Source organism: Kitasatospora sp. NPDC096147, assembly GCF_044763225.1.
In the GTDB taxonomy this organism is placed as follows: domain Bacteria; phylum Actinomycetota; class Actinomycetes; order Streptomycetales; family Streptomycetaceae; genus Kitasatospora.
Genome location: NZ_JBIWFX010000015.1, coordinates 80,979 through 136,164, shown reverse-complemented (window position 1 = coordinate 136,164; position 55,186 = coordinate 80,979). Strand labels below are relative to the sequence as shown.

The 55,186-nt window shown below is 74.7% G+C and carries 51 protein-coding genes (2 of these 51 only partly in view); 24 read left to right on the top strand and 27 right to left on the bottom strand.

From position 1 onward, the window contains the following. Positions 1-326, bottom strand: partial view of a dipeptidase gene (locus ACIRBX_RS32630; RefSeq protein WP_402302698.1) — the beginning only. 1,039 nt of this gene lie to the left of the window's left edge; 326 of the gene's 1,365 nt are visible here — the first part of the coding sequence; the start codon lies at positions 324-326; the stop codon falls past the left edge of the window. A 228-nt stretch (positions 327-554) separates the two neighbouring features. Between ACIRBX_RS32630 and ACIRBX_RS32625 the strand changes: the two genes are divergently transcribed. After that, positions 555-1,766 (top strand): geranylgeranyl reductase family protein, encoded by a 1,212-nt coding sequence (locus ACIRBX_RS32625; protein WP_402302776.1) that lies wholly within the window; start codon positions 555-557, stop codon positions 1,764-1,766. Between the two features lie 184 nt (positions 1,767-1,950). On the opposite strand, the gene ACIRBX_RS32620 is transcribed toward ACIRBX_RS32625, so the two are convergent. Next, entirely contained in the window at positions 1,951-2,985 is a 1,035-nt protein-coding gene (locus tag ACIRBX_RS32620; protein WP_402302696.1) for an ArsR/SmtB family transcription factor, read from the bottom strand. Between the two features lie 80 nt (positions 2,986-3,065). On the opposite strand from ACIRBX_RS32620, the gene ACIRBX_RS32615 reads away from it, so the two are divergent. Continuing rightward, complete coding sequence (locus ACIRBX_RS32615) at positions 3,066-4,343, top strand: MFS transporter (RefSeq protein ID WP_402302695.1); 1,278 nt, start codon at positions 3,066-3,068, stop codon at positions 4,341-4,343. A gap of 145 nt (positions 4,344-4,488) precedes the next feature. Beyond that, positions 4,489-5,253: an enoyl-CoA hydratase family protein gene (locus ACIRBX_RS32610; protein WP_402302694.1), complete on the top strand. Its 765-nt coding sequence runs from the start codon at positions 4,489-4,491 to the stop codon at positions 5,251-5,253. 267 nt (positions 5,254-5,520) lie between these two features. On the opposite strand, the gene ACIRBX_RS32605 is transcribed toward ACIRBX_RS32610, so the two are convergent. Then, positions 5,521-5,889, bottom strand: coding sequence for a hypothetical protein (locus ACIRBX_RS32605; RefSeq protein ID WP_402302692.1), 369 nt, complete (start codon positions 5,887-5,889; stop codon positions 5,521-5,523). A gap of 209 nt (positions 5,890-6,098) precedes the next feature. On the opposite strand from ACIRBX_RS32605, the gene ACIRBX_RS32600 reads away from it, so the two are divergent. Both ACIRBX_RS32600 and ACIRBX_RS32595 read left to right on the top strand, forming a co-directional pair. Beyond that, positions 6,099-6,875, top strand: coding sequence for a nucleotidyltransferase (locus ACIRBX_RS32600; RefSeq protein ID WP_402302689.1), 777 nt, complete (start codon positions 6,099-6,101; stop codon positions 6,873-6,875). 53 nt (positions 6,876-6,928) lie between these two features. After that, the gene (locus ACIRBX_RS32595; RefSeq protein ID WP_402302687.1) at positions 6,929-7,690 is read left to right on the top strand and encodes an acyltransferase; all 762 of its coding nucleotides are present in this window, start codon (positions 6,929-6,931) and stop codon (positions 7,688-7,690) included. Positions 7,691-7,775: 85 nt separating this feature from the next. On the opposite strand, the gene ACIRBX_RS32590 is transcribed toward ACIRBX_RS32595, so the two are convergent. The 4 genes from ACIRBX_RS32590 to ACIRBX_RS32575 all read right to left on the bottom strand — a co-directional run bounded on the left by ACIRBX_RS32590 (position 7,776) and on the right by ACIRBX_RS32575 (position 11,212). After that, positions 7,776-8,552: a class I SAM-dependent methyltransferase gene (locus tag ACIRBX_RS32590; protein ID WP_402302684.1), complete on the bottom strand. Its 777-nt coding sequence runs from the start codon at positions 8,550-8,552 to the stop codon at positions 7,776-7,778. A 120-nt stretch (positions 8,553-8,672) separates the two neighbouring features. Further along, positions 8,673-9,557: a carbohydrate-binding protein gene (locus ACIRBX_RS32585; RefSeq protein WP_402302682.1), complete on the bottom strand. Its 885-nt coding sequence runs from the start codon at positions 9,555-9,557 to the stop codon at positions 8,673-8,675. A gap of 79 nt (positions 9,558-9,636) precedes the next feature. Further along, on the bottom strand, positions 9,637-10,587 hold the full coding sequence (locus ACIRBX_RS32580; protein WP_402302681.1) for an AraC family transcriptional regulator: 951 nt from the start codon (positions 10,585-10,587) through the stop codon (positions 9,637-9,639). 55 nt (positions 10,588-10,642) lie between these two features. Beyond that, positions 10,643-11,212 (bottom strand): HutD family protein, encoded by a 570-nt coding sequence (locus ACIRBX_RS32575; protein ID WP_402302678.1) that lies wholly within the window; start codon positions 11,210-11,212, stop codon positions 10,643-10,645. 156 nt (positions 11,213-11,368) lie between these two features. On the opposite strand from ACIRBX_RS32575, the gene ACIRBX_RS32570 reads away from it, so the two are divergent. Together ACIRBX_RS32570 and ACIRBX_RS32565 are read left to right on the top strand one after the other, a co-directional pair. Beyond that, positions 11,369-12,220, top strand: a complete 852-nt coding sequence (locus tag ACIRBX_RS32570) for an alpha/beta fold hydrolase (protein ID WP_402302676.1) — start codon at positions 11,369-11,371, stop codon at positions 12,218-12,220. Between the two features lie 36 nt (positions 12,221-12,256). Further along, positions 12,257-12,829, top strand: a complete 573-nt coding sequence (locus tag ACIRBX_RS32565) for a GNAT family N-acetyltransferase (protein WP_402302674.1) — start codon at positions 12,257-12,259, stop codon at positions 12,827-12,829. Between the two features lie 715 nt (positions 12,830-13,544). Here ACIRBX_RS32565 and ACIRBX_RS32560 read toward each other — a convergent pair. Next, positions 13,545-14,780, bottom strand: coding sequence for an MFS transporter (locus ACIRBX_RS32560; RefSeq protein ID WP_402302672.1), 1,236 nt, complete (start codon positions 14,778-14,780; stop codon positions 13,545-13,547). 227 nt (positions 14,781-15,007) lie between these two features. Between ACIRBX_RS32560 and ACIRBX_RS32555 the strand changes: the two genes are divergently transcribed. The 5 genes from ACIRBX_RS32555 (at position 15,008) to ACIRBX_RS32535 (ending at position 20,473) form a co-directional block, all read left to right on the top strand. After that, positions 15,008-16,252 carry an ROK family protein gene (locus ACIRBX_RS32555; protein ID WP_402302775.1) on the top strand — a complete coding sequence of 415 codons (1,245 nt, stop codon included), beginning with the start codon at positions 15,008-15,010 and terminating at the stop codon, positions 16,250-16,252. A gap of 11 nt (positions 16,253-16,263) precedes the next feature. Beyond that, positions 16,264-16,773, top strand: a complete 510-nt coding sequence (locus ACIRBX_RS32550; RefSeq protein WP_402302669.1) for a DUF2199 domain-containing protein — start codon at positions 16,264-16,266, stop codon at positions 16,771-16,773. Positions 16,774-16,779: 6 nt separating this feature from the next. Beyond that, the gene (locus ACIRBX_RS32545) at positions 16,780-17,862 is read left to right on the top strand and encodes a hypothetical protein (RefSeq protein ID WP_402302667.1); all 1,083 of its coding nucleotides are present in this window, start codon (positions 16,780-16,782) and stop codon (positions 17,860-17,862) included. Positions 17,863-17,953: 91 nt separating this feature from the next. Then, positions 17,954-18,871: a hypothetical protein gene (locus tag ACIRBX_RS32540; RefSeq protein WP_402302664.1), complete on the top strand. Its 918-nt coding sequence runs from the start codon at positions 17,954-17,956 to the stop codon at positions 18,869-18,871. 159 nt (positions 18,872-19,030) lie between these two features. Beyond that, a complete protein-coding gene (locus ACIRBX_RS32535) occupies positions 19,031-20,473 on the top strand; it encodes an aminotransferase class V-fold PLP-dependent enzyme (protein ID WP_402302662.1) in 1,443 nt (480 codons plus the stop codon). A gap of 52 nt (positions 20,474-20,525) precedes the next feature. On the opposite strand, the gene ACIRBX_RS32530 is transcribed toward ACIRBX_RS32535, so the two are convergent. The 4 genes from ACIRBX_RS32530 to ACIRBX_RS32515 all read right to left on the bottom strand — a co-directional run bounded on the left by ACIRBX_RS32530 (position 20,526) and on the right by ACIRBX_RS32515 (position 23,176). Further along, positions 20,526-21,260 carry an SDR family oxidoreductase gene (locus ACIRBX_RS32530; RefSeq protein ID WP_402302660.1) on the bottom strand — a complete coding sequence of 245 codons (735 nt, stop codon included), beginning with the start codon at positions 21,258-21,260 and terminating at the stop codon, positions 20,526-20,528. A 115-nt stretch (positions 21,261-21,375) separates the two neighbouring features. Beyond that, complete coding sequence (locus ACIRBX_RS32525; RefSeq protein ID WP_402302658.1) at positions 21,376-21,756, bottom strand: VOC family protein; 381 nt, start codon at positions 21,754-21,756, stop codon at positions 21,376-21,378. A 67-nt stretch (positions 21,757-21,823) separates the two neighbouring features. Next, positions 21,824-22,603 (bottom strand): NPP1 family protein, encoded by a 780-nt coding sequence (locus tag ACIRBX_RS32520; RefSeq protein ID WP_402302656.1) that lies wholly within the window; start codon positions 22,601-22,603, stop codon positions 21,824-21,826. Between the two features lie 90 nt (positions 22,604-22,693). Then, on the bottom strand, positions 22,694-23,176 hold the full coding sequence (locus tag ACIRBX_RS32515; RefSeq protein WP_402302654.1) for a tetratricopeptide repeat protein: 483 nt from the start codon (positions 23,174-23,176) through the stop codon (positions 22,694-22,696). A 64-nt stretch (positions 23,177-23,240) separates the two neighbouring features. Between ACIRBX_RS32515 and ACIRBX_RS32510 the strand changes: the two genes are divergently transcribed. Then, positions 23,241-23,453 (top strand): hypothetical protein, encoded by a 213-nt coding sequence (locus ACIRBX_RS32510; RefSeq protein ID WP_402302653.1) that lies wholly within the window; start codon positions 23,241-23,243, stop codon positions 23,451-23,453. On the opposite strand, the gene ACIRBX_RS32505 is transcribed toward ACIRBX_RS32510, so the two are convergent. Beyond that, entirely contained in the window at positions 23,423-24,271 is an 849-nt protein-coding gene (locus tag ACIRBX_RS32505; RefSeq protein WP_402302651.1) for a hypothetical protein, read from the bottom strand. The two genes, ACIRBX_RS32510 and ACIRBX_RS32505, sit on opposite strands and share 31 nt — an antisense overlap. 125 nt (positions 24,272-24,396) lie before the next feature. Then, positions 24,397-24,582, bottom strand: a complete 186-nt coding sequence (locus ACIRBX_RS32500) for a hypothetical protein (protein ID WP_402302648.1) — start codon at positions 24,580-24,582, stop codon at positions 24,397-24,399. A gap of 425 nt (positions 24,583-25,007) precedes the next feature. On the opposite strand from ACIRBX_RS32500, the gene ACIRBX_RS32495 reads away from it, so the two are divergent. Beyond that, complete coding sequence (locus ACIRBX_RS32495) at positions 25,008-25,868, top strand: PhzF family phenazine biosynthesis protein (RefSeq protein WP_402302645.1); 861 nt, start codon at positions 25,008-25,010, stop codon at positions 25,866-25,868. A 265-nt stretch (positions 25,869-26,133) separates the two neighbouring features. Next, positions 26,134-27,066: an AEC family transporter gene (locus tag ACIRBX_RS32490; protein WP_402302642.1), complete on the top strand. Its 933-nt coding sequence runs from the start codon at positions 26,134-26,136 to the stop codon at positions 27,064-27,066. Between the two features lie 46 nt (positions 27,067-27,112). On the opposite strand, the gene map is transcribed toward ACIRBX_RS32490, so the two are convergent. Next, entirely contained in the window at positions 27,113-27,880 is a 768-nt protein-coding gene (gene map, locus ACIRBX_RS32485) for a type I methionyl aminopeptidase (protein WP_402302640.1), read from the bottom strand. A 71-nt stretch (positions 27,881-27,951) separates the two neighbouring features. Here map and ACIRBX_RS32480 point away from each other — a divergent pair, with 71 nt between their 5' ends. Next, entirely contained in the window at positions 27,952-28,236 is a 285-nt protein-coding gene (locus ACIRBX_RS32480; protein WP_402302637.1) for a helix-turn-helix domain-containing protein, read from the top strand. Between the two features lie 126 nt (positions 28,237-28,362). On the opposite strand, the gene ACIRBX_RS32475 is transcribed toward ACIRBX_RS32480, so the two are convergent. Further along, a complete protein-coding gene (locus ACIRBX_RS32475; RefSeq protein ID WP_402302635.1) occupies positions 28,363-30,051 on the bottom strand; it encodes a helix-turn-helix domain-containing protein in 1,689 nt (562 codons plus the stop codon). 335 nt (positions 30,052-30,386) lie between these two features. On the opposite strand from ACIRBX_RS32475, the gene ACIRBX_RS32470 reads away from it, so the two are divergent. The 3 genes from ACIRBX_RS32470 to ACIRBX_RS32460 all read left to right on the top strand — a co-directional run bounded on the left by ACIRBX_RS32470 (position 30,387) and on the right by ACIRBX_RS32460 (position 35,927). Next, positions 30,387-33,590 (top strand): M28 family peptidase, encoded by a 3,204-nt coding sequence (locus ACIRBX_RS32470; RefSeq protein ID WP_402302633.1) that lies wholly within the window; start codon positions 30,387-30,389, stop codon positions 33,588-33,590. Between the two features lie 187 nt (positions 33,591-33,777). Further along, positions 33,778-34,881, top strand: coding sequence for a PLP-dependent cysteine synthase family protein (locus ACIRBX_RS32465; RefSeq protein ID WP_402302631.1), 1,104 nt, complete (start codon positions 33,778-33,780; stop codon positions 34,879-34,881). A gap of 47 nt (positions 34,882-34,928) precedes the next feature. Beyond that, entirely contained in the window at positions 34,929-35,927 is a 999-nt protein-coding gene (locus ACIRBX_RS32460) for a GNAT family N-acetyltransferase (RefSeq protein WP_402302630.1), read from the top strand. Positions 35,928-36,334: 407 nt separating this feature from the next. Here the strand turns inward: ACIRBX_RS32460 and ACIRBX_RS32455 are convergent, their stop codons facing one another. The 11 genes from ACIRBX_RS32455 to ACIRBX_RS32405 all read right to left on the bottom strand — a co-directional run bounded on the left by ACIRBX_RS32455 (position 36,335) and on the right by ACIRBX_RS32405 (position 50,623). Beyond that, the gene (locus tag ACIRBX_RS32455) at positions 36,335-37,132 is read right to left on the bottom strand and encodes a DeoR/GlpR family DNA-binding transcription regulator (RefSeq protein WP_402302627.1); all 798 of its coding nucleotides are present in this window, start codon (positions 37,130-37,132) and stop codon (positions 36,335-36,337) included. A 36-nt stretch (positions 37,133-37,168) separates the two neighbouring features. After that, entirely contained in the window at positions 37,169-39,595 is a 2,427-nt protein-coding gene (locus ACIRBX_RS32450; protein WP_402302625.1) for a right-handed parallel beta-helix repeat-containing protein, read from the bottom strand. Positions 39,596-39,741: 146 nt separating this feature from the next. Further along, complete coding sequence (locus ACIRBX_RS32445) at positions 39,742-40,593, bottom strand: MOSC domain-containing protein (RefSeq protein ID WP_402302623.1); 852 nt, start codon at positions 40,591-40,593, stop codon at positions 39,742-39,744. A gap of 217 nt (positions 40,594-40,810) precedes the next feature. Then, positions 40,811-41,437 (bottom strand): DUF6643 family protein, encoded by a 627-nt coding sequence (locus ACIRBX_RS32440; protein WP_402302620.1) that lies wholly within the window; start codon positions 41,435-41,437, stop codon positions 40,811-40,813. Between the two features lie 267 nt (positions 41,438-41,704). Continuing rightward, positions 41,705-42,148 carry a large conductance mechanosensitive channel protein MscL gene (gene mscL / locus ACIRBX_RS32435; RefSeq protein WP_402302618.1) on the bottom strand — a complete coding sequence of 148 codons (444 nt, stop codon included), beginning with the start codon at positions 42,146-42,148 and terminating at the stop codon, positions 41,705-41,707. Between the two features lie 238 nt (positions 42,149-42,386). Beyond that, positions 42,387-43,586, bottom strand: coding sequence for a DegT/DnrJ/EryC1/StrS family aminotransferase (locus tag ACIRBX_RS32430; RefSeq protein ID WP_402302617.1), 1,200 nt, complete (start codon positions 43,584-43,586; stop codon positions 42,387-42,389). Then, a complete protein-coding gene (locus ACIRBX_RS32425; RefSeq protein WP_402302615.1) occupies positions 43,573-45,081 on the bottom strand; it encodes a hypothetical protein in 1,509 nt (502 codons plus the stop codon). The genes ACIRBX_RS32430 and ACIRBX_RS32425 overlap by 14 nt, the downstream gene beginning before the upstream one ends. Beyond that, entirely contained in the window at positions 45,081-46,142 is a 1,062-nt protein-coding gene (locus tag ACIRBX_RS32420; RefSeq protein ID WP_402302613.1) for a GNAT family N-acetyltransferase, read from the bottom strand. Before ACIRBX_RS32420 ends, ACIRBX_RS32425 begins: the two co-directional genes overlap by 1 nt. Before the next feature lie 61 nt (positions 46,143-46,203). Then, positions 46,204-47,331, bottom strand: a complete 1,128-nt coding sequence (locus ACIRBX_RS32415; RefSeq protein WP_402302611.1) for a glycosyltransferase — start codon at positions 47,329-47,331, stop codon at positions 46,204-46,206. Next, positions 47,328-49,028: a tyrosine-protein kinase family protein gene (locus tag ACIRBX_RS32410; protein ID WP_402302608.1), complete on the bottom strand. Its 1,701-nt coding sequence runs from the start codon at positions 49,026-49,028 to the stop codon at positions 47,328-47,330. The genes ACIRBX_RS32415 and ACIRBX_RS32410 overlap by 4 nt, the downstream gene beginning before the upstream one ends. Positions 49,029-49,501: 473 nt before the next feature. Then, positions 49,502-50,623 carry a glycosyltransferase family 4 protein gene (locus ACIRBX_RS32405; protein ID WP_402302606.1) on the bottom strand — a complete coding sequence of 374 codons (1,122 nt, stop codon included), beginning with the start codon at positions 50,621-50,623 and terminating at the stop codon, positions 49,502-49,504. A gap of 266 nt (positions 50,624-50,889) precedes the next feature. Here ACIRBX_RS32405 and ACIRBX_RS32400 point away from each other — a divergent pair, with 266 nt between their 5' ends. The 5 genes from ACIRBX_RS32400 to ACIRBX_RS32380 form a co-directional block, all read left to right on the top strand. After that, complete coding sequence (locus tag ACIRBX_RS32400; protein ID WP_402302604.1) at positions 50,890-51,954, top strand: glycosyltransferase; 1,065 nt, start codon at positions 50,890-50,892, stop codon at positions 51,952-51,954. 121 nt (positions 51,955-52,075) lie between these two features. After that, positions 52,076-52,840: a slipin family protein gene (locus tag ACIRBX_RS32395; RefSeq protein WP_402302602.1), complete on the top strand. Its 765-nt coding sequence runs from the start codon at positions 52,076-52,078 to the stop codon at positions 52,838-52,840. Positions 52,841-52,977: 137 nt separating this feature from the next. Next, entirely contained in the window at positions 52,978-53,625 is a 648-nt protein-coding gene (locus ACIRBX_RS32390) for a thiol:disulfide interchange protein DsbA/DsbL (protein WP_402302601.1), read from the top strand. A 179-nt stretch (positions 53,626-53,804) separates the two neighbouring features. Further along, positions 53,805-54,701, top strand: a complete 897-nt coding sequence (locus ACIRBX_RS32385) for an ABC transporter permease (RefSeq protein WP_402302599.1) — start codon at positions 53,805-53,807, stop codon at positions 54,699-54,701. Beyond that, a protein-coding gene (locus ACIRBX_RS32380; RefSeq protein WP_402302596.1) for an ABC transporter ATP-binding protein crosses the window boundary here: on the top strand, positions 54,691-55,186 show its start. 713 nt of this gene lie beyond the right edge of the window; the window shows 496 of its 1,209 coding nt (coding positions 1-496); it begins with the start codon at positions 54,691-54,693; its stop codon lies off the right edge, out of view. The genes ACIRBX_RS32385 and ACIRBX_RS32380 overlap by 11 nt, the downstream gene beginning before the upstream one ends.

Genomic DNA, 55,186 nt, shown 5'->3' with positions numbered 1-55,186 from the left:
AGCTCGAAGGCGGGGGAGTGCCAACCGGCCTCGTCCAGCGGGGGCTGCACGTCGTAGTGCGAGTAGAGCAGCACGGTCGGGGCCCCGGCCGGGCCGGGGAGTTCGGCGTAGACGGACTGGGTGCCGTCGGGGGTGTCCAGCAGCCGGACGCCCGTCAGGCCCTCGGCGGCGAAGGCGTCCGCGACCCACTGCGCGGCCTTGTGCGACTCCTCGGCCGGGAAGTGCCGGAAGTCGGCGACCGAGGCGAAGGCGACCAGTTCGGCGAGGTCGGCCTTGGCCCGCGGCATCAGGTCGCGGACGACGTCCGCCAGGGACTGCTGGGTCATCGGGGGTGCTCCGGGGTGTGTGCGGGTCGAGGGGAGCCGGTGGGGGAAACCAGCTGTTCGGGTGGTTTCGATCATAGGCCGCCACTCCCGGAGGGCTGGTCGCGACGCAGTCGGCGCGGACTAGGATTGCTGCCTGTGACTGACAGCGGAAGCACCCTCGGCCAGGACCTCTCCGACCAGCCCGCCGTGCCCGGGCCCGATCCTGACGCCGCGTCGGGCGCCGCCTCGGTGGTCGCCGCCGACGCTGCGGCCACCGGCCCGGACCCGCTGGCCGGGACCTGGGACGTGGTGGTGGTCGGGGCCGGCCCGGCCGGCTCCTCGGCCGCGTACGCGGCGGCCCGGCAGGGGCGGCGGGTGCTGCTGCTCGACAAGGCCGAGCACCCCCGGTACAAGACCTGCGGCGGCGGCATCATCGGCCCGTCCCGGGACAGCCTGCCGGAGGACTTCAAGCTGCCGCTCCAGGACCGGGTGTACGCGGTCACCTTCGCGCTCGGCGGCCGGCTCACCCGCACCCGCCGCTCCAAGCGGATGCTGTTCGGCCTGGTGAACCGCGACGAGTTCGACCTGCGCCTGACCCAGTCCGCCGAGCAGGCCGGGGCGGTGCTGGTCACCGGGGTCACGGTGAGCGGGGTGGAGCAGCCGGAGGACGGCGGACGGACCGTCACCGTCACCACGGCGGACGGCCGTCGGATCGAGGCCCGCGCGGTGGTCGGCGCCGACGGCAGCGCCAGCCGGATCGGGCGGCACGTCGGGGTCAGCTTCGACCAGATCGACCTCGGCCTGGAGGCCGAGATCCCGGTGCCCGAGCAGGTCTCCAGGGACTGGGAGGGCCGGATCCACCTGGACTGGGGCCCGCTGCCCGGCAGCTACGGCTGGGTCTTCCCGAAGACCGACTCCGGCTCGCTGACCGTCGGGGTGATCTCGGCGCGCGGCGACGGGGAGGCGACCAAGGAGTACCTGGCCGAGTACATCCGGCAGTTGGGCCTCTCCGGCTTCACCCCGAGCGTGGAGTCCGGCCACCTGACCAAGTGCCGGGCCGAGGACTCGCCGCTGTCGAAGGGGCGGGTGCTGGTGGCGGGCGACGCCGCCGGGCTGCTGGAGCCGTGGACCCGGGAGGGCATCTCGTACGCCCTGCGGTCCGGCCGGCTGGCGGGGGAGTGGGCGGTGAAGGTGGCCGAGGCGGAGGACCGTACGGACGTGCGGCGGCAGGCGCTCAACTACGCGTTCGCGATCAAGGCGGGGCTGGGGGTGGAGATGCGGGCCGGGAAGGTGATGCTCGGCGCGTTCGAGAAGCGCCCGCACCTGTTCCACGCGGCCGTCTGCCTGGTCGGCCCGGCCTGGCGGGCCTTCGCCCGCACCACGCAGGGGCACACCACCTTCGCGCAGATCATGCGGGACTACCGGGCGGCACGGCGGTTGGCGTCGGTGGCGGCGCGCTGACGGCTCCGCCGGGGTGTGGGGAGGCGGGGCTGTCGGGCGGTGCGGCGGCTGGCGTCGGTGGCGGCGCGCTGACGGCTCTGCCGGGGGTGTGGGGAGGCGGGGGGTGCCGGGCGGTGCGGCGCCCGGCGTCGTTCGGGGTGCGCGCTGACGGCTCCGCCCGGCCCCCCGTCGGCCTGAGGGGGTGTCAGGAGCCCGGTGGCAGTGGGGGGTCGTCGCCGGGCCGCTGGCCGAGGAGTTCGTCGGCGAGCCCGCTGCGGGCGTAGAGCACCAGGCGGCCACGGCGGGTGCGGGTGACCAACCGGGTGGCGTGCAGCACGGCGAGGTGCTGGCTGACCGCGCCCGGGGTGACGCCGAGGCGGGCGGCCAGCTCGGTGGTGGAGGCCGGTTCGGCGAGCAGGGTGAGCAGGCGGGCCTTCGGGGCACCGAGCAGCAGCTCCAGGGCGGCCGGAGCCGGCGGCGGCTGCGGCACGGGGGACATCGTGCCCTGGCCCCGGGCCGGGTAGACGATCGACGGCGGGTAGTCCGGGCTGATCGAGGTGACCGCGCCCCGGGCGAAGCAGGTCGGGGTGAAGACCAGCCCCCGAGCCGCCACCGTGATGTCGGCGTCCTGGTCGCCCCAGTCCCGATGGATCGTCAGGACCCCGTCCGCGTACTCCAGGCGCTGGTCCAGGTCGGCGAAGAGCGCCGCCGCGCCGCGCTCGGCGAAGATCCGCGAGCGGTGCACCAGATCGGCCTGGAGCACCGGCCGGGCCCTGGGCCACCAGAGCGGGGCCACGCAGCGCTCCCAGTACTGCTCCAGCGCGTCCGTGATCCGCACCAGCAGCTCCGCCGGGTCCTCGGCCAACCCCCGGGCCAGCAGGGGCGGCAGCTCCGGGGCGTGCTGCAGGTGGGCGGCGCCGAGCTCCGCCGCCAACTGCTCCGGTGGCAGCGCCCTGGCCACCGCCAGCTCGGCGTGGAAGTCCGGCTGAGGAGTGGTCGGACGGGGCGTCAGGAAGTCCGGCACGTACCGGTTCGGGCCCACCAGCGAGACCAGCAGCGGTGCGCCCGGCAGCCGTTCGAAGGACGGGCGGAGCACCTCCGCCCACGGGGTCTGCTCCGGGTAGCCGTGCTGGTGGGTCCACAGCCGCAGCCCCAGCACGGTCTCCTGGAGCGGGGAGAGCGCGAAGGAGGCGTTGGCCAGCGCCTCGGTGCTGAGCCGGAACCGGTGCATTTCCCCCATCCACGGGCATCCACGGGCCGACGAATCAGCCATACCCTAAATCAGTTACGCGCCCCGGCCGCAGGCGGTGGGATCGGTGCATGACCTCCACCGCCCTCGGGCCCTCGCCCGCCCCTGCCCGGAAGCCGCTCCGCGAGCGGCTGCTGCACCCCGACCCGATGATCCGCCGGCTGGCCGGCATCACCCTGGTCAACTGCCTGGGCAACGGCCTGACCATGGCGCTCGGGGTGCTCTACTTCACCCGGGTGCTCGGCTTCGGCGCCGCCCGGGTGGGCCTGGCGCTCACCCTGGCCGGCGCCTGCGGCGTGCTGGCCGGCATCCCGGCCGGCCGGGCCGCCGACCGGTGGGGCGTCCGGCCGGTGCTGATCGGGCTGGTCTGCGTGGAGGCGGTGGGCCTGCTCGGGTACGCGGTGGTCCGGGACTACGCGCTCTTCCTGCCGCTGGCCTGCCTGGTGACGGTGGCCGACCGGGGCTCGGCCGCCGTCCGCAGCGCGCTCTACGCCGAGGTGCTGCCGCCGGAGACCCGGGTGGTCGGCCGGGCCTACCTGCGCGTGGTCACCAACATCGGGATCGGCGTGGGCACTTCGGCCGCCGCCCTGGCGCTGCACGTCGACACCCGGGCCGCCTACGTCACCGCGATCGTGGCGGACGCGCTGAGCTTCGCCTTGGTCGCGGTGCTCTACGCGCTGGTGATCCCGTCCGCGCCGACCGGCGCGGACGCGGGTGCCGGGACGCGGGACGGCGGTGACGGGAGCGGTCGCGGATCGGTGCTGCGCGACCGCCGCTACCTGGCCGTCACGCTGCTCAACGCGGTGCTCTGCCTCCAGTTCCCGCTGCTGGAGGTCGGCGTGCCGCTGTGGATCGTCGAGCACACCGACGCCCCCCGGGTACTGGTGGCCGGCTCACTGATCGTCAACACCGTGCTGGTGGTGCTGCTCCAGGTGCGCGCCGCCCGGGGCACCGGGACCGTCGCGGGGGCGGGGCGGGTCTTCCGGGGCGGGGGCCTGCTGGTCGCGCTCGGCTGGGTGGTGCTCGGCCTGGCCCACGGTCTGCCCGGCTGGGCCGCCGCCCTGCTGGTGGTCGGCGCGGTGCTGCTCCAGGCCCTGGGCGAGGTCACCAGCCAGGCGGCCGGCTGGGCGCTCGGCTACGACCTGGCGGAGGAGGGGCGGCACGGCACCTACCAGGGGGTGTTCAACTCCGGCCAGGCCGCCGCCTTCATGCTCGGGCCGGTACTGGTCACCTCGGTGGTGCTGCCGCTCGGGATGACCGGTTGGCTGCTGGCCGCCGGGGTCTTCGCCGCCGCCGGGCTGGCCATGCCCTTGGTGGTGCGCGGGGCGCCCGGCCGGGCCGCGGTGTGACGGGAGCCACGGCGACGTGATCGCGGCGGTGCTCTGGCCGGGGGCCGGGTGGGCGTGTCAGAGTCCTGTCACCGGGCCGGGCCCACCGGCCCGCCGCCCGGCCCACCGTCCGGAACACCCTCAGTCGGAAAGCAGGACAGCCGCGATGACCCGCGAGGTACCGTTCGTCCGCGTCACCACCGCCGATGCCGTCACCACCCTGGAGCTGGACTCCCCGCACAACCGCAACGCCCTCTCCACCCGGCTGATGGCGGAGCTGACGGCGGGTCTCGCGGAGGCGGCGGCCGATCCCGGGGTCCGGGCCGTGGTGCTCGGCCACACCGGCAAGGTGTTCTGCGCCGGGGCCGACCTCTCCGAGGCCACCGGCGACGACCCGACGGTCGGCCCGCGCGGCCTGGTCGCGCTCCAGCGGGCGATCGTGGAGTGCGCCAAGCCGGTGGTCGCGGCGGTGGACGGCCACGTCCGGGCCGGCGGCCTCGGGCTGCTCGGTGCGGCCGACCTGGTGGTGGCGGGCCCGCAGTCCACCTTCGCCTTCACCGAGGTCCGGCTCGGCCTGGCCCCGGCCGTCATCTCGCTCCCGCTGCGGGCCAGGCTCGACCCGCGCGCGGCCTCCCGCTACTACCTGACCGGCGAGACCTTCGACGCCGCCGAGGCGGCCCGGATCGGGCTGGTCACCGAGGCAGCCGAGGACGTCGCGGCCTCGCTCAAGGTCTTCCTGGACGCCTTCCGGCTCTGCTCCCCGCAGGGCCTGGCCGAGACCAAGCGGCTCGCCACGGCGGACGTGCTCGCCTCCTTCGAGCGGGACACCGAGGAGCGCGTCGCCCAGTCCGCCCGCCTGTTCGGCTCCTCGGAGGCGCAGGAAGGCATGCGGGCGTTCCTGGAGCGCCGCCCGGCTCGCTGGGCCTCCTGACCTCCTGATCCGGCAGCGGGTGGCCCGGCCGGGAAGGGACGGTCCGTGGGGGCCGGCCCCGGTCGGCCTGCCGGCCGCTGACGGTCGTTCAGCGGGCCCCGCTGCCGGTCGCCACCGCTCTCGTCGGCACCGGGCTGCCCACCAGTGCCCTGCGCGCCGTCGCCGCGCCTCCGGCCGCCGGAGGGTGCCCTCCCGGGAGCCGGTACGGCGACGCCGGGCGGGGAGGCCCGTCGGCCTCCCCGCCCGGCGCCCGGCCCGGCCGGTGCGTCAGGCGTTCGCGCAGACCACGAAGACGCTGATGCCGACGGTGTTGTTGCCGTCCTGGCGGCCGATGCCGATCCAGCCCCGGCCGTCGTCGGTCGGGAAGCTGCCGACCAGCACCGCGCCGTTGCCGCGCGCCTCGGCCCCGCCGCCGAGGGCCCGCTTGCCCGACGGGCAGGACACCGTGCGGCGCTGGAAGTTGTTGACGTTGGCGTTCGGCAGCGTCACCAGCTGGTAGCCGTCCACCGCCCGGACGGACCCGGCCGGCTGCTCGCCGCTCCGGTCCTCGGCCCCGGCCTGCGCGGCCAGTCCGGTCCCGACCGCCAGGGCCACCGCCAGCAGACCGGCCCCGAGCGCTCGCTTGCTCCGCAGCATCTTGATCTCCCCTTCCGAGCGGCGAGCCGATCGGTTCGGACTCGCACCATCAGGGGCATCGGCCGCTCCCTGGTGGGGAGTTGAGCCAAACCCCACGTCGGGATGAACACGAAGCATTTCGCCCGGGCCACCCGCCCACCGCCCAGTGCCCCGCCCGGTGGGCGCACCCCGGACGGCGGCTGACGCGCCGTCGGACCGGGGCAGGCAGCGTGGCCCGGACGGATCACCGCGAGGGCCCGGACGCCGACGGCTGCTTCGCCTGGGAGGGCGGGCCGAAGCGGGGGCGGCCCGAGTTCGCCGCGCTGGTCGGGCAGGCCCGGGCCGGGATCGGGCGGGCCTTCGGGCCGGACCGGCTGCACAGCGCCTATCGCTACGGCTCGGTGCCGCGCGGCACCGCCCGGGCGGGCCGCTCCGACCTGGACGTGCTGCTCGCCCTGCACCAACCGCCGACGACCGCGCCGCCGCAGGCCGGCCGGAGGTGGACGGCGTCGGCATCCTGCTCTTCGACACCGCGACCCAGCCGAGCGACCTGGAGCGGTACGACGCTCGGCTGGTTCCCGGCCTGTCTCTGCACCCCGCTGCTCGGTCCCGACCTGGCCGTCGGGCTGCCGCGCTACCGGCCCGACTCGCTGCCGGCCCGGGAGACCAACGGGAACCGCCCGCTGCACCTGGCTCGCTGGCGGGCCGGGCAGGGGACGGTGCGCGGGAGCTGCCGGGTCACCGTCCGGACGGCCTTCGCCCTGGTGATGCCGCGCTGGGGCGGTTGGACCAGGGCTCCGGCCCGGTCGGCCGAGATCGCGGGCTCGTACGACCCGGAGCGCGCCGGTCAGTTGCGCGCGGTGGCCCGGGCGGCGCTCGGGGAGGACGGGACGGAGACCGGAGCACCGGCGTCCGACGGCTCGTCACCGAGGAGCTGGGCCCGTGGCCGGCCGCTGAGTACCTGGCGGTGCACGGGGCGAAGGCGCCCCGGCCCTGACCAGGTGTGACCTTGCTCCCTCCGCCCTGCCCGGCGGCCGGGCGGACCGATAGCGTGGGGCGCATGTCGAACTCCCGCTCGCCGCTCGCCACCGTCCGCGACCGAGGCCGCCGTGCCGCCGGGCGGCTGGTGCACCGGGGCTGGGGGCTGGTGCAGAAGCTCGGCGCGGTCTCCAACCAGAACCCGGGGCCGTACCGCTTCCGGGAGTTGGGGGACGGGACCAAGCTCGCCTTCCCGCTCGGTGCGGTCTTCAACGAGCAGTGGATCACCATCGGACCGTTCTCGATCATCGGCGAGCGGGTCACCATCTCGGCCGGCTTCCTGCCCGGGCTGGACCTCGGGCCGGAGCCGATCGTGCGGATCGGCGGCGGGTGCGTGATCGGCCGGGGCAGCCACCTGGTCGGCCACGAGTCGATCACCCTCGGGGACGACGTCTGGACCGGCCCGTACGTCTACATCACCGACACCGCGCACTCGTACGACGACACCACGCTGCCGATCGGCAAGCAGTGGCCGCGCAACGCGCCGGTCGAGATCGGCAGCGGCTCGTGGATCGGCACCGGGGCGGTGATCCTGCCGGGCGCCCGGCTCGGGCGGAACGTGGTGGTGGCCGCCGGGTCGGTGGTGAACGGGGAGGTGCCCGACCACGCGGTGGTGGCCGGGGCGCCCGCCAAGGTGGTGCGCAGCTGGTCGGAGCTGGACGGCTGGCAGCCGCCGCTGCGGCACGCGCCGCCGACGGCGATCCCCGAGGGGGTCACCGCCGAGCAGCTGCGCGCACTGATCGGCTGGGACCTGCGACTGCCGGGGGAGGAGGCGGCCTCCTGAACAGCCGTCAGGCGGTGGAGGAAGCGGCCTGCCGAGCGGTCGTCAGTCGGGGCAGGCGCCGGGCGGGCGGCTCAGGCCGGGCGACTCAGGCCGGGCGGCGGGCCTCGATCAGGAAGCGGGCCGAGTGGGCGACGAACGGGCCCTCGGCCTCGATCCGTCCGTGCAGCTCGCGCAGCCGGTCGCGGTACTTCTCCACGGTGAAGCCGGGCACCATCCAGACCACCTTGCGCAGGAAGTACACCACCGCGCCGACGTCCAGGAACTCGATCCGCAGCCGCTCCGGCCGCAGGTCCACCACCTCCAGCCCGGCCGCCCGGGCCGCCTCGGCCTCGTCCTCGGGGTGGCGGGCCCGGTGCACCTCGGCCGGGAGCGGGCCGAGGAAGTACTCGACCAGCTCGAAGACGCTGGCCGGGCCGACGTGCTGGGCCAGGTAGGCGCCGCCGGGGCGGAGCACCCGGTGGATCTCCTCCCACCAGGGCCGGACCGGGTGACGGCTGGTCACCAGGTCGAAGGCGGCGTCCGCGAACGGCAGCGGGGGCTCGTCCTGGTCGGCCACCACGGCGACGCCGAGCGGGTGCAGCCGGGCGGTGGCCTGGGCGACGTTCGGCGGCCAGGACTCGGTGGCGACCATCAGCGGCGGGAACGGCGCGGCCCCGGCCAGCACCTCGCCGCCGCCGGTCTGCAGGTCCAGTGCGGCCCGCACGGCCGGGTCGGAGAGCCTGGCCCGAAGGGTGCGCTGGTAGCCCCAGGACGGGCGCTGCTCGGTGGCCCGGCCGTCCAGCCAGGTGAAGTCCCAACCGTCGACGGACACGGCGCCGGCCTCGGCGACCAGCTCTTCGAAGGTACGTGCGGTGCGTGACATATCAGGATCATCACGTGCGAAACGGACCGGCGGCAAATGGTTTGCCGCCGGTCCGCCCGGGGTCCCCCCTGTACCGGCCCCGGGTTCTGGGGGAGGGAGTGGGGCCGTGAGGGGCCTCGGTCAGGCGCGCTGCCAGAGGGCCGGCACGTTCGGCGGCTCCCAGCCCGGGTACGCGGTGTGGGCTTGGACGCAGCGGTAGTTGACCCCGTTGTAGGTCACCACGTCACCGGCCTTGTAGCTGGTGCCGGCCTTCCAGGTGGTGGTGCCGCCGGTCGGGCTCGGCGACGGCGACGGGCTCGGCGTGCCCGGGCCGGTCGGCGAGGGCGAGGGGTTCGGGGTCTGCGGCACGTTGAGCACGAAGTCGTACGTGCCCTCCTTGGCCGAGCCGACCTGACGGACGTTCATCAGCAGCCGGGCGTCGAAGATGGTGTCGGTGCTGTTGCGCGGCTCGTTCGGGAAGTACAGCTGGGTGGTGAGGATCGGCCGGCCGGGGGCCTGGAGCTTCACGTGGATGTGGCGGGTGCGCCCCGGGTAGAGGCCCGGCACGATCGTGGTGAGGCTGAACGCGCCCTGCGAGTCGGTGAACTGGTGGCCGCGGAAGTTGAAGCCGGTGTTGTCGTAGGCACCGTTCACGTCGGCCTGCCAGAAGTCCAGCAGCACGCCGGAGATCGGCAGGCAGGCCGAGCCGAAGACGTAGCCGCTGACGGTGAGCCGGGTGCCCGGGGTGCTGCTGGTGATCAGCGAGGAGCGCAGCGGGGAGTTGGGCTTGAAGTACGGGCCCTCGGTCTGCGGGATGGTCGGCTCGTCGTCGTCATCGCAGTCCGGGGTGGCCTCCACCGCGACGCCGGTGCCCTGGTGGTCCCGGGCCAGCGCGCGGCCGGTCCCGATCAGGAGCGGCGCGGCGCCGGCCACGGCGACCGCCTTGAGCATGGTCTTGCGGCTGAACCGCCGCTGGCCGAGGTCGGATTCGGTCTCCGGCTGCTCGGGGTCGTGCTTCGGGGTCATGGCGGAGGTACCTCCGGGGTGGGGGCATGACCGCTGTGGGGGCGCGGTCATGACAGCCGACGGGCGGGCAGCTGTGAATTTATGGCCCGTCGGGGAGCGCCGCGATGGACGCTATCCGGGGATCGTGGTGAATTTCTCCGCCGCCCTCACCGTCCGCCCCGCCGCGCTGCGGACCCCAGCCGCCCGGCTCGGCCGCCCGGCCGCGGAACTCCCCGGGGCTCATCCCGGTCTCCCGGCGGAAGAAGCGGCAGAAGTACGCCGGGTCCTCGAAGCCGCTCTCCCGGGCCACCTGGCGCACCGTCAGCGAGGTGCGGGCCAGCAGCAGTTTGGCGGTCATGGTCTGCCGCTGGCGGATCAGCCGCCCCGGAGTGCGGCCGGTGGCCTGCTTCACCAACTCGTGCAGGTGGCCCGGCGAGACCCCCAGCTCACGCGCGCAGTCCGCCACCGAACGGCCCGGCTCGGCGATCAACCGGCCGAAGGCGGCGGCGAGTTCGGCCGCCCGGCCGGGTGCGGTGGCGCCACCGCCGGGGGTGGCGGTGCGGACCGCCCGCAGGGCGCGGACCACCAGGATGTGCAGGAAGGACCGGAGCACCCCGGCGTAGCCGTCCGGCAGGGTGCGGTACTCGCGCTCCAACTCGCCGAACAGCGCTGCCACTTCGCCCCGGGCCGGGCCGAGGTCCAGCCAGGGGCGGGTGGCCAGCGTGCGCAGCGCGGTGACGTCCTCCGGGTGCGAGAGCAGGAAGTCCTCGTCGAACAGCAGGACCTGGCCGGTCAGGCCGTCCGCCTGCTCCCAGTGGTGCAGCTGGCCGGGCGCCACCACGTAGAGCTGCGGCGGGCGCAGCGGCCAGTGCGCCAGATCCACCACGTGGGTGCCGCTGCCACCCGTGACGTGGACGATCTCGTAGAAGGTGTGCCGGTGCGGGAAGTCGGCCCTGGACAGCTCTCCGATGGTGTCGAAGGAACCGAGGGCGAACGGCAGCACCTGCGGCTGGGGCACCTGTAACCGGTGGACGGGGAACTCGACGCTCATCCACCGGAGTCTGCCGCCGTGCGCGGCAGTGGTCCAGACCAGACGGTTTGCCGGATCAGGCGCGCAAGGTGACCACCGCGACCACCCCGTCCACCCGGAGCTGCTCCTCGCCGGCGCCGGTCAGCAGGGCGGCGTCGTAGCGCTCCAGCGAGACCCCGGCCGCGCCGAGCTCGGCGGTGCCGGTGAGGCAGACCAGCAGCACCGAGGCGTCCGGCGGCACCGTCAGGTCCCGCTGGAAGTCGGCGATCTCCACCTCGGCTGAGGCCTTCCCCCGACGGGTCATCACGTTGAAGTCCACCACCGGGCCTTCCAGCAGCCGGCAGTCGGTGGCCGCCTCGCCGGAGAAGGCGAACGGCCGGTACGGTTCGGCCAACCGGTGCTCGGCGCCGTCCACGGTGAGCGCCATCCCGGCCCCCTCGACCACCGTGATCACCCGGTCCACCCGCTCGAAGCGGGAGAACGGGCCGCCCTGCGCGACATCGGCCAGGCTGACCCGCCAGTGGAAGTCCGCCAGCCCCGATCCGTCCGGGAAGCCGGCCACCTCGCGGGTGATGCCACCGCCGTTCAGCCAGGGCGAGGCAGCGCGCCGTGCGGCCGGGAGCAGCCGGACCTGAACCGTCGTCATCTTCTCGCCTCACTGCCGTCGGTGCTGGTGGCGGCGGTGCCGGGCCGGAGACCGGGACCGCCGGTCCCAGGGTAAGCGCTGCTCTCCTCAGGGCTCCGGCCGCGCGGCAGAGTCTCTCCCGTCAGCGATCACCGCACCACCTGAGGAGCCGTCACCATGCCCGTCGTCCCCGTCACCGACGCCCTGGTCCACTACGACGTCACCGGTACCGCCCCCGGCGTCCCGCTGCTCTTGGTGCACGGCACCGGCTCGGCCGGAGCCGCCGTCACCTGGGGCCGGACCGCTCCGCTGTTCGCCGCCACCCGCACCGTGCTCACCCCCGACCTGTCCGGGACCGACCGCACCACCGACGCGGGCGGCCCGCTCACCGTGGAGGGCCTGGCCGCCCAGGTGATCGCGGTCATCGAGCACGCCGGGCGCGGCCCGGTCGACCTGCTGGGCTTCTCGATGGGCGCCCCGGTCTCGGCGGCCGTCGCCGCACTGCGGCCGGACCTGGTCAACCGGCTGGTCCTGGTGGCCGGTTGGGCCCACACCGAGAGCGACGAGTACCTGCGGAACCTGTTCACTGTCTGGCGGACCGTGGGCCGGCTGGTCCCGGACTCGGACGCCTTCGGCCGCCACGTCACGATGACCGGCTTCAGCCGGGGCTTCCTGAACGGGATCGGCCGCGAGCAGGTCGAGCAGCTGGTGCCGAACATGCCGCCCACCCCCGGCACCCTGCGCCACGTCGAGCTCGACCTGACCGTCGACGTCCGTGCCCTGCTGCCCCGGATCACCGCCCCGGTGCTGGTCGTCGGCGGCACCCAGGACGCCACCGTCCCGGTCGGGCACAGCCGGGCACTGGCCGGTGCCCTGCCGGCCGCCGAGCGCGTCGAGTACGCGGAGCTGGACGCCGGGCACGTGCTGTTCTTCGAGCGCGAGGCGGAGTTCGTGGCACTGGTGGAGGCCTTCCTGCCGGTGGCCGTGGCGAATTCGGGGGCGGGCGGGGCGCTCGCTGCGGCAGCATGACGCCCGTTCGGATTCCTGCGGCGAGAGGTGGCGGCGGTGGCGGTGGTCTTCGAGACGGACCGGTTGGTGGTGCGGCAGTGGGGCGAGCGGGACGGTGACCTGGCCCGGGCCCTCGACACCTACTCCCGCTGGGAGGTGGCACGGTGGCTCGGCAGCACGCCCCGGGCCTGGGAGGGGCCCGCCGACGCGGAGGCGTTCCTCGAACGCTGCCGGGCCCGGTCGGCGGACCCCCGGTACGGGGTGTGGGCGGTCGAGCGCCGGGACACCGGGGTGGTGGCCGGCTCGGTCCTGCTGGTGCCGCTGCCGCTGCCGCTGCCGCTGCCGGTCGGGGAGGGTGACGGCGACGGGAGCGGTGGCGGGGAGGTCGAGGTGGGCTGGCACTTCCACCCCGACAGCTGGGGCCACGGCTTCGCCACGGAGGCCGCCCGGGGCGCGCTGGCGAAGGGCTTCGGGGAGGGCCTGCGGGAGATCCACGCGGTGGTGTACCCGGGCAACGAACCCTCGATGGCGGTCTGCCGCCGTCTCGGGATGACCGGCCTCGGCCGTACCTCGCGGTGGTACGGCGTGGAGCTGGAGGCGTTCCGGATCGGACGCCCCGACGGGGAGTGACCTGACGGTGGGCCGGCTCCGACCGGTGCTTCTCGCTGCGGCGTGGTGGCGGGGCGGGGAGGCCCCGGCAGGCCGTCCGCGCCGCCGCTCGGCCGCCCCTGATGACTCGTCGGGTCTGGCCGGGAGGTGTCGGGCGGGTCCGGGGACGGGTCGCGCCGCACGCAGGTTCCCTGGCGGTCCGTCGGCTCCGGCCCGGGTTGGCTCCGTGCCGGTGGCGGGCCCGGAGCCGCGCGATCGGCAGGGCCGGGGAACGGTGGTCCCGCCAGCCCGCCAGCCCGCCAGCCCGCCAGCCCGCCAGCCCGCCAGCCCGCCAGCCCGCCAGCCCGCCAGCCCGCCCATCCGGCCGTCCGGCCGTCCGGCCCGGGTGTGATCGACGGGCCGTCCGTGCTACCGCCCCCGGGTGCCGCTGCCCAGCCGCTCCTGTTGACTCGTCGGGCTCGGCCGGGAGGTGTCGGGCGGGTCCGGGGGATCGGCGGGTCCGAGGAACGGTGGTCCCGTCGGGTTGTCCGTCCCCTCCGCTCGTTCGGCCCGGGGGTGATCGTCGGGTTTCGCGGGGTGGCGTCGTTCGGGGCCGGGAGCGGGTCGTGCCGTCGAGCTCCGGAGCCGCCGCACGCAGGTTCCCTGACGGTCCGTCGGCCCCAGCCCCGGCTCCGGGCGATCGGCAGGGCCGAGGGGCGGTGGCGCCGTCCCTCGGCCCGGTGTGACCGACGGGCCGTCAGGCCGTGCGGCGGGGGCGGGTGGCCAGGGCCAGGACGCCGGCCAGGGCCGCGGCTGCGGCGACGGTGGTGAGGGCGACCGGGAGCGAGGTGGCGTCGGCCAGGAAGCCGATCACCGGCGGGCCGACCAGCATGCCCGCGTAGCCGAGGGTGGAGGCGGTGGCCACCCCCTGCGGGCCGCCGATCGCGCCGGCCCGGGCGATGGCGAGCGGGAAGACGTTCGCCAGTCCGAGGCCGACCAGCACGAAGCCGGCCAGTGCGACCGCCAGGGTCGGGGCGAAGGCCGCGACCAGCATGCCCAGGCAGGCGGTCAGGCCGCCGGCCAGCACCACCCGGGTCTGGCCGAGCCGGACGGCGAGCCAGGTGCCGCCGAGCCGCCCGGCGGTCATCGCGAAGGCGAAGGCCGCGTAGCCGGTGGCCGCCGCGCCCGCACCGACCTTGACGTCGTCGGTGAGGTGCAGGGTGGCCCAGTCCGCGAGCGCGCCCTCGCCGTAGGCGGTGAACAGCGCGGTGAGGCCGAGCAGGACGACCAGCAGCCGGGCGTGCCGGGCCGGGTGGGCGCCGGGGGTGGCTCCGGGCACGGAGCCCTCGGCCTCACCCGGGCGGACCGCCGCCTGCGGGGCGCGCAGCAGAACCGCCCCGGCTACCGCCGTGACCAGCAGGCCGAGCACCCCGCCGAGGGCGAGCGCCCAGGCGGCCGACAGGGCCCCGGAGAGCAGCCCGCCGGCTGCCGCACCGAGGAGGCCGCCGAGGCTGTAGCCCGCGTGGAAGCTCGGCATGACGGGGCGTCGGAGCTCGCTGACCAGCTCGACGGCGGCGCTGTTCATCGCGACGTTGGCCGCGCCGTAGCCGGCCCCGAAGAGCAGCAGCACACCGGCGAGGACGGAGACCGAGGCGGTGTGCGCGGGCAGCATCACGGCCAGGCTGAGCAGGGCCAGTGAGCCGACCGTCACCCGGCGGCTGCCGTACCGCAGGCAGAGCCGCCCGACCAGCGCCATGGTGGCCACCGCTCCGGCGGAGATGGCGAGCAGGGCCAGACCGAGCGCGCTGTGCGAGGCGCCGACCTGGGCCCGGACGTCCGGGATGCGGACCACCCAGGAGGCGAACAGGAAGCCGTCCACGGCGAAGAACGCGGTGAGGGCGGTACGGGCGGCGGGCCAGGAGGAGCTGCGGGCAGGGCCGGCCGGGTGATCGAGGGCGGAAGAGTGGGCGCGTATTTTGTTTACCAGCGGCACAAAAGCACAATAGACGAGTGCCGCACACGCCATCAAGCCCGAACCCGCCTGCCTCCCCGGACCGTCCCCCGGTCGACCGCCTGACGGAGCACCAGCCGGATCACCTGACGGACCGTCCGGAGGGTCGCTCGGCGGACCGCTCGGCGGACCGGCCGGCCGGTCACGGCGCCGGCCGGCCGGTGGCCCGTCCCGCGGAGCGTCGGACTCCTGCCTCGCCGGCCGCCGCCCTGGCCCGCTCCGCCGCCGACGGCCCCACCGCGCCGGGCCGCCGACCGGCCCCCGACCGGGGCCGCACCCTGCTCGGCCCGGCGCTGGCGCTGGTGCACACCGGGCGGGCACCGACCCGCTCGGCGCTGACCGGCTCGCTGGAGGTGACCCGGGCCACCGCCGGGGCGGTCAGCGCGGAGCTGGAGGCCCTCGGGCTGATCACCGTCGACTCCAGCCCGGCCGGGGGCGGCCGGGGCCGCCCCTCGCACCGGCTGTCGATCGACCCGGCCGGCCCGGTGGTGACGACGGCTCAGCTGCACGCGGACGGGATCAGCGTCGCGCTGGCCGGGCTCGGCGGGCAGTTGGAGCCGCCGGTGCACCTGCCGCTGCCCGCCGCCACCGACCCGGTGCGGCTGCTGCGCGCGGTGGCCGAGGCCGGTGCGGCGCTGGCCCGGGCCTCCGCCCGGCGCTGCCTGGGCGCGGCCCTCGCCCTGCCCAATCCCGTCACCGAACCCGACGGCACCGCGCTCGCCGCACTCCACTTCGCCTGGCCCAGCGGCACCCCGGTGGCCGATCTGTACGCCGAGGAGATCCGCAAGGCCGACCACGGGCCGCGCGCGCTGAGCCCGCTGCCCAGCTCGGTCGCGAACGACGCCAACCTCGCCGCCCTCGCCGAGCACCGGCACGGCGCCGGGCGCGGCGCCCGGCACGTGCTGCTGGTGACCTCCGGCCACCGAGGGGTCGGCGGGGCCCTGGTGATCGACGGCCGGCTGCACACCGGCAGTGCCGGACTCGCCCTGGAGGTCGGTCATCTGACGGTCGATCCGCAGGGCCGCCGGTGCATCTGCGGAAACCGGGGCTGCCTCAACTCCGAGACCGACCCCGAGGCCCTGTACGCCGCCGCCGGCCGCACCCCCGACCCGGACCGCCCGCTGCTCGCCCAGGCCCGCGGGCTGGCCGCCGACCCGGCCGCCCGGCCCGCCGTGCACCACGTGGTGGACCGGCTCGGCCTCGGCCTGGCCGGGCTGGTGAACATCCTGAACCCCGACCGCATCGTGCTCAGCGGCCTGCACCTGGACCTGCTCGCCGCCGCCCCCGAGCGGCTCGCCTCGGTGGTCGCCGAGCGCTGCCTCTGGGGCCGCAGCGGCCGGGTGCCGATCGTCCCCGCCGAGGTCACCCACGCCGGGCTGGTCGGCGCCGCCGAGCTGGCCTGGGAGCCGTACCTGCACGACCCCCAGTCAGTGCTGCCGGTCGGTGGTGCGTAAGCTCACCGCTCATGCCCCCCGGTCAGCACACCCACGACTGCGCCTGCTGCGGCGAGCGCCACGACGGCCCGCCGATGGCCTACGCCCCCGCCTCCCCTCCGCCCGGCTGGAAGCGCCGGTACGCGGTGCGGCGGGACAGCTTCCTGACCGGCGAGCAGTGCGTGATCAAGGACGAGCACTTCTACGTGCGCGGCGTGCTCCGGCTGCCGGTGCTCGACGCCGAGGAGGACTTCGACTGGGGCGTCTGGGTCTCCCTCAGCCGGGCGAGCTTCGACCGGATGTACGACCGCTGGGACGATCCGGCCCGGGTCGAGGAGCCGCCGTACTTCGGCTGGCTCTGCACCGAACTGCCGTACGCCGAGCCGACCCTGCTGCTGAAGAGCCACGTGCTCACCCAGCCCGTCGGCACCCGCCCGCTGATCGAGCTGGAGCCGACCGGCCACCCGCTGGCGGTCGAGCAGCGCGAGGGCATCACCATGGCCCGGGTCCGCGCGTTCGCCGACCTGCTTGTGCAGGGGTAGCGGCCGGTGCCCGCGGAGGAGGTCGGGGAGCCCTGGGCCGCGCTGTTCGCGCCGGCCCCGCCGGTCGGGCTGGTGCGCGTCTGGCTGGAGTCGCTCGGCTTCAACCGGGGTGCCCCGGCGGAGGTGCTGCTGGCGCTGTTCGACGTCGACCGTGCGGGCTTCCTCCACCGGGCCGATCTCCCGCCCGGCGTCATGGACGCGGCGGCGGTCCACCCGTCCAAGCAGGTCTGGGGACGGGCCGTGGACAGCTGGCGGCTCACCCCCGCGCAGTGGCAGCTGGCGATCGAGGCCAGGACGAGCCCCGCGCACCGTGCCCTGGTGGCGGAGCTGGCGGCCGACCATGCGCCCCGGCACCTTCGGACCCCGGCCCCGGACCCGGCTCCGGCGCCGGAGCGGATCGCCGAGCTCTGCGAGGCGGTCCCGGACATCACGCCGGAGCACGTCACCTACGAGCTGGACTGGGTCCGCGCCCTGCATCACGATCCGGACGCCATGCGGCAGTTGGCCGCCTCGCCGAAGGCGTGGATCCGCCGCAGCGTGGCCCGCGCGCCGCACCTGCCCGAGGACGTGCTGCGGGTGCTGGCCGAGGACGAGGACCGGGTGGTGCACCTGTTCCTCAGCGAGTCCTGCGAGGACACCCCCGCCGAGGTGCTGCTGGGCGTCTGGACCTGGTGGAGCGGGAGCCTCTCGCATCCGGGCCGCCCGCGTAGCCACCCGAACTTCCCCCGGGACGGCCTGCTGCGGTTCGCCGATCACGCCGAGCCCCGGATGCGGCTGCTCGCCCTGGACGACCCGGCCGCCCCCGCCGCCCTGGCGGAGCGCTTCGCCGACGACCCCAGCCCGCTGGTGCGCCTCCGGGCGGCCGAGGACCCCCGGCTGGTGGCCGGGACGGCGGCCCGGCTGCTGGCGGACGGGGACGCGTCGGTGCGGGCGCTGGCCCGGCGGCACCCGGCGCTGCCCGTCGGGACCCTGGTGGGCCTGCTGCTGGACCCGGAGACGGCCGGCGACGCGGTCCAGAACCGGGCGGTCCCGGTGGACGTCATGCTCCGTATGGTGGCGTGCGAACGACGGCCCTCCGCACGCGGCTGACCGTACGGCCGAACGGAGTTGACGGAGTGTCAGCGCACCTGTCGGCCGCCGACGGGTAACCTCGCGGGGCCGGACCGGACGAGAGGGGATCATGAGCGGGTTCGAGGGCGCACCGACCGACGCACGACTGCGGGAGGTGCTGGGCCGGGCGGGACGGGTCGAGATCATCGAGGCACCGCCGGGGGAGGCGGACGATCCGGGACACCTGCGGACGGTGCTGACCGGTGCCGGGATCGCTGAGCTGGGCGGTCTGCTCGCCGTGGCCGACGGCGGGACGGGCGACCGCTGCCGCTGCCAGGGCTGGCCGACCGTCCGGGTGCACGACGAGGCCGGCGAGCTGATCGCGGAGCTGGTCCTGCACCACCAGCGGAGTCTGCGGGGCCTCGGTGACACGGACGCCGCGCTGCTGGACGGCCCGGCGCTGAGCGCCTGGCTGGCCGGGCGCGGTCTGACCGGCTCCCGCGAAGTGGAGCGGGCACGTGAGGCAGGGGACGCGGAGGACGAGCGACGCATCCGGCGCTGGCTGGCCGCCGCCCCGCCGGGGCTGGCGGAGGCGGCCGTCGACGTGGCCAGGCCGCCGGGCGCGAGCGGATCGGACTGGTCGGCGGGTCTGTCGGAGGCCCGGGAGCGGCTGCGGGCGCTGACCCGGGAGCGGTACCCGGCCCCAGCCGAGCGGATCCCGCTGCTGCTGGCCTGGGCCGGGGCGCCGGCCCGGGAGGCCACCGGCGGCCTGCGGTGGTTCGACATCGCGGTCGAGGACCAGTTGCTGGCGGAGGACCCGGCGCTGGTGCTGGCCGCCCTCGCGGACCGGCCGACTCCGGCCCAACTGGACGGTGCCAGCGAGCTGTTCGCGAACCTGGAGTGGAGCAAGGCCAACGGCACCGGGCTGCCCGGGCCGGTGCACCGCCACCTCGCCGCCCACATCGAGGCCGACGGCACCGACACCATGCGCTGGCGGCTGGCCAACGACGTCTACGGCGAGCCGCAGCCGGAGCACTCCGGCAGCTGATCCGAAGTACCGCCCCGGCGGCGGAGGTTGGGCCCGCCGGGCTCCTGGAGTGGCAGGGGCCCGGCAACGGCCGGAGGATGGCAGCACACCAGCCAGGTGACCCGGAGGCCCGGCCCACGGCGGCGCTCCGGGGCGCGGCAGCGGCGGCAGGGAGTGGCCATGGCCGGCTCCGACGGGGACCCGAGGTCCCCCGGCACGGGGGGCGCCGTCCTGCGGGGGCGGGACTTCGCGGCGCTCCGGGCGGAGGAGTTCCCCTACCTGGAGGCCTCCGGGCAGGCCTACCTCGACTACACCGGCGCCGCGCTGCCACCGCTCTCCCTGGTGCGCGGCCACGCCGAGCGGCTGGCCTCGGCGGTGTACGGGAACCCGCACTCGGCCAGCCCCGCCTCCGGGCTCTCCACCCGGCTCGCCGAGCAGGCCCGCCGGGCGGTGCTGGACTTCTGCGGGGCACCGGCCGACGACTACGTGGTGGTCTTCACCCCGAACGCGACCGGCGCGCTGCGGCTGGTCGCCGAGGCGTACCCGTTCGGCCCGGAGCGCGGCCTGCTGATGCTCGGCGACGACCACAACTCGGTGCTGGGCATCCGCCGTTACGCCCGCCCGGCCGGGGCGCCGGTCACCGTGGTCGCCCCCGGGCCGCAGCTGCGCACCGGCACCGCCGACCTGCTGGACGCCCTGGCGGAGGCCGAGCGGCTGGGCGGGCCCGGGCTGTTCGCCTTCCCCGCGCAGTCCAACGCGACCGGGGTGCGGCACCCGCTGGAGTGGGTGCCGGTGGCGCAGGCCCGGGGGTGGCGGGTGCTGCTGGACGCGGCGGCCTACCTGCCGACCGGGCCGCTGGACCTGGCGGCCGTGCCGGCCGACTTCACGGCGCTCTCCTGGTACAAGATCACCGGATACCCGAGCGGCGTCGGCTGTCTGATCGCCCGTCGGGAGGCGCTCGGCGGGCTGCGCCGGCCGTGGTTCGCCGGGGGCACGGTGCTCGCCTCCTCCTCGCACACCGACTGGCACCTGCCCGCCCCCGCCCCCGAGCGCTTGGAGGACGGCACCCTGGCCTTCCTCTCGCTCCCCGACGTCACCGCCGCCGCCCGCTGGCACACCGCCCTCGGCTACCCCGCCCTGCGCCACCACACCGGTCGGCTGACCACCCGCCTGCTGGACGGCCTGGCCGGGCTGCGCCACCCCGACGGCAGCCCCGGCGTCCGGCTGGTCGGGCCCGCCGACACCGAGGCCCGGGGCCCGACCGTCACCTTTCACCTGCTCCGACCCGACGGCCGCCCGCTGGACGAGCGGCTCTGCCAGCGGGCCGCCTCGGCCGCCGGGATCAGCATCCGCACCGGCTGCTTCTGCAACCCCGGGGTGGCCGAGCAGGAGAACGGCCTGACGCCGGAGGTGGTCCGCACCGCCCTGGCCGGAGCCGGTCCGGCCGGGCTCGCCGACGTGGACGACTACCTGCGGCTGCTCCCGCTCCGGGCCCAGGGCGCCGTCCGGGCCTCGGTCGGCGCCGCCACCGGGGCGGCGGACGTGGACCGGCTGCTGACGGTCTGCCAGGATCTGCTGCGTCGTCAGCCGCCGGACCCGGTCGACCGCCGCTCGGGCTGCTGAGCGCCCCGGCCCGGCCGACCGCCGCTCGGGGTGCTGAGCGCCTCCGGCCCGGTCAGCCCTGCTGGCCGGTGGCGGCGAGCACGACCTCCCGCACCGTCACCTGCTGCGGCTGCCCGTACGCGTACGCGACCGCCCCGGCGACCGCCTCCGGGTCCAGGGCGCCGCCGGCCGACTCCTTCCAGACCTGGTAGTCCTGCTTGATCCGCTCGTCGGTGGTGTGCGAGAGCAGTTCGGTCTCCACCGCGCCGGGGGCGATCACCACCACCCGCACCCCGGCCGGGGCGACCTCCTCGCGGAGGTTCTCCGACATCGCGTGCACGGCGAACTTGGTGCCCACGTAGGCGGTGTGGTTCGGGAAGGTCTTGCGGCCGGCGACGGAGCTGATGTTGACGATCGTGCCCCGGCCGCGGGCCAGCATGCCGGGCAGCACGGCGTGGATCCCGTACAGCACGCCCTTGACGTTGAGGTCGACCATCCGCTCCCACTCGTCCGGGTCCTGGTCGGCGATCCGGCCCAGCAGCATCGCCCCGGCGTTGTTCACGATCGCGTCGGCCGGGCCGTGCACCTGCTCGGCCTCCCGGACGGCGTCCGCCACCGCCTGACGGTCCGTGACGTCCACCTTGCGGCAGAGCGCCTGCGGCAGGCCGAGCGCCTCCAGCCGCTCCAGCCGGCGGGCCAGCAGCAGGAGGGGGTGGCCCAGGGCGGACATCCGGCGGGCGGTGGCGGCGCCGATGCCGGAGCTGGCGCCGGTGATCACGATCAGGGGCTTGGCGGTGCGGTCGCTCACGGTGCTGCTGCCTCTCGGTGGGAGCGGTGGGGGGCGGTGGTCCGCCGCGCTCCCAGCAGACCACCGCCCCCACCGGCCCGCCACGGCAGCGGCGCGGGCGCCCGGGGGCCGTCTCCTACCGGTCCTGCGGGTACCAGCGCAGTTCGACGGTGTTGCCGTCCGGGTCCTTCAGGTAGACCGACTGGGCGTCACCCCGGGCCCCGTAGCGGCCGGCCGGCCCCTCGATCACGTCGAGCGCGCCGGAGCCGATCACCTCCTGCCAGTCCAGGGGATCGACCACCAGGCAGAAGTGGTCGACGTTGGACGCCTCCCGCGGCCGGGCGAACAGGTCGATGATGGTCCCCTCCGAGACCCGCACCGACGGGAACGGCACCTTCCCGGCCCGCCACTCCTCCACCCGCACCGGCTCCAGCCCGAGCGTTCCGGTGTAGAACGCCAGCGAGCGCTCCACGTCCCCGACGTTCAGCACCAGGTGGTCGAAACCCTTCACGCGCATGAGAACCCCCGTCCCGTGGTGGGGCCCCGTTGTCGACGCCCCGTCAAAGGATCCTAACCGGGCCGGCTCAGGCCCACGGATCGAAGGCGATGCCGGCCGGCCTGGACGCGTTCAGCAGGGCGCGGAAGCGGTCGTCCCGGTCGGTGGTCTTGATGGTGGCGGACCCGAAGTCGGCGTTGTTCAGCCGGTCGCGCAGGGCGGTGCTCGGCCAGCCGTTCCAGTCCACGATCGGGGGTTGGCGCCAGGAGTGGTAGTGGTTCTCCGGCGGCTCGTCGTTGGCGTTCGCGAGGCGGAACAGGTGGGTCAGGGCCGGCAGCCCGTCCTTGTGGTAGACCACCTTGGGGTGGGTGCCGTCGAAACGGACGGCGGAGCGCGGGTAGGTGGTCTGGCCGCTGTGCTGGGTGACCGTCAGGTACTCCACCCGGTCGGACGCCTGGTCGACCCAGGAGATCACGTGCTCCCAGTCGTGGCGGTGACCGCAGCAACCGCTCACCGTCTGGTCCTTCTCGAAGTAGCTGGCGTAGACGATCGCGTACCAGCCGTTGTTGCACTTCGAGCGGGCGTAGGTCTGCGAGCGGTCCAGGTCCGACTGGTCGTGGCAGCTGCCGTTCACCGCACCGCTGGTCTTGAGGCCGGGATTGAGCGTCCCGTCCGGGGCGATGGCCGCGACGGCGTAGCAGCCGTCGGTGTCGTAGTCGTACGCGGGGGAGAACGAGGCCTCGTGACCACCCGCGCGCTGGGGGAGGTTGGGGAGGGAGTCGGCCCGCGCGGCGGTTGCCGGGAGCCCCAGGACGAGGAGGGCGGCGCCGAGCAGGGTGCCGGTGCGCCGGGCGGTGCGGTGGGCCATGCGGTGCTCCTCTTGTCGTGGACACTGTCGGAGGAGCCTAGGGGTCGATCGCGCCCGGGAGGTGAAGTCCGGCGGACGGACCGGCGAATCTCAGCCGGTGGTGCCGGCGCGGCGGAGGGCGGCCTCGGTGGAGGCCACCAGGGCGGGGTCGCCGAGGTGCTGACGGAGGGTCAGGGCCTCGGCCAGGGCGGCCCGGGCCTCCGGGAGGCGGCCCTGGTCGGTGCGGTGCTTGCCGAGGTGCTGGAGGCAGTAGTGGGTCAGCTCGGGGTGGTCGGCGCGGGCCAGCCGGAGGGCCTCCAGGTAGTGCGGCTCGGCCGCGGCGAGGTCGCCCGCGTAGCGGTGGGCGTCGCCGAGGTTGATCCGGACGGCCACCCGGCCGGTGCCCTCGGCGTGGGCCAGGGCGCGTTCGAGGGTGGTGAGCGCCTCCGGGAGGCGGCCGAGGGCCAGCAGGCCGACCCCGGCCTTCCGCAACTCCCGTGTGCCGCCGAGCCGCTCGGCCACGTACCGCTCCAGCGCGGGGCGGTCGGCGGGCACCATCCGTCCGGCGGCGTCCAGGGTGATCAGGTGGTCCATGGCGGGATTCTGACAGTCCGGGGGCGCCTGCGGGCGGGCGACGGCGGTGGTCGATGATGGGCCGATGATCTACCGGGTGAACATGGTGCTGGCGGTCTTCGGGGTGGTCTTCGGGAGCCTGCTGATGACGGGTGCCCTGCTGGGGCAGCGGGCCGGGTACTCCTGGAAGTGGACGGCCCTGGCCGGGGGAGTGCTGGCCCTGACGGTGCTGGAGCTGGTGATGCAGCTGCGGCAGTGGCGCAGGCGTCAGCGGGCCGGGGGCGGGGCGAAGGCGTAGCTGCGGGGGCGGGCGCAGGCCTGGCAGGGGCCGGTGATCCGGAGTTCGGTGCGGGTCCGGGCGAGCTGCCAGTGACAGCGCAGGTCGCCGCAGGCGCACGGGCGGTGGGCCACGTCGGCCAGCGCGTCGAGGGCGGTGGCCGGGGTGGGTTCGGGCCGGGGAGCGGACCGGGCCACCGCGCTGTCGGGGAGGCCGTGGCCGCGGCGGGTCCAGGGCGGCGAGTAGGAGGTGATCCGCCCCTGCCCGGCGCAGTCGACGCAGCGGCCGGGGCCGGCCTGGCCGGCCCAGCACTGGCAGCGGCCGTAGCCGAAGCTGCCGGGGGAGTGGCTGCGGCCGGTGCCCTCGCAGATCAGGCAGATGCCCCAGCCCTGGCAGTCCGGACAGAGCACGCCCGGGCCGGTGCTCAGGGTGTAGAGGGGCTGGCGCAGGCCCTCCCGGCCCGGGACGAAGACCACGGGGGTGTGGCCGCCCAGGGTGAGCACCCCGACGCCCCGGCCCTGATGGGCCGTCAGCTCCAGTCCCGCCCGCTTCGCGGTCGCCCAACCGGTGCCCCCGGTGGGACCGCTCCAACGGTGCGCCGTCCAGCGGGCCTCGGTGAGCGCCTCCGTCACCCGGTCGAACCCGCTCTCCGCCGGTCCGCGTTCGACGCCGACCAGGGCGAGGTACCGGTACCCGACCGGTTCGCCGTGCAGCTCCAGGGCATCGGCCCACTCCCGGACCAGCACCGGCTGCCGGTCACCGGCCAGTGCGGCGGCGACGGCGAGCAGGGCGGCCCGCAGCAGCGCGGCGGACGGTGCGGCGGACGGTTCGGCGGTCATCGCGGTACCCCCGGTCGACGGTCGCGCGGCCCTCGCGCGCGCCGGGGCGATCCTGCCAGCGATGGCGCAACCGTGGAACACCGCCTGCCGGCTCAGTCCCGGTTCAGGCCCGGCTCAGTCCCGGTTCAGGCCCGGCGCAGGACGCGGCGGCGCGGGGCGAAGCGGAACCGGCGCTCGGCACGGGGCAGGGCGGCCAGCCGGTCGGCCTCGTGGCCGGGCACCCGGGCCGGTGCACCCGCACCGGTGTCGCGCTCGGCGCCCCCGGTGTAGAGGTCGGTGAGGGCGGCGGCGAGCAGGGTCAGGTCGCTCATGGCGGGTCCCCTTCCAGAGGGCGGGATCGAGTGGCTCCAGCCTGACGCGCCGTCATGACGGGGGCTTTGCGGGCAGGTCTCCGGCGGGTGCCGGATGTCCGCCGTCCGGTTACGCGGGGGTGACCCGGGCCGGAGCGGCGGCCGGGGCGGAGACGGGGGCGGGACGGAGGCGGTCGCCGCGGGCGGGTCGGTGCGGCCTCGATTCCCGATTCCGGAGGCCGGCGTCGGCCGGCAGTGGCGACCGGTGGGGCGAGGGCGTGGCGCTCCCGGCGTCCGGGGCCGGGTCCGGGACGGGAGCGGTGGTGCACGAAGGACTCCCGGTGCCCGGCTGACCAGGCATCATGTCCGCCGCCCGGCGGCACGGTTGTGACCTCCGTCCCGGTCCGGACGGGAACAGGAGTGCGGCGGCGGGCGTTCGGACGGGCATGACTGACACCGCACCCGAGATCCTGCGCTACAGCGCCTTCACCACCGACCCCGCCGGAGGCAATCCGGCCGGTGTGGTGCTGGACGCCACCGGGTTGTCCGACGCCGACCAACTGGCGATCGCGGCCCGGCTGGGGTACTCGGAGACCGCCTTCCTGCTCCCCGCCGAGGGGGAGCGGACCTACCGCGTCCGGTACTTCAGCCCGCTGCTGGAGGTCCCGTTCTGCGGCCACGCCACCGTGGCGACGGCGGTCGCCCTGGCCGAGCGGATCGGTCCCGGTGAGCTGCTGCTGCACACCGGGGCCGGCGAGGTGCCGGTCTCGGTGACGGAGGGCCCGGACGGGCTGGTGGCCACCCTGACCAGCGTCGAGCCGCACGTGCTGGCGGTGGACGACGCGGAGGTGGACGAGGCGCTCGGGCTGCTCGGCTGGAGCCGGGACGACCTGGACGGGGCGCTGCCGCCGAGGATCGCCTACGCCGGGGCGCGGCACCTGGTGCTGGCGGTGACCGGCCGGGAGCGGCTGGCCGCGCTGGACTACGACTTCGACGGCCTGGCCCGGTACATGACGGAGCGTGAGCTGGTCACCCTCCAGCTGGTGTGGCGCGAGTCCAAGACCGTCTTCCACGTCCGTGACCCGTTCCCGGTCGGCGGCGTGGTGGAGGACCCGGCCACCGGGGCTGCCGCCGCCGCGTTCGGCGCCTACCTGCGGGAGATCGGCGAGGCGGCCCCGGACGCCGAGTTGACGCTCCACCAGGGCGATGACCTCGGCCGCCCCGGTCTGCTCCGGGTCGCCTTCGGCCCGGACGACCGGCGGGTCCGGGTCACCGGCGCCGCGGTGCGGATCCCGGACGCCGAGTAGCGGCTGCCGCGGTCTCCCGGCTGGGGCCGCACGGTGGTCGTCGGGCCCGTGCTTTCCGGAGCCCCTGCCCGTTCCGCCCGCGCGCTCCTGCTGCCCGCGTTCCGCTGTCCGCCTGTGGGCGGAGGCGCGGGCGGCCGAGCGCTCGGGCGGAACGGGCCACCGGAGTTCGCAGGCCCCGCTGGTCGGGTGCGGACGGGTGTTTGGTTGACTGCCGGGCAGCGGGGGTGCCGCCCCGCCCGTCCTGACCCCGACCAGCGAGGCCGCCGTGCTGTTCTCCGCGTTCGTGCCGATCTGGGTCCTCACCGGCACCGGCTACCTGGTCGCCCGGCGCGGGCTGCTCGGGCCGCACGCGGAGACGGTGCTCGGACGGTTCGTCTTCCACGTGGCGATGCCCGCCGCGCTCTTCCCGATGATCGCCCGCACCCCGCTGGACCGCTTCGCCAACACCTCGGTGCTGGCCTTCGCCGCCGGGACGGCCCTGGCGATGGGCGCCGGCGCGCTGCTGGCGGTCCTGGTCTTCGGCCGTGGCCGGGGCGGCGGCGCGGTGGCCGGGATGGCCGCCGGGTACGTCAACTCCGCCAACCTGGGCATCCCGGTGGCGATGCAGGTGCTCGGCGACGCGACCTTCGTGGCTCCGGTGGTGCTGCTCCAGGTGCTGGTGGTGACGCCGGTGGTGCTGATGCTGCTGGACGCCGAGAGCGGCACGGCGGTGCGCCCCGGCCGCCGGCTGCTCGACCTGCTCGCCCTCCCGCTGCGCAACCCCGTCCTGCTGGCGGCCGCCCTGGGTGCGGCGGCCTCCGCCCTGCACTGGCGGCTGCCCGCCGAACTTGTCCGCAGCTGCGAGCTGCTGGGCGGTGCGGGCGTCCCGACCGCGCTGGTCGTCCTCGGTCTCTCGCTGCACGGCCGGCCCCCGGCGGAGGGCCGCACTCCGCCGGCCGAACTCACCGCGCTGGTCACCCTCAAGACCGTCCTCCAACCGCTGGCCGCCTACGCGGTGGGGCACTGGGTGCTCCACCTCCCGGCCGGTCAGCTCCGTACGGTGGCGCTGTTCTCGGCCCTGCCGACGGCGCAGAACGCCTACACCTACGCCCGTGAGTACGGGATCGGGAAGGTGCTGGCCAGGGATGCGGTGCTCTGGTCGACGCTGGTGTCGATGGCCACCCTCTCGGTGCTGGGGTGGCTGCTGCCGGCAGCGTGAGGAAACCCGGCGCCCCCTGCCGCCGCTCCCACCGGCTGACGGCTGCTCAGGGCAGGGTGAGGATGCGCGGGCCGTCCTCGGTGACGGCGACGGTGTGCTCGATGTGGGCGGCCCGGGTGCCGTCGGTGGTGCGCAGGGTCCAGCCGTCGGGGTCGGTGCGGTACTCGTCCCGGCCGCCGGCCATCAGCATCGGCTCGATGGCCAGCACCAGGCCGGGCCGCAGCGGCAGGCCCCGGCCGGGGCGGCCCCGGTTGGGCAGGTGCGGGTCCTCGTGCATCCGGCGGCCGATGCCGTGGCCGCCGAAGTCGGCGGGCATGCCGTAGCCGCCCTCCCGGGCGACGGTGCCGATGGCGTGCGAGACGTCGCCGAGGCGGTGGCCGACGGTGGCGGCGGCGATGCCGGCCTCCAGGGCGCGGCGGGTGGCCTCGATCAGGGCGAGGTCGGCGGGGCGCGGGGTGCCGACGGTGAAGCTGACGGCGGCGTCGCCGTTCCAGCCGTCGAGCTCGGCGCCGCAGTCGATGGAGACCAGATCGCCGTCCCGGAGCCGGTAGGTGGTCGGGATGCCGTGCACCACCGCGTCGTTGACGGAGGCGCAGATCACCGCCGGGAAGGCGGTCGGGGCGAAGGCCGGGCGGTAGCCCAGGAACGGGGAGCGGGCGCCGGCCGCGTCGAGCACCGCGCGGGCCGCCTGGTCGAGCTCCAGCAGGCTGACGCCGGGGGCGGCGGCGGCCTGCACGGCGGCCAGCGCGTTCGCGACCACCCGGCCGGCCTCGCGCATCAGCTCCAGCGCTGCGTCGGTCTTGATCTCTACCATGCGGACATGCCTCTCCCAAGGACGGTGGGCCGACTGGACCCAATACTTATACCGGTATTAGTATCACGGTCATGGTGAGAGTCCCCTTGAGTCCGCAGGAGCGGGCCCGCGGCGAGCGGTTCGGAGTCCTGCTCCGGGAGGCCCGCGGCGAGCGCAGCATGGTCGAGGTCGCGGCGGCGGCCGGGGTGTCGGCGGAGACGCTGCGCAAGATCGAGACCGGCCGGGCGCCGACCCCGGCGTTCTTCACGATCGCGGCCCTGGCGTACGCGCTCGGCGTCTCGCTGGACGCGTTGGCCGGGGCCTGCGCGGAGGACGCGGAGGCCGGGGCGGGCGGTGGCGAGGCGCTGACGGCCTGACGGCGCGGGCGGCTCGGTCGGGCTGCCGTTCGGTCGTCCTCGGGGGGCGTCGCCCTGCGGGTCCGGCCGGGCGTCGGCGAGCCCCTCGCACAGAGGCCGGGTCGGCCCGGCCTGCGGTGAGTCCGGTCAGCCCGCGAGTTCGGCCAGGCGGCGGGCGGTGTCGGCCAGTTCGGGCCGGTCGGCGAGCCGCTCGCGCAGGCCGCGCAGCTCATGGCCGACCAGGGCGGGCAGGCCGGGGTGGCCGGCGTCGGCCGGGCCGGCTGCCTCCAGGGTCGGGGCGAGCAGCGAGACGGCGGTCTGCGGATCGTGCGCGCAGTAGTGGCAGTCGGCGATCCGGACGGTGAACAGCAGCCGGGTGGAGGGGAGTTGGGCGGTGCCCAGCAGATCCAGGGCGTGCTGGGCGGCGTCCACCGCGCGCAGCGCCAGCAGGGGATCCTGGACGGCCGCCGCGACGTCCCGCAGGGCGGCGGCGGCGCCGGACTCCACCCGCAGCTGCATGGAGGCGATCGAGAGCCAGGGTGCGTCGGTCTCGTCGTGCGCACCGATGTGGTCCAGGTGCAGCCGGGCCCGGCCGATGTGCCGGACGGTGGCCCGGACGTCGCCGGCCAGCGCGAACGCCCGGGCCTGGCCGACCTGGCCCATCGCGGCGGCCCAGTGCTTCCCGGGGGCGGCCCGGGTGATCTCCCGGGCGTAGCCCAGTGCGGTGGCGGCGTCGCCGTCGAGCCGGGCCAGGGTGCTCATGTCGCTCAGCGCGGCCACCTGGGTGGCCGGGTCACCGGCCAGCTCGGACCAGGTCAGCGCCCGGTCGAAGCAGGCCATCGCGGTCGCGTAGCGGCCGTGCTGCATCCGCATCGCACCGGCCGCGTGGGCGTACTCGGCGGCCAGCCGGATCAGCGGGCGGCGGCGGCCGGCCGGGGTGACGGCGAGGCGGTCCAGCACCGCGCGCAGGGTGCGCTCCACGGCGATGGCCACCTCGGGCCGGGCGGCGCGTTCGCCGGCCTTGAGGTGGGCGGCCAGCAGTCCGGCCAAGGCGTGCGCGGTGTCCGGGTCGAGACCGGTCCGGCCGGCCGGGTCGGCGCAGAACTCGGCGTGCAGGGCCGAGAGTTGCGGCTCGGCGGGGACGGTGCAGCCGACGGCGCCGTGCAGCGGGCAGAGCAGCCCGTAGTCCGGCAGCCGGGCGGGGGCCGGACCGGTGGGGAAGGGGAAGGAGAGCGCGCCGCTGCCGGGCGGGCCGTCGGCGGGGTCGATCGGGCCCGGGCCGCCGCGCGCCGCACCACCGGGGCCCGGCTCCCCGGGTGCCGTGTCGCCGGGCACTGAGCTCCTCGCGCCTGAACGGCCGTACCGAGGGCGTGAGTTGGAAGCCACCGTGCCCCCGGATCGGCGCCCGGGGGTGGTCGCCCCGAGTGCCTCGCGCGGTAGCGGCGGCCGGACCAGCCCCGGGGGCAGCCCCGGCCCGGGCTGCTCGCTCTCCTCGGCCCGGCCGCAGGCGGCGGCCAACTCGCCTCCTGATCGCAGGAGTTCGTCCAGCTGCTGGGCCAGCCGGGCACTCGCCCGGCGGGTGCCGTGCTCCAGCCGGCTGATCGCGGTGTGGTCGTAGCCGATGGCGGCGGCCAGCTGGGCCTGGGTCAGCCCGGCCTGCCGGCGCCAGTGTCGGAGCCGGCCGCCGAAGGACTGCCAGGCTCCGGCGGCGGACACGGCGCTCGGTGCGTCGGTGGGGAGCGGGTGAGCAGGGGACGGGTCGGGGGAGGGCGCGTCGGCACCCGGCTCTGACGGAGCGTCAGGGAGCCTGGTGGCGGCGGCTCGACTGCGTTCCACTGGCAGTTCTCCCCCCGGGTCCGTGCGCGTGTCGAGGAGGACGGTACTCCTCCGCAGCCCGCCGCGTACATCAGATGGTCTCAACCTCTTCAGGGAAGTGGTCTCGACCTCTTGATCCCGCCAGAGGTCGAGACCTCTGGCCGGAACGCGCAGCTTGACAGAGTTTGCCAACCGCACGGGGCGCCGTCCGCAACCGTTGACCGCGTTCTGGCGACGTGTGAGTGTTCCGGCACCCGAGCACGGACGCCCCTTCCGGCTGCGCCCCAACGCAGCCTCCCCGGCGTGCCTTTGGCATGTCGTCCGTGGTCGAGGACCCCCACGTTCGAGGAGCCTCGATGAAACGAAAGTTGCTGACGGCGGGTACCACCCTGACCGTCCTGGCCGGGATGCTCGCCGCCACCGCGGCCGGGCAGGCCGGTGCCGCACCTCAGCCGGTACCGGGCGGCGGACCGTCCGCGCAGGCCGCACTGGTCGCGCTGAACACCGCCGTCGCCGCAGCCGACCAGGCTGCCGTCGCCGGTCTGGACGCCCTGGCCAAGGGCCCGGACGAGACCTACCAGCGGCAGGCCGTCACCCCGTGGGTGGACGGCCTCTACTCGGTCGCCTACGAGCGCACCTACAAGGGCCTGCCGGTGGTCGGCGGCGACGCCGTCGTGCTGGCCGACGCCCAGGGCCGGGTGCGGGGCACCCAGAACGCCAAGTCCGGTGCGATAGGCGTCCCGTCCACCAAGGCGACCGTGACGGCCGCCGCCGCCGAGGCCACCTCGCGCGGCAGGCTCGCCAGCGTGGAGAACCTCGAATCCAGCCGCCTGGTGGTCCGGGTCAAGGACGGCGCGGCCGCACTGGCCTGGGAGACGGTCCTCAAGGGCCGCACCCAGAGCGCCCCGAGCCGTCTGCACGTCTTCGTGGACGCCCGCTCCGGCGCGGTCATCGACTCCTACGACGACGTCAAGGCCGGTACCGCGAACAGCAAGTGGAACGGTCCGTCGCCGACCATCACCACCACCAACTCGGGCAGCACCTACTCGCTGCGCGACCCCAGCCGTCCCGGCCTGAGCTGCGCCGACTACTCCAGCGGCCAGGTCTTCTCCAAGTCCTCCGACACCTGGGGCACCGGCAACCCCACCAGCAAGGAGACCGGCTGCGCCGACGTGTTCTTCGCGGCGCAGAAGGAATGGGACATGCTCCGCGACTGGCTCGGTCGCAACGGGCACAACGGGAACGGCGGCAGCTGGCCGGTCAAGGTCGGCCTGAACGACGTGAACGCCTACTGGGACGGCTCCTCCGTCTCGATCGGCCACAACAACGCCAACGAGTGGATCGCCTCGATCGACGTGGTCGGCCACGAGTTCGGCCACGGCCTGGACCAGTTCACCCCCGGCGGAGCGGCCAGCAACGAGTCCGGTCTGGGCGAGGCCACCGGCGACATCATGGGTGCGCTCACCGAGGCGTACGCCAACCAGAGCGCCCCGTACGACGCCCCGGACTACCTGGTCGGCGAGATGATCAACCTGGTCGGCAGCGGCCCGATCCGGAACATGTACAACCCCTCGCAGGTCAGCAACAACCCGAACTGCTACTCCTCCTCGATCCCGAACACCGAGGAGCACGCGGCGGCCGGCCCGCTGAACCACTGGTTCTACCTGCTGGCCGAGGGCAGCGCCCCGGGCGGTGGCAAGCCCAACAGCCCCACCTGTAACAGCAGTTCGGTGACCGGCATCGGCATCCAGCAGGCCGGCAAGGTCTTCTACGGCGGCATGCTGCTCAAGACCAGCAGCATGACCTACAAGAAGTACCGGGTCGCCACCCTGTCGGCGGCCAAGACCCTGGACCCGACCTGCAACACCTACAACCGGACCAAGGCCGCCTGGGACGCGATCAGCGTGCCGGCGCAGACCGGTGAGGTCACCTGCACCGCCAGCCCGGGCAACGACTTCTCGGTGGGCGTCAGCCCGACGAGCGGCTCGGTCAACAAGGGCTCCTCGGTCACCGCCACGGTCAACACCCAGGTCACCTCCGGCTCCGCCCAGACGGTCAACCTGACCGCCTCGGCCCCGGCCGGCGTCTCGGTCTCGTTCAGCCCGTCCTCCGTGCAGGCGGGTTCGTCCTCGACCATGACCGTCAGTGCCTCCAACACGGCCGTCAGCGGCACCGTCACGGTGACCGGCACCGGCTCGGTCAGCCACACCGCGCAGTACAACCTGACGGTCAACGGCACCACCCCGCCGGACCCGCAGGCACCGGACATCTCGGTGGCCAACGTCCAGGCCCACCTGTCCCAGCTGAACACCATCGCCTCCCAGAACGGCGGCAACCGCCGTGCGGGCAGCGCCGGTTACACCGCCTCGGTGGCGTACGTGAAGGCCAAGCTCCAGGCGGCCGGCTACACCGTCGCCGAGCAGTCCTGCACCACCTGCACCTACGTCTCCAACAACCTGATCGCCGACTGGCCGGGCGGCCCCGCCGACCAGGTCACCATGCTCGGCGCGCACCTGGACAGCGTCGCGGCGGGCCCCGGCATCAACGACAACGGCTCCGGCTCGGCGGTCCTGCTGGAGAACGCGCTGGCGCTCGCCCAGGCCAACCCGCAGAACCTCACCCGCCACGTCCGGTTCGCCTGGTGGGCCGGCGAGGAGCAGGGCCTCCAGGGCTCCAAGCACTACGTCAACCAGCTGAGCTCCACCGCCCGTAGCGCCATCAAGGGCTACTACAACTTCGACATGGTGGGCTCGACCAACGGCGGCTACTTCATCAACAACCTCAACTCGGCCACCTCGGCCCCGATGAAGGCGTACTGGGACTCGCTGAGCCTCCAGCCGGAGGAGAACGTCGAGGGCCAGGGCCGCTCGGACGACTACTCCTTCCAGCAGGCCGGCATCCCGACCTCGGGCTACGCGGCCGGGGCCAGCGCCACCAAGACCTCCTCGCAGGCCACCAAGTGGGGCGGCACCGCGGGCCGGGCCTACGACTCCTGCTACCACTCCGCCTGCGACACCACCGCCAACGTCAGCGCCACCGTGCTGGACCGCTCGGCGGACGGCGTCGCCTACACCATCTGGAAGACCTCGGTCGGCACCACGACCACCCCGCCGGACCCGGAGCTCTCCCTCTCGGTGAGCCCGAACAACGGCAACACCACCCCGGGCAACTCGCTGACCGCCACGGTCGCCGTCACCGGCAGCCCCACCCAGACGGTGAACCTCTCCGCCACGGGCGCCCCGGCCGGCACCACGGTCTCGTTCAGCCCCTCCTCGGTGCAGACCGGCTCGTCCTCGACCATGACCGTCTCGGTGGGCTCCTCCACCGCGGCCGGCACCTACACCATCACGGTGAACGGCGTCGGCACGGTCAGCCGCTCCGCCACCTACAGCCTGACCGTCGGCGGAGGCCCCTCCACCGGCACCTGGGCGGCGGGTACCACCTACGCCGCCGGTGACGTGGTCACCTACAACGGCGTCAGCTACCGCTGCATCCAGGGCCACACGGCCCAGGTCGGGTGGGAGCCGCCGATCGTCCCCGCGCTGTGGGGCCGCGTCTGACCACCTGAAGAAGAGGCTGTGCCGCGATCCGTCGAGGGGGACGGGTCGCGGCACAGCCGCGTCCGCACACCGCCCGCACAGGGGTGCGAGAAGCGGAAGCTGGGGTCCCCCATAAGATCACTTATTGTGATTGCTTGTTACACTCGGTGCCAGGCAAGGGAGTTGTCGTACCGAGGAGAGCAGCGCGATGGCCAGCGAGACCCTGGACGTGGACCGTACCGACCCCGAGTACCGGGCCTGGCTGAAGGAGGCCGTCCGCAAGGTCCAGGCCGACGCCAACCGCTCCGCCGACACCCATCTGCTGCGCTTCCCGCTCCCGCTGGACTGGGGCATCGACCTCTACCTCAAGGACGAGTCCACCCACCCGACCGGCAGCCTCAAGCACCGGCTGGCCCGCTCGCTCTTCCTGTACGCCCTCTGCAACGGCTGGATCCACCCGGGCAAGCCGGTGATCGAGGCCTCCAGCGGCTCGACCGCCGTCTCCGAGGCGTACTTCGCCGGGCTGATCGGCGTGCCGTTCATCGCCGTGATGGCCAAGAGCACCAGCCAGGCCAAGATCGACCTGATCGAGTTCCAGGGCGGCGAGTGCCACCTGGTGGAGAGCGCCTGCGAGGTCTACGAGGCCGCCGCCAAGCTGGCCGAGGAGACCGGCGGCCACTACATGGACCAGTTCACCTACGCCGAGCGGGCCACCGACTGGCGGGGCAACAACAACATCGCCGAGTCGATCTTCGCCCAGCTCCGGCTGGAGCCCCACCCCGAGCCGGCCTGGATCGTCGCCACCGCCGGCACCGGCGGCACCTCCGCGACCCTGGCCCGCTACGTCCACTACACCCAGGCGGACACCCGGATCTGCGTGGCCGACCCGGAGAACTCCTGCTTCTTCCAGGGCTGGGTCGAGCACGACCCGCACGCCACCTGCGACACCGGCTCGCGGATCGAGGGCATCGGCCGTCCCCGGATGGAGCCCAGCTTCGTGCCCGGCGCGATCGACCGGATGATGAAGGTCCCGGACGCCGCCTCGATCGCCGCCGTCCGGGTCCTGGAGCGGGTGCTCGGCAAGCGGGCCGGCGCCTCCACCGGCACCGGGCTGTGGAGCGCGCTGCGGATCGTCGCGGAGATGCGGGCCGCCGGGCAGCGGGGCAGTGTCGTCACCCTGATCTGCGACCCGGGCGACCGCTACCTGGACAAGTACTACTCCGACGACTGGCTGTCCGGCCAGGCCATCGACATCGCCCCGCACCAGGAGTGCCTGGAGCTCTTCCTCAAGGACCAGGGCCCGCTGAGCTGACGGAAAACCGCTGGTGGCCGGGGCCGGGGTGCTGATAGGCAGGCGGTATGAGCGACCTTCGGACCGAACGACTCCTGCTGCACGCCTTCACCCCCGGGACGGCGGCCCGGGTCGAGGCCGGCGAGCCGGGCCCCGGTGACCACTGGGTGGCGGGCTACCCCGGCCCCGGCGAGCAGCGTGCCACCCGGAACTTCCTGAACCGCTGTCAGGACGGCGCCACCCCGCATCCGTTCGGGAACTACGAGATCCGCCGCCGCGAGGACGGTGCCGCTCTCGGCGGCATCGGCTTCCACGGGGCGCCGGACGCGGTCGGCTCGGTGACGATCGGCTACGGCCTGGCCGAGTCGGCCCGGGGCCACGGCTACGCCACCGAGGCCGTCCGGGCGATCGCCGAGCACTGCCGCGCGCAGGGCGTGGTGACCCTGCGGGCCGGCACCGACCCGGACAACCTGGCCTCGCAGAACGTGCTCCGCAAGGCCGGCTTCACCCTGGTCCGGGAGGGCGAGGAGGGGCCGGAGTTCGAACTCGCGCTGGCCGACGGCGCCAAGATCGTGACCTACCTGGAGCTGGCCGCGCCGGACGCGCTGCGGCCGGGCCCGGAGGTGGCCGGGCTCGCGGTCCGGGAGGTCGAGGGCGGCTCGGCGGAGAACCGGGAGGCCCGGGAGCGGGTCGGCGGGCCGTACGGCTGGAGCAGCGCGCGGCGCACCGAGGAGCAGTGGCGGCAGTCGCTGGCGGAGCGGCCGGGGCGGCGGTTCTGGATGATCACCCGTCAGGGGGAGACGGTCGGCATCCTGGAGACCGAGCCGCACCCGGACGGCTCGGTCGAGATCGGCGCCTTCGGCCTGCTGCCGGAGTACGTCGGCCAGGGCCTCGGCGCGGCCACCCTGACGCTCGCCCTGCGGACCGCCTGGGCCACCGAGCCGGCCACCACCCGGGTCGTCCTGGACACCTGCACCAAGGACCACCCGAACGCGCTGGGCAACTACCTGGCCCGGGGGATGACGGTCTACCGGACGGAGACGGGGCACAAGCGCGTCGCCGCCTGACGGCGGGTCAGGAGCGCGTCGGGGGACGTTGCCGCGCGCGCCGGATCGAAGGCGTACGGGACACGGGGCAGGCGGCCGGTGCGGTTGGTGCGTGGGGGCGGGCACCGGAGCGGAGTGCGGCCCGGCTCCGGCGGCGTGGCCTGCGGTGGCGCCGTTCGGTCCGTTCGGTGGCCGGGAGGTGTCGCTCGTGCGGGTCGGCCGGAGTGCTCGGTGCGCGGGGGGCGGGCCCTGGTGCGGACTACGGCCTGCCTCCGGCGGTGTGGTCTGGGGTGGTACCGTTCGGTCCGTTCGGTGGCCGGGAGGTGTCGCTCGTGCCGGTCGGCCGGAGTGCCCGGTGGGTGCGGCGGGCCCCGGTGCGGAGTGCCGCGTGCCTCCGGTGGAGCCGCCCGCAGGGCCGGTGCGGGGGCTCAGGCCAGCAGCAGTTCGCGGATCGCCTCGCGGGCCGAGGCGGCCTCCGCCGGCGGCAGGGCGGCGTCGGTGACCCAGGTGTCGACGGCCGACAGCGGGGCGATCGCGGAGAGGCCGACCACGCCCCACTTGGTGTGGTCGGCGACCACCACGGTGCGGCGGGCGGAGGCGATCAGCGCCCGGTTGGTCTCCGCCTCGGCGAGGTTCGGGGTGGTCAGGCCGGCCGAGGCGTCCAGGCCGTGGGCGCCGAGGAAGAGCAGGTCGAAGCGGAGCTCGCGGACCGCGCGGTCGGCCACCGGGCCGACCAGAGCGTCGGAGGGGGTGCGGACCCCACCGGTCAGGACCACGGTGGTGTGGGCACCCGTGCCGGCCCGGCGGGCCCGCTCGAAGACCTCGGAGACCGGCACCGAGTTGGTCACCACCGTCAGGTGCTCCACCTCCACCAGCTGCTGGGCCAGCGCGTAGGTGGTGGTGCCACCGGAGAGCGCGATCGCGCTGCCGGGGGTGACCAGGGCGGCGGCGGCCCGGGCGATCTGCTCCTTGGCGGAGGGCTCCAGTGCGGACTTGGCCTCGAAACCCGGTTCGTGCGCCAGCGCCGCCCCGGCCGCCACCGCACCGCCGTGCACCTTCTCCACCGATCCGCCGCGGGCCAGCGCGTCCAGGTCCCGGCGGATCGTCATGTCGGAGACGCCGAGCCGCTGGGTCAGCTCGTTCACCCGCACCCCGCCGCGCCGCCGCACCTCGTCGAGGATCAGGGCGCGGCGCTGCTCGGCCAGCAGGTTGCTGGTGTCGGCCATCTGTCAGTCCTCCGGATCGGTCCTGACGTCATCCTGTCAGATCTGTCGGACCGTCACACCGGGCAGGTCCTCCGGGACCAGCAGCTGCAGTTCCTCGGTGGTCGGGTCGGCCAGCTGGGCCACCCGCATCGCGTGCCGCTCGACCATGGTCTCGAACACCTGCCGGGCGGTCCGGCCGTTCCCGAAGCCCGGACCGCGCTCCAACCGGGAGAAGTGCTCCAGCAGGGCCCGCTCGGTCGCCTCGGTCAGCTCGTACTCGTGCTCCACCGACTGGGCCCGGGCGATCTCCAGCAACTCCGCGTCCGAGTAGTCGGGGAAGGTGACGGTGCGGGAGAAGCGGGAGGAGACCCCGGGGTTGGCGGAGAGGAAGCGTTCCATCTCGGCGGTGTAGCCGGCCACGATCACCACCACCTCGTCCCGGTGGTCCTCCATCAGCTTCACCAGGGTGTCGATCGCCTCCCGGCCGAAGTCCCGGGCGCCGTCCTCCGGCGCCAGCGCGTACGCCTCGTCGATGAACAGCACCCCGCCGCGGGCCCGGTCGAAGGCGGCCTGGGTGCGGATCGCGGTGGAGCCGATGTGCTCGCCGACCAGGTCGACCCGGGCCACCTCGACCAGGTGGCCCTGCTGGAGCACCCCGAGCGAGGCCAGGATCTCCCCGTAGAGCCGGGCCACCGTGGTCTTGCCGGTGCCGGGGGCGCCGGTGAAGACCAGGTGGCGGCGGAGCGAGGGGGCCTTCAGCCCGGCCTGCCGGCGGCGGCGGCCGACCGAGATCAGGTCGATCAGGGTGCGCACCTCCTGCTTCACGGTGGCCAGGCCGATCAGCGCGTCCAGCTCGGCCAGCGCCTCGTCGGCCGGGCGGCAGTCCGGGATCGGGGCGATCGAGGCCGTCACCGGAGCGGCGGCGGTGGTGAGCTGGACCGCCCGGGGAGCCGGTACGGCGGGGGTGGGGGCGAGGGCGGCGGCGGGCTGCGGCGGGGCTGCGGCGTTCGGCGGGGCGACGTCGTCCGAGACGCAGTTCTCGGTGACCGGCCCCGGCTCGGCGAACTCGAAGCCCGCCCGGGCGTTCTGCTCGGCCCGGCAGCGGGTCAGCACGGTGCGGCAGCCGTCGATCACGTGGAAGCCGAAGCCCTGTCCCTGCGAGACCCGGCAGTCGGTGAAGCTGCCCCGGCCCTGGGCCGAGACGTAGACGGCGGCCTCCGAGCTGCCGCGCACCGTGCACTCGTGGAACTCCGGGTCGGCGCCGGTGGTGACGATCACCCCGGTGCCCACCTCGGAGATCTCACAGCCCGTCAGCCGGCCGCCGCTGCCGTGGTCGCGGAACCACAGACCGGTGGCGGCCTGCTGCACCCGGCAGTCGGCCAGCTGCACGGTGGCACCGCCGCTGACCGAGACGGCCGAGCTGCGCACCGCGCTGAACGAGCAGTCCTTGGCCGTCACCGAGGAGTCCCGGTCCAGCACCGAGAGCGCGCCGGGCACGTCGTGCACCGAGCAGTCGGTCAGGCTCGCCCGGGCGCCGTCGCTGACCCAGACCGCCGGGTAGTCGCCGGTGCTGGAGTGCAGCTCGCAGGAGAGCGCGGTGACCTCGGTGCCCGGGTCCCAGACCGCCAGCGCGCCGCGGCCGAACTCCCGGACGGTGGAGTGCTCCAGGGCGAGGCGGGCCCGGCCGCGCAGGTCGGCGCCGTTCTCGGCCAGCTCGTACAGCCGGCAGCCGGTCAGGGTCAGCTCGGCGCCGCTGTCCAGGGTCAGGCCGTTGTCGGTGACCCGGTGCACGGTGGAGTCGGCCAGCCGGCCGACCGCCTGCTTCTCGGCCAGCACCCCGCTGCCCTTGATCTCGTAGACCTCGCAGCCGGTCAGCTCGACGGAGCTGCCGGCCCCGGTGATCAGCACCCCGGCCCCGCCGGCGTGGTGCACCCGGCAGCCGTCCAGCCGGGCGGTGGAGCCGTCCAGCACCGCCAGCCCGACCTGGGCCGAGCCGGCCAGCTCGGTCTGCTCGGCGGTCAGCGAGGCCCCGGCCCGCAGCCGGACGCCGAGCCCGGCCGGGTTGAGCACCGTGCAGGCGCGCAGGGTGAGGGCGGCCCCGTCGGTCAGCTCCACCCCGGAGTCGGCGGTGGCCTCCACCCGGCAGCCGGTCAACTCGGCCGCCACGCCCGGCCCGTGGACCAGCACGGCGGGGGCGGAGCGGTCCGTGCCGTCGATCACCAGGCCCTGCACCACGGCGTCGGCGGTCAGGGTGAGCGGCACGCCGCCCGGCGGGTCCAGCCGGACGGTGCCCGGGCCGTCGGCCGGGCGCAGGGTGACGGGCTTGTCCAGCACGACGTTCTCCCGGAACGTGCCGGCCTGGACGGTCAGCGTGTCACCCGGCTCGGCGGCGGCCACCGCCTCGGCCAGCGTCTGGTACTCGCCGGCCCGGCGCCGCCAGCGCGAGGCGCTGTCCTGGGTGACCCGCACCCTGTGCTCAGCCATGACGATCCGCCATCCCCACCTCGGTCAACGTGCTGTCGGTATCGAGGCGTGCTGCCTCGGAGCTTGCTGCGTCTGGAGCCGTCGGACCGCCACGACCGGTACAACGACCGGACGCGGTACGGGTTCCGGTCGGCCGGCGCGCGCGGTCAGCGCCGTTCCAGCACGGTGAAGCCGTCGCCGAGTCGGACGGTGCCGACGGTGCCGGTGAAGCCCTCCGGCCGCTCCGGGACGAGGTTCTGACCGAAGACCAGCTTCTGCTCCAGCCGGTGGTGCCGGCCGAGCGCGCGCAGCGGCTCGGGGCCCCGGCGCTCGCCGGTCTCCTGGTCGGTGGTGGTCACCACGCAGCGACCGCACGGCCGGGCCACCCGGAAGGTCACCTCGCCGACCCGCACCCGCAGCCAGCCGTCCTCGTCCCAGGGCTCGGCCACGTCCACCACCAGGTTGGGCCGGAAGCGCTCCATCGGCACCGGGCGCGCCTTGCGCTCGTCCTCCGGGTGGTCCTCGGCGATCCGGGCGTTCAGTGCGGCCAGCGAGCCGGTGGTGGTGACCAGCAGCGGGAAGCCGTCGGCGGCGCTCACGGTGTCGCCCGGGCCGGCGTACTCTGGCTTCACCGGGCGGGCCAGCGGGTCGGCCAGGTGGACCAGCCGCACTCCGGGGAAGTACCGGCAGAACCAGGAGTCGACGGCCTCGCCGGCGGCCACCGTGGCGAAGAACGAGCCGAACACCTCGCCCTGCACCGGCTTGCCGTCCACCGGGACGGGGACCTCGATCCGCCCGCCGTCCGGGGCGGTCACGGTCAGGGAGCCGTCGGGGGCGGGCACCGCGCGGAACTGACCGAGCGTCGGCTCCTCCCGCTGGGTCACCGCCCGGCCGGTCCGGTCCACCAGCATCCAGCGGCGGTCCCCGGCCAGGCCCCAGGGCTCGACCCGGGCGCTCTCCGGGCTGAGCCGGTAGGTCGACTTGACCGGGTAGACGTGCAGTCCCGTCAGCTGAGGCATGGGGCACATCCTGCCAGAGCCGGGAGCCCGCTCCGCACGCTGCGGAACGCTGCGGAGCACGTCGCGGGGCACGTCGAGGGGCGTGCCCGGGGGCACACCTGCGGGAACGCCGAGGGCCGCCCGGACCTGGTGCGGTCCGGGCGGCCCTCGGGACGACCGTCGTGCCCTGCTCGGTCCGGATCCCCCCGGATCACGGACGAGGGTGGAGCGGCTCGGCTCAGTAGGCGTTCCCCTGGTAGCCGGGCTGCGGGTACTGGGTCTGCGGTGCCACCGGGCGGACCGGGGCGGCGGGGCGGAACTGGTTCCCGCCGAAGCTCTGGTCCGCGAAGCCCTGCGGGGCCGGTGCGGCGCTGGCGAAGCCTTGCTGCGCTCCGGCGTACGCCCCCTGGTTGGCCATGGTCGGCGCGGTGGCGTAACCCTGCGGCTGGTACTGCTGGAAGGCGGGGTTCGGCACCCCGGCCGGACGCTGCTGCGGCACCGGACCCGGCTGGCCCCAGGCGGGCGCCTGCGGCTGCGGAGAGGTGTAGACCGCAGGGGTCGGCTGGACCGGGATGTACTGGGTGGCCGGACCGCTGCTGCTCGGGCCGGGGCCCAGCGCGAGCCGGGCCGGCGGCAGTGCGGGGAGGCTGCTCCCCGGGCTGTCGAAGCCCGTACTCCCGTACGAGGAGCCGTAGTTGGGAGTGTGGCCGTAGCCCGACGAGGCCGGCGGCAGGGCGGCCGGCACGTTGATCGGGGCGATCTGCGGGACACCGCGCTCTGCGACCAGGCTGTCGTAGATGGGCGTGCCGGAGCTGAAGGACGGAGAGGGGTAGCCGACTCCGTCGTAGGAGCGGGGCGAGGTCATGGGGCATACCGTAAGCCCACAATGCGCCTGCTGAGGAGAGTGGGAGGCGTAGGAGTTCCAGTGTTTACGTACTCTTCTCCGGAACAAGCCACTCGAAAGTATGACGATCGGACATTTCGCCGCCGCTTTCCGGCCACCTCCGGGATCTGACGGAGGGTCGAACGAGCGGCGAACGGGCCGTTGACGATCAATGCCATGCGCCCCCCGGTGGACCGAGGGGCGCGTGTCGTCAGGCGTGAGCCCCCGAAGGGGCCGACCGGGTGATGCTCAGCGGGTGGAGAGCGCCTGGAGCGGGAAGCCGGGGCGGCCGGCCAGCTCCGAGGTGCAGTGCGCGCAGCGCACCGCGGCGGCCGGGATCGAGCTCAGGCAGTCCGGGCAGTCGGTCTTCGGCACCGGCACGTCCTTGACCGGCTCGAACCGCTGCTGGAGCTTGCCGACCGGCACCACCACGGCGAAGTAGATCACCGCCGCCACCAGGATGAAGCTGATCAGCGCGTTCAGGAAGGCGCCGTACGGGAAGCTGGTGCCGCCGACCTCGAAGGAGCGCTTGCTGTAGTCGCCCACCGCGCCGGTGGCGACGCCGATCAGCGGGGTCAGGAAGGCGGTGACGAAGCCGGTCACCACGGCGGTGAAGGCCGCGCCGACCACGATGCCGACCGCGAGGTCCACCACGTTTCCGCGCAGCAGGAAGCTGCGGAATCCCTTGAACACCGGGAACTCCAAACCGTTGCAGAGGCCGGGAGCCCGGCCGGGGGAGCAAGAAGGGAGAAGAGGGGCGCACACGCCTTGGACGGCGGGCCCGACGCGCCATTGTGACCCTTCAACCCCCGTGTGGTCCAAGCGAGTTCACCTGATCCGCGTAACCGTGGCACCGGTGTGCGGGGCTCGAAAACGCGTCCCGCCCGGGGCCGAGGGCCCCGGGCGGGAGGGTGGTGCGGGTGGGACGGGCTCAGATCCCGGCGGCGCGCAGACGCTCCGCGTACGGCTGGATCCGGCTCACCGCCTCGGCGGTGCGGCGCACGGTGGCGGCGTCCATGTGGGTCCACAGCGGGACGGTCAGCACCGAGTCGGCCAGCCGGTCGGTGACCGGGAGCGCGTCGGCCTGCCCGAGGTGGGCGTAGGACTGCTGGCGCTGCACCGGCGGGTGGAAGTAGCGCCGGGTGTCGATGCCCTCGGCCTTGAGTGCGGTGCCCAGCTGAAGGGCGGTCAGGCCGAAGGCCTCGGCGTCCAGGATCAGGGTGAGGTCCTTGAAGGTGGAGACGTCCCCCTCCTCCGGCAGGGCCAGCCGCAGGCCGGGCAGGCCGGCGGTGGCCCTGGCGAACTCGGCCACCAGCGCGCCCCGGTGGGCCACCCGCTCGGGCAGCCCCTCGACCCAGGTCAGGCCGACGGCCGCGTGCAGCTCGCTCATCCGGGCGTTCAGGCCGGGGAAGAGCGTGTTGTAGTCGCCCGGGTTGCCGTAGTCCCGGCCGGTCCGGAGGGTCTTGGCCAGCGCCGCGTCCCGGGTGGCCACCAGACCGCCCTCACCGGCCACCGCGACCTTGGTCGGGCTCATCGAGAACACCTCGGCCAGGCCGAAGTTGCCCACCGGCACGCCCTTGCGCCTGGAGCCGAAGCCGTGCGCGGCGTCGTAGACCACCGGGACGCCCGCCGCGTCGGCGATCCGCTGGATCTCCTCGGTCTGGCAGGGCGTGCCGTAGACGTGGGTGGCCATCAGCGCGGCGGGTGAGTCGGCCGCCTTCAGCCGGGCCTCGGCGTCCGCCGGGTCCAGCGTGATGTCCTGCTCGCGCGCCTCGGCGAACAGCGGGGTGCCGCCCGCCCAGTGCGCGGCGTGCGCGGTGGCCGAGAAGGTGAAGCCCGGCATCAGCACCGGACGGCCGCCACCCACCCCGGCGGCCTGGAGCACCAGCATCAGGCCGGCCGTGCAGTTGGAGACCGCCACCACGTGCGGCACCTCCAGCAGCTCGGCGGCCCGCTCCTCCAGCTCGGCCACGGTGCGGCCGTTGGTCAGCATGCCGCTGTCCAGCACCGTGCCGAGCCGGGCCAGCAGGCCCTCCCGGTCCGGCACCTGGACGCGGGTCAGCGGGAGGCCGTCGGGGAAGACGGGCGTGCCACCGAGGAAGGCGGGTGCGGCGGAGTCAGTCGTGGTCATGATCGGTTCGATCCCCCCAGGGTCGAGGTGGTGGTGCGGCTTCGGTACGGGCCGGGGCGGTGGAGCTGACGGGGACGGGCGCGGCACCCCACTGGCCGGGCTGCACCCGCCAGACCGGGGCGCGGGCCCGGCGCTTGGGCGCCGGACGGTCGCTCTCCGGTCGGGGGACGGCGAGCAGCACCAGCACCAGCGGCAGCACCTGGACCCGCTCGCGGGACAGGATGCCCAGGTTGTTGATGGTGGAGAAGGCCCAGCAGAACAGCAGGGTGTAGACCAGCGCGTAGGCGATGTACGAGCGTTGCAGGAACAGCCGGGGCAGCTGGCGCATCCGCGGCCAGCCCCGGATGAACATCACCAGCAGCGCGAAGCACTCCACCGACTGGAACAGGCTCTGGATGTTGGACGCCTCGAACGGGAACGGGCGGAACAGCACGCTCACCACGGCCATCGGCAGGCCGGCCGGGTTGAGGCTGAAGGCCGGCGCGGCGTCCTCCGGGGCCGGTTGGTTGATCACCGAGTTGCCCTGCGAGGTGCGTCTGGAGGTCTCCGAGAGCACCTGGTTGACGGCGTCGCCGCCCTGGCCGGAGGTGCCGAAGAAGGTGTTGACCTGTTGCAGCATCAGCATCACCATGGCGCCCAGCACCGCCACGGTCACCACCATCCGCAGCGGGCCCAGTGCGGAGACCTCCTTGGGCCGCTTGCGCAGCACGTAGGCCACCGTGAGCCCGGCGCCGGCCAGCACGGTGACGTGCGGGCGGACCATCGCGGTGCCCAGCGAGCCCAGCGCGATGAAGACGAAGGCGCCGAACTGACGGCTCAGCAGCTTGGCCACCCCGTAGGTGGTCAGGCCCAGGCAGAACATCATCCAGGCGTCCTTGCCGATGCTGGACGGCCAGAACAGCAGCGAGGGCAGGAAGAAGACCAGCTTGGCGTAGCGCCGGGTGTCCGCCTCCGGGAAGGCGATCTGCAGGGCCCGCCAGAACAGCAGCAGGCCCCAGAAGCCCAGCCAGGAGAACACCAGGAAGCCGCCGACCAGGGACGGGCCGGTGATCGCGTAGACCACACCCGTGACGATGATGATGAAGCCGGTGCCGGCCACCTTCATGCCCAGGTCGTAGTGGATGCCGGCCGAGAAGTCCGCGTTGTCCAGGAAGTACGCGAGGGCGCTGCCCTTCTGGTGGTACATCTTGGCGTCCGCCGCGCCGCCGTACAGCACGAAGGCCATCAGGTAGCGGGGGAAGGCGCAGAGCAGCTTGAGCGCCATGGCCAGCATCAGCAGCCGGAACACCCTCGGCTCCGGGTTGGTCGCCGCCACCCGGGCCAGGATCGGGGTGCCGATCGCCATCAGCGCGGGCAGCACCAGCAGCGCGCCCCAGGTGTCGTAGCTGGTGTGCACCATGGCCAGCACGAAGACCGTGACGTAGGTGCAGACCAGGCCGCCGGCCACCAGGGTCGGCCAGGGCAGCGCGGGCTTCCGCACGGCCTGCCGGCGCATCAGAAGACCTCCAGGTCACCGAGGTTGAAGCGGAAGGCGCCGAGCTCGGGCGGGACGGCCCCGGTCGGGGTCCGGGCGGCCAGGCGCATCCCGGTGCGCGGCGCCCGGAGGTACCCCGCCCGCAGCGCGGCCGAGGCGGCCTCGGTGCCCGCCGCCAGGTGGGTGGCGACGTGGTCCGCGCCGGAGCGGGCGGCGGCCCGCAGCAGCTCGGCGGCGGCCCGCCGGTCGCCCGGGCGGACGATCACCTCGGCGAGGGTGAACTCCACCAGCGGGCCGCGCCGCCGGGGCCGGCCGATGGCCACCCCGGCCAGCTCGCCGCCGCGCTGACAGGTCATCACCCGGTAGTCCAGGCCCGGGGCGTCGCCGTACCGCCAGCGCAGGTACGGCTCGGTGCGGCCGACCGCGAGCCGCCCGTCGGAGGCGTCCGCCGCGCTCCGCTCGCGGAGCAGCTCGGCCAGCCCGGCCGGGGCGCCGCCGTCGCCGAACCAGCCGGCCGCCGTCGGCAGCGGGCAGACCACCGGCCCGGCCGCCGCCGCCCGGCGGGCCAGCGCGGCCCGGGCGCCCCGGGCGAAGGAGAGCGGACGGGCGATCCGCAGCGCCACCGGCACCTGGCCGAGGTCCTGCCAGCCCATCCGCAGGTAGCCGGGCAGCGAGTTGCCGTTGGGCGTGTTGAAGACCAGCTCGGCCTCGGGGGCCACTTGCTCCAGCAGCTCGGTGGTGAGCCGGCGGAAGATCCCCCGGCCCTGGAAGTCGGGGTGGGTGGCGGTGTCCACCGGGCGGACCGCCCGGACCACCCGGTCGCCCGCGCGCCACTCCCAGCGGAGGAACAGCCGGACGCCGACGATCCGGCCCTCCGGCGTCACGGCCACCAGGCCGGGGGAGGCGCCGAAGGGGTTGCGGTGGTGCTTCCACTCGAAGAACTCGGTGCTGCGGGTGCCGGTCGGGCCGCCCGCCAGCGAGGCGGTCAGCAGCTCCAGCACCGCCGGGGTGTCCGCGTCCGCCAGCGGACGGTAGCTCAGTTCCACGGCGTCGTCCCGCACGTGCTCGGGGCTCGCGCTCACGATGGTTCGGTCTTCCTCTCGGAGGGGCAGGGCGGGGGAGCGGTGGTCGGCTCCGCGAGGGTCAGCTCCGCAGCACCTGCTCGTACACCCGCTCGACGGCCCGCTGGGCGCCCGCCACGTCGAAGGACTCCGAGCGTCTGCGGGCCGCCGCGCCCTGCCGCTCGCGCAGCCCGGGATCGGCCGCCAGCTTGCCGAAGGCCCCCGCCAGCGCGGCCGGGTCGCCCGGCTCCACCAGGAAGCCCTCCACGCCGTCGTCCAGCACCTCGGGCATCCCGCCCACCCTGGTCACCACCGAGGGCAGCCCGCTGGTCATCGCCTCCATCAGCGAGACCGGCAGCCCCTCCTGACGGGAGCTCAGGGTGAAGACGTCGAAGGCCGGCAGCAGCTCGGGAACGTCCGCCCGGGAGCCGGCGAAGACCACGCCCTCCCCGGCCGCCGCCCGCAGCCGCTCCTCCAGCGGCCCGGAGCCGATCAGCACCAGCCGGGCCTCCGGCCGCTCCCGCCGCAGCAGTTCGAACGCGGCCAGCAGGCCGGCCTGGTCCTTCTTCGGCGTCATGTTGGCCACCGTGCCGATCACCAGCGCGTCGTCCGGGAGCCCGAGCTCGGCCCGGGCCGCCCGGCGGGCCGCCGGACCGCTCGCGGCGCCGCCCAGATCCGGCCCGTGGTGCACCACGGTGACGAACTCCCCGGCCCGCCGCCGGGCCGCCGGGATGCTCGCCGCCACCGCGTGCGAGACCGCCACCACCGCGCGGTTGCGCTTGTACGTCAGCGAGTTGGCCCAGCGGGTCTCCCGCCGGTAGCGCTCCCAGACGTTGTGCTCGGTGTGCACCAGTACCGGCCGGCGCCGCCCCGGGGTGAGCAGGGTGAGCAGCCGGGCCGCCGCCGCCGGGACGGGCATGTGGGTGTGCACCAGGTCGTACCGGCCCGCCGTCAGCAGCGCCCGCAGCCGCAGCGGCCAGCGCCGCCCCGGCCCGAGCAGGTGCACCCGCACCCCGGCCGCCTCCAGGGCGGGCACCAGGGCGTCCTTCCACGGCAGCACGTAGGCCACCTCGACCTCGTACCGCGAACGGTCGGCGTGGCGCGCGCAGTTGACCAGCAGTTGCTCGGCCCCGCCCCGGCCCAGGCCCTTGGCCAGCCAGAGCACCCGGACCTTCTCCCGGCGCGGTGCCGTCCCCCCCTGGCCGGTCACCGCTGCTCGCCCTCCAGCCCGGCCGCGTCGTGGGCCGGCTCCTGGCCGCGGCGGGCCCAGGACGGTGAGGACCGGTGCCGCGGTCCCTCCGGGCGCTGCTCCTGCGAGGGCACCGCCGCGGCCGGGCCGGCCCCGGGGGCGCCCGGCGAGACCAGGCCGTCCCGCTTGCGGCGGCCGGACGGGCCGATCGTGCCGAGCAGGGCCACGCCGGCCACCGGCACGCCGGTGCGGGAGAGCAACTCGCTGACCCGGTCGGCCTGTTCGGGTGTCACGTTGCCGGCCTTGATGGTGACCAGCACCGCGTCGGCGTGCTGCACCAGGTCGTAGGCGTCGTTGGCGTGCAGCAGCGGGGAGCTGTCGATCAGCACCACGTCCGCGTGCCGGCGGGCCCGGCGCAGCACCTCGCCGGCCCGCAGCACCAGGGCGGCCGGGTAGGCGGTGCTGTTGCCGCCGGTGATCAGCCGCACGCCGTCCACGTTGGTCCGCCGGATCAGGTCGTCCAGCTCGGGGAGCTGCTCACCGCTGAGCAGCTCGGCCATGCCGGGGCCGTCCCCGACGCCGAAGTGCTCGTGCGCCTTGGGGTGGCGGAAGTCGCAGTCCAGCACCAGCACCTCGCGGCCGGTCTCGGCCAGCGCGGCGGCCAGGTTGGCCACCGTGGTGGTCCGCCCGTCGCCGCTGCGGCCGGACATCACCAGGATCACCGGGGCGGGCTGGGCCAGCCGCCGGGAGACCAGCTCGGCCGGGTTGAGGTTGCCGTCGGCCAGCTGGGTGGCCAGTGCGGCGGGGCCGGTCAGCAGCAGGGTGGAGCGCAGCGAGCGGTACGCCTCGGCCCCCGGGTCGGACGGCCGGGCCACCACCAGCGGGTCGCGCAGCCGGCGCAGCCGGGTGGAGAGGTACGGGATCTCGCCGATCACCGGGAGGTTGAACGCCTCCTCGGTGCCGTTGCGGGTGCGCACCCGGGTGTCCATCCGACTGAGCATCAGCGCGGCGACCACGCCGAGCGCCAGGCCCAGCGCCACCGCGAGGCTGAGCCGCAGGCCCCGGCTCGGCGAGGTCAGCAGATTGCCGCCGAGCTCCTTGGCGTCGATCGAGCCCCACTGCTGGACGGCGTCGGTCTGGCTGATGTTCTGCAGGTCGCCGATCGCGGCGAGGGTCTTCACCAGCGAGGTCCGGGCGGCCTGCAGCTGCGGGTCCAGCTTGGGCTGGTCGGTGGTCTTCGCGCTGTTGAACTCCTGCTGGAGCTTGTTGACCGTCTCCTGCTGCTGGTCCCGCTGCGAGGTCAGCCGCTTGATCGACTCGCTCGCGCTCTTCGCGGTCTCCTGGCTGTACCCGGTGATGGTCGCCTCGGCGAAGGCCGCCGCGGTGTCCACGCAGTTCTTGCTGGTCGGCCCGGTGACGGAGAACTCGAGCATCTGGGGCGAGGCGGCGGCCACCGTCCGGCGGGCCACCAGGGCGGCCACGTCGGTGACGCCGAGCTTCTTGGCGGCGGCGTTCGACACGTCCGAGCCGGCCGCGTAGGAGAGCACCTGGTCGACCCTGACCGCCTCACCCGATCCCGCGACCGGCGTGATGGCGACCGAGCACTTCCATTTCCCGTTGTCGACGGTGTCGCCCGTCGGGGTCAGCAGCAGCCCGATGATCAGGGCGGCCACCGTACAGCCGACCAGCAGTCGCCAGTAACGTCGCAGTACGGTCAAGTGGTTGGCCGGTTCCACCGGTTGGATCCCCTCGCGTTCGTGGTGCACGCGCCGTGCCGACCCGCCCCGATCGGTTGCGGTCGGCTCCGCACGGACTGCTGGCCGCTCGCCTGATGGCGTGCAGCGGCGCGGGTCGCGCCCCCCAGCGCCGACCCGTCTCCCCGGGCACGATGCTTGCGGCACCTGACGTGCAGCGCAAGCACTTTGGCCAATCTGATGCGCGATCTCGCCCGGGGGGCGAAAATCCCGGCCTCCTGCCCGTGGGACGGGACCCGGCGTGCTACGGCCCCGGCGGGGCCGGGCGGTCGCACGGCCGCCCGCCGGGGTGCCGGGTCCTGGGGGCCGTCTCCCTGACGGCGTGTCGCCGGAGCACGCGCCCGCCGTGCCCGGAACCGGGCGGGAGGAGCCCTTCGGCGACGCCCACGCGGCGGAGCCGCACGGTGTCACGGCCGGCCCCGCCGAGGAGGCGGCCGCTAACCGCCGAGCGACTTCTCGTAGAACTCGACCATCCGGCCGGACACCTGAGGCAGCGTGAACTTCGTCATGAACCTGTCCCTGGCCGCCTTCGCCCGCAACTGCGCGGCGGAACGGTCCTCCAGGCACTCCAGCAGTGCCGCCGCCAGCTCGGCCGGCCGCTCCGGCGGCACCAGCAGCGCGTAGTCCTCCGACCCCACCGTCTCGCGCAGCGCCGCCACGTCCGCCGAGACCAGCGGCACCCCGACGCCCATCGCCTCCATCGCCGCGCTGCCCAGGCCCTCCCAGCGGGACGGCACCGCGAACGCGTCCGAGGCCGCCATCAGGTCGAACACGTCCGAACGCGGCCCCAGGAAGCGGACGTTGCCCGCCACCTCGGCCAGCTCCCGCAGCCGGGGCGTCTCCGACCCCGGACTCCCGGCCAGCAGCACCACCGCCTCCGGCAGCCGCTCGCGCACCGCCGGCCAGGCCTCCAGCAGCACGTCCAGGCCCTTCTGGTACTGCTGGCGGGCCGCCGCCAGCACCACCGGCACGTGGTCCGGCAGCTCCAGCCCGGCCCGCACCGCGTCCCGCCGCTCCTGGCTCACCGTGCCCAGCAGCCCGGTGTCCCGGCCGCGCGGCACCACGTCGATCCGGGCCGGATTGACCATCAGCCGACGGGCCATCACCTCGGCCACGTGCCTGGTCAGCGCGTGGAACCTCCGGGTGCCCTGCGCCGTCGCGGCGTCCACCGCCTGGGCGGCCCGCACCTTCCACGGGCTCAGGCCCCGGGCGTGCAGGTGCTCCGGCCCGTACGAGGAGTTCACCAGACTGGACACCACCGGGATGCGGGTCGAGATCGCCGCCGCCCGGCCGAGCACGTCCGACTCGTAGAGCGTGGTGTGCACCAGCTCCGGGCGGCGCTCGCGGAGCAGCCGCCGCAGGGCGGCGAACTCGCCGGCCCGACCCGAGGCGTGCACCCCGAACACCCCGGCGCCCGCCTCGGTCAGCTCCGCCTGGAAGCCGCCCGGGGACGGCCGCAGGTAGGCCACGTCCAACTCCACGCCGGCCCGCACCAGGAGTGGCGCCATCGCCACCAGACCCTGCTCCGCCCCGCCGATCCTGCTCACGCTGTCGATCACGTACAGCACACGCACAGTGGCCCCCCACCCAGACACTGACAGGCGGTCAGCATCCCAGCCCCGGGGCACCCACCGCCACCGAATCCCCATACTGTGAGCACGCTGGGAGCCGAGGCACCCGGGGGGCGCAGCCGCGTACGGGCCGGGGGCGGCGGCCGGGCCGGGAGCTCGCGGGAGCCGTCCCGGTGGGCTGCCGCCGGGAGTGGATCATCACCATTTCTCCAAAGCTCCGGCCGGAACCCGTGGCATGTGCCAGGTTGGGCGCCATGGCTGAGGCGAGGGTGTTGCATCTGGTCACCGACCCGCGAGGTCGAGGGGCCCAGAATCTGGCGCGGGACCTGCACGGGGAGCTGCTGCGACGGGGGGTGCCGTCCACGCTGCGGTCCCTGCAGCCGCACGTCGACGCACCCGCCCCGCACGACGCGCCGCACCTCGGCCCGTCCCGCTACCACCCCACCACCCTGCGGGCCCTGCGCGAGGCGGCCCGCACCAGCGACGTGGTGATCGCCCATGGCTCCAGCACCCTGCAGGCCTGCGCCGTCGGCCTGTTCGGCACCGGCACCCCGTTCGTCTACGTCAACATCGGCGACCCCCGGCACTGGACCGCCAGCGCCTCCCGCCGCCTGCGGGTGGGTGCCTTCCTGCACCGCGCCGCCGCCGTCTCGGCGATCTCCGACGGCGCCCGCGAGGTGCTGGTGGAGCGCTTCCGGCTGCCCGCGCAGCGCGTGCGCACCATCCCGAACGGGCGGGCCGCCGACCGCTACCGCCCCGCCGCCGACCAGGCCGAACGGGCAGCCGCGCGGAAGGAGTTGGGCCTGCCCCCGGACGGCCCGCTGGTCGCCTGGATCGGCGCGCTGGCACCGGAGAAGCGGCTGGACGTGGCGCTGGCCGCGCTGGACCGGCTGCCGGACGTGCACCTCGCGGTGGCCGGCGACGGCCCGCTGAGCGGCAGCTACCCGGACCACCCCCGGGCCCGCTTCCTCGGCCGGCTGGCCGATCCGGCCCCGCTCTACCGGGCCGCCGACGCCCTGCTGCTGAGCAGCGACAGCGAGGGCGTCCCCGGCGTGCTGATCGAGGCCTCGCTGGCCGGGCTGCCCACCGTCGCCACCGACGTGGGCTGGGTGGACGAGGTGGTGCTGGACGGCACCACCGGGGCGCTCGCCCGCCCCGGCGATCCGGCGGAGCTGGCCGAGGCGCTCGGCCGGGTGCTGGGCGGTGACCGCGCGGCCCTGGGCGCCGCCGCCCGGGCCCACGCGCTGGACCGCTTCGAGCTGTCCGTGGTCGCCGACGGCTGGCAGCGGCTCATCCGCCAGGTGGCCACCCCGCGCTGAGCGGGCCCCGACGGAGCGTCAACAGTGCGTCAAGACTGCCTGCCGACCCCTGCCGGACAGCAGCGCCCGCGCGCATACTGACGCCGCGTCCGCCACCGGGGCGGACGCAGGGGGAGGCGTCATGGCGGTACTGGCGGTCCTGGCCGGCCTGGTCCTGCTGGGCCTGGCGGGCAGCGTCCGGGTGGTCCAGCAGTACGAGCGGGGCGTGGTGTTCCGGCTCGGCCGGGTCACGGGGGCGCCCCGGCCGCCGGGGCCGACCCTGCTGGTCCCGCTGGTCGACCGGATCCGCAAGGTCAACATGCAGATCATCACCATGCCGGTGCCGGCCCAGGAGGGCATCACCCGGGACAACGTCTCGGTCCGGGTGGACGCGGTGGTCTACTTCCGGGTGGTCGACCCCGTCCGGGCCACCGTGGACGTGCAGAACTACGCCTTCGCGATGTCCCAGGTCGCCCAGACCTCGCTGCGCTCGGTCATCGGCAAGAGCGAGCTGGACGACCTGCTCTCCGGCCGCGAGGGCCTGCACCGGGGGCTCGAACTCATGCTGGAGAGCCCGGCGGTGGGCTGGGGCGTGCACATCGACCGGGTGGAGATCAAGGACGTCGCGCTGCCCGACTCGATGAAGCGCTCGATGGCCCGGCAGGCAGAGGCGGACCGCGAGCGACGGGCCCGGATCATCACCGCCGACGGCGAGTTCCAGGCCGCCGCCAAGCTGGCCGACGCCGCCCGCCAACTGGACGCCACCCCCTCGGCGCTCCAGCTGCGACTGCTCCAGACCGTGGTGGAGGTGGCGGCCGAGAAGAACTCCACCCTGGTGCTGCCGTTCCCGGTCGAACTGCTGCGCTTCGTCGAGCAGCACACCGCCCGCTCCGACCGGGCCGACTGACCGCCCGCTCCGGCCGGGCGGGCTGAGCACCCGCCAAGACCGGCCCCCGGCGTGCCGTTGCGCCGTCCGGGCGAAGAATCCACCCGGGCGGCCCGTCGGCTCGCCGGGCCCGGTGGGGGCTGGCAGCATCGGCGGACGTGAAGCAGATCATCCGCACCGCCGTCCTGGCCACCGTCGCCGCCGGCCTGCTCGCCGCTCCCGTCACGGCCGGACAGGCCACCGCCGCCCCCGAGGTGCCGCACGAGGGCGGGCACGTCGGCCGGATCGACCACCCGGGCCCGATCCGGGCCGTCAAGCAGGAGGCGGTCGAGTTCTTCTGGTACGACTGCTCGCACTCCAAGCAGCTCGAACTCCCGCTGGAGCGCTGGGCGCAGAAGCACGCCTCGGACGTGACGCTGCGCCGCGTCCCGGCGGTCTGGGCGGGGGCGCCGGAGGAGCGGGTCCAGAAGGGCCACGCCCGGCTGTACTACACCCTGGAGAAGCTCGGGAAGGTGGACGAGTTCCAGGTCGCAGCCTTCAAGGCGGTGCACGTGGAGGAGAAGGACGTCACCACCGAGGACACCGCGACGGCCTGGGCCGGCACGGTCGGCCTGGACCCCGAGGCGTTCCGGGCCGCCTACCGCTCGGCCCAGGTGAACGACCTCACCGAGGCCGCCTCCGGCCTGATGGCCAAGTACAAGGTGGACGAGCTGCCCACCGTCTTCGTCAACGGCGAGCGGGTCAAGCCCAGCAAGAACGGCGGGGTGGAGGGCATGCCCTCCGCGCTGGACCAGCTGGTGGACTGAGCGGACACGGCCGGAAACACTTCGTCAGGAGCCGGGACGGTCACCGTCCCGGCTCTTCTTCACGGATCGGCCCCCCGGCCCCCACATCCTGTGCCAGAGTGTGCGCTGCGGCCGAACCGGACCGGGGAACTCCCCTGGCGGCGGCCGGTATCACTCGGCACCGGAGAAGGCGGGGTTCCGTGGGGGGACAACGCGCGCAGGTCCTCGATCAGCGCGAAAACCAGACGGCGGCCCGGCGGCCGGGGGCCGAGGGTCCCCCGCCGGAGCTGGTCTTCAAGCGGCGGCTCCGCCCGGCCCAGGTGGCCCGGGAGCTGCTGGCGGCACGCGAGTTGGTGCGTGCCCTGGCCGAGCGCGACCTGCGCGCCCGGTACAAGCAGGCGGTGCTCGGCTTCGCCTGGGCGGTGCTCACGCCGCTGGCGCTGTGCACCATCTTCACCTTGGTCTTCCAGCGCGCGGTCAAGATCGACACCGGCGACGTGCCGTACCCGCTGTTCGCCTACGTGGGCCTGATCGTCTGGCAGTTCTTCAGCAACACCATGAACCAGGGTGCGCTGAGCCTGGCCAACAACCTCAGCCTGCTCAACAAGGTCTACTGCCCGCGCGAGGTCTTCCCGCTGGCCACCATGCTGGTCGCCAGCGTGGACATGCTGATCGGCATCGGCGTGCTCGGCGTGCTGTTCCTGGCCTTCTGGACGGCGCCGGCGGCCACCTTCTTCTGGGTGTTCCCGCTGCTGCTGATCCAGCTCGCGTTCACCTACGGCGTGGCGCTGGTGCTCTCGGTGGCGGTGGTCTACCTCCGCGACGTCCGCCACCTGCTGCCGATCATCACGCAGATGGGCGTCTTCGCGACCCCGGTCGCGTACCCGCTGTCGCAGATCCCGCAGAAGCTGCAGGAGATCTACGTGGCCTTCAACCCGCTCGGTGCGGTGATCGAGGGCTACCGCCGGGCGCTGCTGTACGGCCAGGCCCCGGACCTCACCCTGACCGGGATCGCCTCGGCGAGCGCGCTGGTCGTGCTCCTCGGCGGCTACCTGGTGTTCAAGAAGCTGGAGACGGGGATCGCCGATGTCGCGTGAACTCCTGAGCAAGGACCTGCCGCTGGGCACCATCCGCACCGAGCACGTGTGGAAGCGGTTCAAGGCGGACCAGCAGCGGATGCTGCTGCGCGACAAGGTCGAGCAGGTCACCCGGAAGCTGCGCGGCGGCAAGGGCGAGGACTGGCGCTGGGCCCTGCGGGACATCAACATGCACATCGAGCCGGGCGAGGCGGTCGGCCTGATCGGCTCCAACGGCTCCGGCAAGTCCACCCTGCTGAAGATGCTCACCCGGGTCATGTACCCCTACGGCGGGGTGATCGACGTGCGCGGCCGGATCGGCGCGCTGATCGAGATCCGGGCCGGCATCCACCCCGACCTGACGGGCCGGGAGAACATCTACCTGTTCGGCGCGCTGCTCGGTCTGAAGCGCCGTGAGGTGGCGGGCCGGTTCGACGACATCGTGGAGTTCGCCCGGCTCGGCGGGGCGATCGACCGTCAGGTGAAGTACTACTCCTCCGGCATGC

What these genes read in the sequence shown, in the direction of transcription:
- ACIRBX_RS32620 (WP_402302696.1), bottom strand. Translation starts at nt 2,985, where the DNA reads ATGGGGGAAATGCACCGGTTCCGGCTCAGCACCGAGGCGCTGGCCAAC.
- ACIRBX_RS32615 (WP_402302695.1), top strand. Translation starts at nt 3,066, where the DNA reads ATGACCTCCACCGCCCTCGGGCCCTCGCCCGCCCCTGCCCGGAAGCCG.
- ACIRBX_RS32610 (WP_402302694.1), top strand. Translation starts at nt 4,489, where the DNA reads ATGACCCGCGAGGTACCGTTCGTCCGCGTCACCACCGCCGATGCCGTC.
- ACIRBX_RS32605 (WP_402302692.1), bottom strand. Translation starts at nt 5,889, where the DNA reads ATGCTGCGGAGCAAGCGAGCGCTCGGGGCCGGTCTGCTGGCGGTGGCC.
- ACIRBX_RS32595 (WP_402302687.1), top strand. Translation starts at nt 6,929, where the DNA reads ATGTCGAACTCCCGCTCGCCGCTCGCCACCGTCCGCGACCGAGGCCGC.
- ACIRBX_RS32590 (WP_402302684.1), bottom strand. Translation starts at nt 8,552, where the DNA reads ATGTCACGCACCGCACGTACCTTCGAAGAGCTGGTCGCCGAGGCCGGC.
- ACIRBX_RS32585 (WP_402302682.1), bottom strand. Translation starts at nt 9,557, where the DNA reads ATGACCCCGAAGCACGACCCCGAGCAGCCGGAGACCGAATCCGACCTC.
- ACIRBX_RS32580 (WP_402302681.1), bottom strand. Translation starts at nt 10,587, where the DNA reads ATGAGCGTCGAGTTCCCCGTCCACCGGTTACAGGTGCCCCAGCCGCAG.
- ACIRBX_RS32575 (WP_402302678.1), bottom strand. Translation starts at nt 11,212, where the DNA reads ATGACGACGGTTCAGGTCCGGCTGCTCCCGGCCGCACGGCGCGCTGCC.
- ACIRBX_RS32570 (WP_402302676.1), top strand. Translation starts at nt 11,369, where the DNA reads ATGCCCGTCGTCCCCGTCACCGACGCCCTGGTCCACTACGACGTCACC.
- ACIRBX_RS32550 (WP_402302669.1), top strand. Translation starts at nt 16,264, where the DNA reads ATGCCCCCCGGTCAGCACACCCACGACTGCGCCTGCTGCGGCGAGCGC.
- ACIRBX_RS32540 (WP_402302664.1), top strand. Translation starts at nt 17,954, where the DNA reads ATGAGCGGGTTCGAGGGCGCACCGACCGACGCACGACTGCGGGAGGTG.
- ACIRBX_RS32535 (WP_402302662.1), top strand. Translation starts at nt 19,031, where the DNA reads ATGGCCGGCTCCGACGGGGACCCGAGGTCCCCCGGCACGGGGGGCGCC.
- ACIRBX_RS32525 (WP_402302658.1), bottom strand. Translation starts at nt 21,756, where the DNA reads ATGCGCGTGAAGGGTTTCGACCACCTGGTGCTGAACGTCGGGGACGTG.
- ACIRBX_RS32520 (WP_402302656.1), bottom strand. Translation starts at nt 22,603, where the DNA reads ATGGCCCACCGCACCGCCCGGCGCACCGGCACCCTGCTCGGCGCCGCC.
- ACIRBX_RS32515 (WP_402302654.1), bottom strand. Translation starts at nt 23,176, where the DNA reads ATGGACCACCTGATCACCCTGGACGCCGCCGGACGGATGGTGCCCGCC.
- ACIRBX_RS32510 (WP_402302653.1), top strand. Translation starts at nt 23,241, where the DNA reads ATGATCTACCGGGTGAACATGGTGCTGGCGGTCTTCGGGGTGGTCTTC.
- ACIRBX_RS32505 (WP_402302651.1), bottom strand. Translation starts at nt 24,271, where the DNA reads ATGACCGCCGAACCGTCCGCCGCACCGTCCGCCGCGCTGCTGCGGGCC.
- ACIRBX_RS32500 (WP_402302648.1), bottom strand. Translation starts at nt 24,582, where the DNA reads ATGAGCGACCTGACCCTGCTCGCCGCCGCCCTCACCGACCTCTACACC.
- ACIRBX_RS32495 (WP_402302645.1), top strand. Translation starts at nt 25,008, where the DNA reads ATGACTGACACCGCACCCGAGATCCTGCGCTACAGCGCCTTCACCACC.
- map (WP_402302640.1), bottom strand. Translation starts at nt 27,880, where the DNA reads ATGGTAGAGATCAAGACCGACGCAGCGCTGGAGCTGATGCGCGAGGCC.
- ACIRBX_RS32480 (WP_402302637.1), top strand. Translation starts at nt 27,952, where the DNA reads ATGGTGAGAGTCCCCTTGAGTCCGCAGGAGCGGGCCCGCGGCGAGCGG.
- ACIRBX_RS32470 (WP_402302633.1), top strand. Translation starts at nt 30,387, where the DNA reads ATGAAACGAAAGTTGCTGACGGCGGGTACCACCCTGACCGTCCTGGCC.
- ACIRBX_RS32465 (WP_402302631.1), top strand. Translation starts at nt 33,778, where the DNA reads ATGGCCAGCGAGACCCTGGACGTGGACCGTACCGACCCCGAGTACCGG.
- ACIRBX_RS32460 (WP_402302630.1), top strand. Translation starts at nt 34,929, where the DNA reads ATGAGCGACCTTCGGACCGAACGACTCCTGCTGCACGCCTTCACCCCC.
- ACIRBX_RS32455 (WP_402302627.1), bottom strand. Translation starts at nt 37,132, where the DNA reads ATGGCCGACACCAGCAACCTGCTGGCCGAGCAGCGCCGCGCCCTGATC.
- ACIRBX_RS32450 (WP_402302625.1), bottom strand. Translation starts at nt 39,595, where the DNA reads ATGGCTGAGCACAGGGTGCGGGTCACCCAGGACAGCGCCTCGCGCTGG.
- ACIRBX_RS32445 (WP_402302623.1), bottom strand. Translation starts at nt 40,593, where the DNA reads ATGCCTCAGCTGACGGGACTGCACGTCTACCCGGTCAAGTCGACCTAC.
- ACIRBX_RS32440 (WP_402302620.1), bottom strand. Translation starts at nt 41,437, where the DNA reads ATGACCTCGCCCCGCTCCTACGACGGAGTCGGCTACCCCTCTCCGTCC.
- ACIRBX_RS32430 (WP_402302617.1), bottom strand. Translation starts at nt 43,586, where the DNA reads ATGACCACGACTGACTCCGCCGCACCCGCCTTCCTCGGTGGCACGCCC.
- ACIRBX_RS32425 (WP_402302615.1), bottom strand. Translation starts at nt 45,081, where the DNA reads ATGCGCCGGCAGGCCGTGCGGAAGCCCGCGCTGCCCTGGCCGACCCTG.
- ACIRBX_RS32400 (WP_402302604.1), top strand. Translation starts at nt 50,890, where the DNA reads ATGGCTGAGGCGAGGGTGTTGCATCTGGTCACCGACCCGCGAGGTCGA.
- ACIRBX_RS32395 (WP_402302602.1), top strand. Translation starts at nt 52,076, where the DNA reads ATGGCGGTACTGGCGGTCCTGGCCGGCCTGGTCCTGCTGGGCCTGGCG.